Origin of the sequence: Microbispora sp. NPDC046933, assembly GCF_040644635.1 — a bacterium.
Lineage (GTDB): Bacteria > Actinomycetota > Actinomycetes > Streptosporangiales > Streptosporangiaceae > Microbispora.
Genome location: NZ_JBEYWW010000001.1, coordinates 345,202 through 402,293, shown reverse-complemented (window position 1 = coordinate 402,293; position 57,092 = coordinate 345,202). Strand labels below are relative to the sequence as shown.

Genomic DNA, 57,092 nt, shown 5'->3' with positions numbered 1-57,092 from the left:
AGGTGGCGGCCCACCGACCCCAGCCCCTGGCCGGTCAGCGCCACGAGGTGCGTGGTGCTCTTCGGCGCGGCGAGCAGCACGAGCACCCGCGCCCGCGCCGGGCCGAGCAGCGCGCCGAGCGCCTCGGGCACCGGCGCCCGGCCGGGCTCGGCCAGCGTTCCCGAGCAGGGGTAGACCAGGGCGTAGTGCCGGCCCGCCGTCCAGGCGGTCCACGCCTGGCGGGGAGTGACCGGGACGAACATCAGCCTGGCCCCGCCGATCTGCCTCGGCGGGTAGTCGTAGGTGTTGATCTGCAGCCGGTTGCCGCCGAGCCAGCGCATCCCCTTGCGCATGTCGTTCAGCGCGGCGGCCCAGCCGCCCTGGCTCACATGGCCCACGCGGGCGACGATGTCGGCCTCCATGATCCGCCGGCGGCGCGGCCAGTCGGGCAGCACGGTCCGCGTCCACACCCACTCCAGCAGATCGGCCGCCCGCTCGGGCAGGTCGGGACGGCGCAGCGGCTCCGGCAACGGGCCGCGCAGCGCCACCTCGATGTCGGCGTGCGCGGTCTCGGGCGGGGTCGCGCGGACGCGGGCCAGCTCCTCCTCGAAGGCGGCCTCGCCCTCGCCGGTCGGGGCGGGCGTGAGGAAGTCGGCGATCCAGTTGCGTCCCCGCGCGGCCTTCAGCAGCAGCGCCGTGACCGGGTCGCCGGCCAGGCGGGACCGGTAGGCGGGCAGGTGGGTGTCGAGCCACTCCCGCTCGCCCGGATGCGCCGCCGACGCCTTCTCCAGCGCGAACAGGCAGGCGGTGGCCTCGGCCAGCGGGGAGATCACGAACCGGCTCTCCGCGAGGGTGTCGGCGTTGACCAGCCACCAGCCCATGTTTCGCCTCCCGGCGAAACAATAGCGGCCGGGCGCGGCGGTGATCGAGGCTCCCGTCATGCGCACATATCGGGAACTGTTCCGCACCCCCGAATTCACGCCGTTGTTCACCGTCGCGTCCGCGCAGGTGGCGGCCTCGACCGTGAGCGGCCTGGCGCTCGGCACGCTCGTGTACGGAGCGACGGGGTCGCCGCTGCTGTCGGCCCTGAGCATGTTCGGCGCGTCCTTCGCGCAGGTGCTCGGGGCGACGGTGCTGCTGTCGGCCGCCGACCGGCTGCCCCCGCGCGCCGCGATGACGGGCCTGGCGCTGGTCCACTGCGCCGGCACGGCCCTGCTCGCCGTGCCCGGCCTGCCGCTGTGGGCGGTGTTCGCCGTCGTCCTCGGCATGGGGCTCGCCGCGTCCCTCGGCGGCGGGGTCCGGTTCGGGCTGCTCAACGAGATCCTGCCCAGGGACGGCTACCTGCTCGGCCGCTCGGTGCTCAGCATGTCGGTCGGCGTGCAGCAGATCATCGGCTTCGTCACCGGAGGCGTGCTCGTGACCGCGCTGTCCCCGCGCGGCACCCTGCTCGCCGGGGCGGGGCTGTATTTCGCCGCGGCGGCCGTCGCCCGGTGGGGGCTCACCGCCCGCCCGCCCCGCGCCCAGGGACGTCCGTCGCCCGCGGAGACGTGGCGGACCAACCGCGCGCTCTGGTCGTCGGGGTCGCGCCGCCGCCTGTACCTCGCCCTGTGGGTGCCGAACGGCCTGGTCGTCGGCTGCGAGTCGCTGTACGTCGCGTACGACTCCCGGCACGCCGGGCTGCTGTTCGCCTGCGCCGCCGCCGGGATGCTCACCGGTGACACGCTCATGGGGCGGTTCGTCCCCAAGCGATGGCGCGAGCGGCTGGGCGCTCCGCTGCGGCTGCTGCTCGCCGTGCCGTACCTGGTCTTCCTCCTGCACCCGTCCCTGCCGGTCGCGGTCGCCGCCGTCGTGCTCGCCTCCGCCGGATATTCGGCCAGCCTGCTGCTCCAGGAGCGCCTCATGGCCGTCACTCCGGAGGAGATGAGCGGCCAGGCGCTCGGGCTGCAGTCGTCCGGCCTGCTCACCATGCAGGGGGTCGGCGCGGCCGTCGCGGGGGCGGTGGCCCAGTTCACCTCGGCCCCGGCCGCCATGGGCGTGATGGCGGCGGCCTCCGCCGCGGTCACCCTCGCGCTGGCGCCCGGCCTGCGGGCCGACGTGGAGGTCCGCTCTGCCACGCCTGCCGCGAGGGCGGCGTGATCAGCTGTACGAGGGCCGCACCGGCGCGGGCGTGGCCGCGGACGTTCGGCCGAGGCCGTGGAGCGGCGCCCCCCGATCAGGCGGGGCGAGGCGCCTCGTCCGGTGCGGGGGACGCGCAGCCGGCGTTCACGAGGTGGGGGAACAGGTGCGCGGACAGGACGGCCCGATGGGTGGGGGTCGCCTCCGCGTGCCGCCGCCGGCCCTCCTCGGTGACGTGCACGAACACCCCGCGACGGTCCGCCTCGCACAGCGCGCGGGCGACCAGCCCCTCACGTTCCAGCCGGGCGATGAGGCGCGACAGCGCGCTCTGGCTCAGGTGGACCTGGCCGGCGAGCTCCTGCACCCGGAACTTGACCGTATCCGGCTCCGTGCAGAGGGGCTGGCCCTCCACGAGGCGCTCCAGCACCTCGAACTCGCTCACGCCGAGTCCGTGCTTGTCGCTCAGCTCCCGCTCCAGCGCGCACGACACCTCGGCGTGCCGGGCGAGCAGCTCGCGCCAGGCCATGACCACGAAGTCGGTGTCGGTGTCGTTCATACGAGACCGCCTTTCTCCGCGTGACCATACCATGCAGGCGCAATAGATGCAAACACATTAATTGCTTGTGCATTGAATGCATGTGCATGTAAGTTCCCTTGCCATGACTTCCTCCACTCGGGACGAGCGCTGGGGGGCCCGCCTGTGGGGTGCCCTCACCGTTCTCTGCGCCGTCGTGTTCCTCGATGCCCTTGACGTGTCGATGGTCGGTGTGGCGCTTCCGTCCATCCAGGCCGATCTCGGGATGTCCACCTCCTCACTGCAGTGGGTGGTGAGCGGCTACGTGCTGGGGTACGGCGGTCTGCTGCTGCTCGGGGGCCGGACCGCCGACCTGCTCGGCCGCCGCCGGGTCTTCCTGGCCGCCCTGGCCGTCTTCGCGGTCGCCTCGCTGCTCGGCGGGCTGATGAGCGACGGGACGCTGCTGATCGCGGCCCGTTTCGTGAAGGGCGTCAGCGCCGCGTTCACCGCCCCCGCCGCCTTGTCCATCATCACCACGACCTTCGCCGAGGGCCCCGCCCGCAACCGGGCCCTGAGCATCTTCACCGCCTGCGGCGCCAGCGGGTTCTCGCTCGGGCTGGTCCTGTCCGGCCTGCTCACCGAGATCGGATGGCGCTGGACGTTCCTCATGCCGGTGCCCGTCGCGATCATCGCCCTGGTGGCCGGGCTGCGGCTGCTCGAACGGGGCGAGGAGCGCAGCGAGGGCGGCCACGACCTGCTCGGCGCCGCGACCATCACCGCGGCCATGCTGCTCCTGGTCTTCGCCGTGGTGGAGGCGCCCAAGGTGAGCGTGGCGCGCACCGTGCTGTCGCTCGCCGCGGCCGCTGCCCTGATCGGCCTGTTCGTCTGGCTGGAGCGCCGGGTGCGGCACCCGCTGGTCCGGCTCGGCATCCTGCGCTCCGCGCCGCTCGCCCGGGCCAACATCGGCCTGGTCATCCTGTTCGGCTCGTACGTCGGCTTCCAGTTCGTGGCGATGCAGTACTTCCAGAACCTGCTGGGCTGGAGCGCGTTGCAGACCGCGCTCGCGTTCCTCCCGGCGGGGCTGCTGGTCGCGATCAGTTCGACCAAGATGGGCGGGTTCGCCGACCGCTTCGGCACCGCGCGGCTGATCACGGTGGGCTCGGTGGCGCTGCTCGCGGGATACGCGGTGTTCCTGCGGGTGGACCTCCACCCCAGCCTGCTCACGATGGTGCTGCCGGGCATGGTCCTGCTGGGCATCGCGTTCGCGCTGTCGTTCCCCTCGCTCAACATCCAGGCGACCGCCGGAGTCGACGACGAGGAGCAGGGACTCGCCTCGGGCCTGCTGAACACCTCCGGCCAGGTCGGCGGAGCCGTTGTGCTCGCGATCGTCACCGCCGTCCTGACCTCGGGGGCGGACGGCGGCGACCCGATCGCCCGCTTCCGTGCCGCGATCGTCGTCTCGGCCGGGTTCGCCCTTGTCGGCCTGGTCGTCGCCCTCACCGGGCTCCGGTTCAGGCGGCAGCCGGTCGAGGCGCGGGAGGAGCCGGTGCTGGAGACGGTGTGACCCGTCCGCCGGTTCCCTGTCGTCGGCGGGGGAGATGGGGCGTCCCGGTCGCCGGGGCGCCCCTTTCCGCCGTCCGGGCTCAGCCGAGCGCCGACATGAACGACGCGACGAGACGGGACCGGTCGCCGGGGAGCGCCCGCCCGCCGTGGACCATGAACGACGTCGTGGAGGCCTGCGGCACGCCGCACCCGGCGATCCACGAGATCAACTCCTGGCGGCGGTGGTCGATGTCGATCCTGATCCGGACGTCCGCGTCCTGGGCCAGGTCCGTGACGAGGACGCGGGCGGTCTCGTCGTCCTCCGCGACGACCGGCCCGACGAACAGTCTGTCGCCACTCCGCCAGGCCGCCCCGTAGCCGGTGATCTCGCCGTCCCGCTCGGCGACCCGGACCTGCTCGGCGAAGGCGAACAGGCGGGCCAGCAGGCGCGACCGGTCGGCCCCGAAGACCTCGAGGTCGAGGGCGCACAGCGCGGCAAGGTCCCGCACGGGCTCGGCGAGCCGTGAGGCGTTCCGCCCGGGACCCGGCCCGCCGTACGGGCCGTCGCCGGCGTCGAAGCGGCCGACCCGGGCCTCGACCACGCCGACCGTCTCGAAGCCCAGCTTCTCGTACAGAGGCCGGCCGTACTCCGTCGCGCACAGGAACAGGGTCGCGTCGCCGGCCTGCGCCAGGACGTGGTTCATGAGACGGCGTCCCAGCCCTCGCCCGTTGTAGCGGGAGGCCACCAGCATCATGCCGACCGCGGCCGCCGTCCTGCCGTACCGGGTGAGGACGACCGTCCCGGCCAGGCCGCCGCGGTCCGGGGCGTCGACGCCGAAGCCCTCGCCGTTCTCCAGCAGGAGCCGCCACTTGCGCTCCTCCCTCGGCCAGGAGCGGTCCTGCGCCAGGTCGAGGCAGTGGGGCAGGTCGTCGAGGCCGAGGCGGCGGACAGGCGGGAAGGACGGGTCTGCGGGCTTCATGGGCACCTTTCCCTGGACGGCCCTCCGACCTTGACGCGCTCCCCGGCCTGAAGTGAAGGCCGGGGATTCAGCCCGTGCCGCGCGTTCACGCGACACCTCTGAGGCTTCCTGCTTCCTCGCGCTGTGCCAGGCCAGGGCCTGGTCTTACCTGCGCTCCACAGGCGTTTAGTCTCTCCGCCCGTCCGGCGGCGAGGATGTTCTTCGCGGCGTTGACGTCCCGGTCGTGGGCCGCCCCGCAGGGGCAGGTCCACTCCCGGACGTTCAGCGGCATGGACTCGGCCAGCGCCCCGCATTCCGAGCACAGCTTGGAGGAGGGAAACCACCGGTCGATCCGGTGGAAGACCCGCCCGTACAGCACGGCCTTGTATTCCAGCATGGTCAGGAACTGCGACCAGCCCGCGTCGTGCACGCTCTTGGCCAACCTGGTGCGCGCCAGCCCCTTGACCGCCAGGTCTTCCACGTAGATCGCTTGGGTGTCGCGGATCAGTTTTGTGGATTGCTGGTGGTGGAACTCGCGGCGCGCGTCGGCGACCTTCGCGTGCTGGCGGGCAACCTGCTGCCGGGCCTTGGCCCGGTTGTTCGACCCCTTGGCTTTGCGGGACAACTCCCGCTGGAGCCGCTTGAGCTTCTTCTCGGCTCGGCGCAGGAAACGCGGGGAGTCGATCTTCCGGCCGTTCGACAGGACCGCGAAGGCCGACAGCCCAAGATCGATCCCGGCCTCGGGCTCGACCTGCGGCAGGGGCTGCTCGGCGACCTCGATTACAAAGGATGCGAAGTATCGGCCGGCCCCGTCCTTGACCACCGTCACCGAGGACGGTTCGGCGGGCAGGTCCCGCGACCAGCGGACCGGCACATCGCCGATCTTCGGCAGGCGCAGCTTCCCGCCTGCCGTGACCTGGAACCGGGCGTTGCGGGTGAAGCGGATCGCCTGCCGGTTGTCCTTGCGGGACCGGAACCGGGGCGGGGCGACCTTCGGCCCCTGCCGCTTGCCCGTGATGGAGGCGAAGAAGTTCCGGTACGCCTTATTCAGATCGGCAAGCGCCTGCTGTAACACCACGGCTGAGACCTCGCCCAGCCAGGAGCGTTCCGGGGTCTGCTTCGCCTGGGTGATGACCCGCGTGGACAACTCCCCGTCCGGAACGTACGGCAAGCCCTGCTCGCGGGCGTCGGTCCGTGCGCGCAGCCCGTCGTTGAACACCACCCTGGCGCACCCGAAGGCCCGTGCCAGCGCTTGACGCTGACCCGGCGTCGGGGACAGGCGGTAGTTGTACCGGAGCTGCACGCCATGATCCTACCTTTGGTCTATGGCCGAATATGGAGACATCAGAACCGGCAGGCACTGTGTTTTCGTCCTGCACGCTCACTTGGTTTTCGTGACCAAGTTCCGGCATCCGGTATTCACCGGGGCACACCTGGAGCGCATGGAGCAGATCATGCGCACCGTCTGCGCCGACTTCGAATGCGAACTGGCCGAGTTCAACGGCGAGGCCAACCACGTGCACCTGCTGGTGAACTTCCCGCCCAAGGTCGCCCTGTCCCGCCTCGTCAACTCTCTGAAAGGAGTGTCCTCCCGCAGGATGCGGACCGAGTTCCCCGAACTGGCCCGCCACTACTACCGGGCGAACAAGCTGTGGTCGGGCTCCTACTTCGCCGGGAGCGTGGGCGGCGCACCGATCAGCGTCCTGCGCCAGTACATCGAGCAGCAAAACCGCCCCGTCTGATCTGCTAAGACGCCGATCCGCCTGACGGCGAACCGGCTTTCCCTGCCCCGCTACGCGGGAGAGTCCGCTTCACCCCCAGCCTGAAGGCCGCAGCACTGCGGACGAATCCGGTAGCGCCCCGGCACCTCGGTCTGCGGCGGAGCGCGGACCGTCTCCGGCCCGGTACGCGGCGAGGGCCCCTGGTGCAGGGCGAAGGTGCCGCCCGGTTCCCCGTCGTCGTCGGAGGACGGGCCGTCCCGGTCGCCGGGGCGCCCCTTTCCGCCGTCTCCGTGACCGTCGGCGCGTCCGGGTCGGCGCGTCCGGGTCAGCGCAGCGTGCCGGGGACCCAGAGGCCGGGCACGCCGCCCGCCTCGTCCAGACTGATCGGCCGGGCGGCCCCGGTGCGCACGTCGACGGCGTGGACCGAATACTCCGCCTCGTCCTCGTCCTCGTCCTCGTCGTCGCCGAGCGCCTCCGCCTCGACGATCACCTCGTGCTCGCTCGCCCAGCCGCGTACGGCGATGACGCGCGCGTCCTCGGGGAGGGCCGGCTCGCGCCGCGTGAGCACCCGGCCGGTGGCGGAGTCGAGCGTGACCAGCAGGCCGTGGTCGTCCTCGGCAGGGTGGGCGCGCTCGGCCGCCACCGCGATGGCGCGTCCGTCCGGGGAGACCGCGACGCCGGCCTGGAACAGCGCCGAGTCGATCGGCGTACGGCTCAGCGTGCGCCCGTTCGGCCGCACCCGCAGCAGAACGGTGGTGGTGAGTCGGCCGGGAGTGTCGCTGTCCCAGGTGGCCGTGCCCGTCACCGTGCCGTCGTCCGAAACGGCCAGGACCCGCATCCGCCGCGGCAACGCCCGGACCCGATAGTTGGAGAGGTTCTGCACCCGCGGATGGAGGGCTTCCGCGGCCGGGCCGAAGTCGGCGGCCATCCACCGTCCGCTGGGCGAGATGACGAGGTGGGTGTCCTCCGGCGACACCTTCTCGGCGAGCGGGACCATATCGGTCCTCCTCGTCGTGGTGTCGCGCCGGTCGATGAGGACGAAGTCGGACGACGCGGCGCTGAAGTAGGCCATGCGGTTGCCGTCCCCGCTGATCGCGAGGAGGGGCTGCCAGCCGTCGCTGAGGACGGGGGACACGTCCGCCACGCGCCACTGCTCGCCCGTGGTCGCCACCACCCGCCACTGGGCGCAGCCGTTGTCCGCGAGCTCCTCCGAGAACATGTCCCAGTCGTCGGCCGTGCAGAACCCCCGGTAGGCGAAGCGTACGGGGGCGGGCAGGGAGGGCGGGAGCGTGGGAGCCGCGGCGCTCTCGTCGAGCACGCCGGGGCTGTCCGCGCTCCGCCCGGCGCGCCCGAGCAGGCCCGCCGCGCCGAAGGCGAGGGGGACGACCACCAGGGCGGCGAGTGTGACGCTCATGGTGGTGACCAGGGCGCGACGTCGTCCGCCGTGCCGCCGGCCGGCCCGCGCGGCCTCGGCGGCGAGCGGGACGGGGTCGAGCACGGGCATCTCCGCGGACAGGGCGGCCAGCTCCCTGCGCAGCGCCGCCTCCCACGGGCCGTCGCCCCGGTCGTCCGGACCCGTGCTCCCCGGCGGCTGGGAAGCGGGAACGGCGGGCGGGGCGGCGGTCTGGTCCGCCTCTGACGGCGAGGTCCAGGGGGCGGGCGAGGGGCCGGACGCCGGGGAGCCGCCGTCCGCGCCGGACCCCTCGGAGGCCGGGGGACTTCCGATGGGCCCCGAGGGAATCCCGTCCGGCGGCGCCCCCGCGACGAACGAGGCGGGAAGGCGATCGCGCAGTTCGGCGACGGCCAGCACGGTCTCGGTGTGGGCCGTCCGCGCGTCCGTGCGACACAGGCCGGCCGCCTGCCACACGGTGTGCCCGTCGTGGAAACAGGCCACGACCAGGGCGCGCCGGCGCGGCGTCAGCCCGGTCAGCGCCTCCGCGAGAGCCGCGGTGTCCGTGCCGGGAGTGGAGTGGCCGTGCCCGTGTGCGGCTCCGCGGGCGCGCGGGCGCTTCAGGTAGGCCGCGTACAGCGCGTCGCGAGCGGCGTGGGCGGGAAACGACCAGCGTACGGTGCTCCATCTGGCCGCCACGGCCGAGAGCGCGGTCACCACGAGGGCCCGGGCGGCCGCCGGGTCTCCCGCCAGCGACAGGGCCGTGCGGGCGAGCGGCTGGGCCTGGTCGGCGGCGAAGGTGTCAAATCCCGGCAGGTCTCTCACCGCGGCTCCTCGTCCGTACGGCGGCGTGCCGTGTCTGGTCCACGTTTCACTCCCGGCTCGGCGGCATCTCCGGCCTCCACAGCCGCTCAAGCGTAGTGCGGATGTGCGCAAATGACATGATTTCGGGGTTCAGCTGACACACTGGTCGGCATGGTCAGGAGGATCGAGGGCCCCACCCGCATCCCGGTGCCGGGCGGCAAGGTCATTGACGAGTACGTCGGCCGCGTCAACAGCGGCGACGAGCAGGTCTCCATCGCGCACATGGTGGCCCCGCCCGGCTGGGAGGAGCCCGCGCAGACCCCGGAGTTCGCCGAGTACACGCTCGTGCTCAAGGGGTCGGTCGTCGTGGAGCACGCGGGAGGCACGACCGTGGTGGAGGCGGGCCAGGCGTTCGTCAGCGAGCCCGGCGAGAAGATCCGCTACAGCTCCGGGCCGTCCGGCGCGGAGTACGTGGCCGTCTGCCTGCCCGCGTTCTCCCCGGACACCGCCAACCGCGAGGATTGACGGACGCCAGGCTTAGGATTGCCGGAAGAACGACGGCGGCGAGGAGGGTGCATGACCAGGCTGCCCACGCTGGAGGAGATTCGCAGGGCGCCCAAGGTGCTCCTGCACGACCATCTCGACGGCGGGCTGCGGACCGGCACGATCGTCGACCTCGCCCGCGAATGCGGTCACACGCTGCCGACGTACGACGCCGACGAGCTGGCGATCTGGTTCAGGGAGGCCGCGGACTCCGGTTCGCTGGAGCGCTACCTGGAGACGTTCTCGCACACCGTCGGGGTGATGCAGACCCGCGAGGCGCTGGTCAGGGTGGCCGCGGAGTGCGCCGAGGACCTGGCGGACGACGGCGTCATGTACGCCGAGGTGCGGTACGCCCCGGAGCAGCACACCTCCCGGGGGCTGTCGCTGGACGAGGTCGTGGAAGCCGTGCTGGAGGGCTTCCGGCTCGGCTCGGCCGGGCCCGACGGCAGGCCGCGGATCCGGGTGGGCACCCTGCTGACGGCCATGCGCCACCAGGCCCGCTCGATGGAGATCGCCGAGCTCGCCGTACGCTACCGGGACCTCGGCGTGGTCGGCTTCGACATCGCCGGAGCCGAGGCCGGCTACCCGCCCACCCGGCACCTGGACGCGTTCGAGTATCTCCAGCGGGAGAACGCCCACTTCACCATCCACGCGGGGGAGGGCTTCGGGCTGCCGTCGATCTGGCAGGCCATCCAGTGGTGCGGCGCCGACCGGCTCGGCCACGGCGTGCGGATCATCGACGACATCACGGTGTCCGACGACGGCGAGGCCAAGCTCGGCAGGCTGGCGGCGTACGTCCGCGACAAGCGGATCCCGCTGGAGATGTGCCCGACCTCGAACCTGCAGACCGGGGCCGCCCCGTCGATCGCCGAGCACCCGATCGGCCTGCTGCGCCGCCTGTACTTCCGGGTGACGGTCAACACCGACAACCGGCTGATGAGCGGGACCAGCGTGTCGCAGGAGTTCGCCACGCTGGTGGACGCCTTCGGCTACGACTGGGACGACCTGCAGTGGTTCACGGTCAACGCGATGAAGTCGGCCTTCATCCCGTTCGACGAACGGCTCGCGCTGATCAACGGCGTGATCAAGCCCGGCTACGCGCAGATGAAGTGGCGAGCGTGAAGCCCCAGGTCTACCGGTCGAAGGCGGCCTGGATCTTCGGCTGGATATGGATGCTGTTCGCCGCCTGGAACGTGTGGGACCTGACCGCCCACGGCCGCATTCCCAGCGCCCTGATCGCGGGCGCGGTGCTCGGTGTGATCACGGCACTGGTCTTCGTGATGGCGCTGCGACCCGCCGTCGTCCTCGAGGAGGGCGGCGTCCGCGTGCGCAACGTGCTGAGGAACGCCTACGTCCCCTGGAGTGGCGTGGACGACGTGTCCGTGACCAACGCCATCGTGATCGAGTCAGGGGACACCACCGTGCGTTGCTGGACGCCTCAGGCGACGGCCCGTGAGCGGGTCAGGGCCGCCGGGCGGGCGGCCAAGGCGGCCAGGTCGGCGAACAAGGCCGAGCGGGCGGCGGCCGAGGCCGTCGGCGCCCGCACCCATGCCGACTGGGTGGCCGAGCAGCTCGCCGAGATGAGCCGGTCACGCCGGGAGGACTCCTCCGGCGAGACCCGCGTCTCCTGGTCGCCGTCCGCTCTGGCGGCCGTCGCCGCCGCCGTCGCCCTGGTCGTGGCCGCCTTCGTCGTCTCCTGATCCCGTAGGGAGATCGGAGCGGGGGCTGTGGGTGGTGCCGCGCGACGCCGGGGTGGTAATCGTTTGCCGAAGGGGTTCGAGTGCGTCTGGCGCGAATGATCGTCGTCGTTGTGCTGGCGGCGTTCGCGAGCGTCTACGTGGTCGCCGGTGCGCCGATCGCGCTGGCGGTGTTCGGCGTGCAGGTCCTCTACCTGCTGAAGGTCAGGAAGTGGTGGCTGCTCGCCGTGCAGGCCGCCCTCGTCTACACGGCATGCGTGGCCGGCGGGGTCTCCATCGGGATCCTGGGCTTCCTGGCCGGTTCGCTGCTGCTGACCCGTGCCCATCGTGATACCGCGCGCGTGCTCGCACCGCTCGTGGTGGTGAGCGGAGCGCTGATCGACGCGGCCCGCGGCGGGGCGACGGCCGACGCGACGATCACCGTGGTGCTGATCTCGCTGGTGGTCTTCGGCCTCACCCGGCTCGTGGAGCGCGCGGGCGAGATGCACGCCGCCCGGCTCTCGCTGGCCGCTGCGGCCATGGCCGCCGAGCGGCTGCGCCTGGCGGCCGAGTTGAACGACGGTCTCGGGCGGAGCCTGGAGGTGATCGTCGAGGGTGGTCGCCGCGCGCTCGCGGAGCCGGACGGCGCGGCCGAGGTGCTGGCCTCGGTGACCGCCACCGCGCGTGCGGCACTGGCCGATGCCCGCGCGGCCTCCGCGGGCTACCGCGCGACCTCCCTCGCGCCCGAACTGGTCACGGCGCGGGCGATGCTCGACGCCGCGGGGATCGCCGTCGAGGTGCGCGGCGGCCACACCGAGCCGCTCGGGCCCGGCGGCGCGCTGCTGGCGAGCGTGCTGCGCGAGGCCGTCACCGACGTCGTACGGCGGGGCACCGCCCGGCTGTGCGTCATCGAGACGAGCGAGCAGGGAGACGAGCAGGGGGACAGGGTGCGGCTGCGCGTCGTCGACGACGGCCACCGCACGGCCGAGGGGCCGGACTTCGACGGCCTCCGGCTGGAGGAGGCGGGCGGCACCCTCACCGCCGGTCTGTCCCCCACCGGGCGCTTCGTCGTGGAGGTGACCCTTCCCCGGGGCCCCTCCACCGAGGCGGGGCCCTTCACGCGGCCTGGCGAGACGGGCGCCGGCGACGCTGGTGCTCCGGGATCCCCGGCCGGCGGGAGGCGGCGATGGCCCTTGCCGGAGCTCGCGCACGACGCGTCGTACGCCGTGTCGGTCACGGTGTCGGTCACGGTGCTCGCCGTCGTCCTCGTGGGCTTCAGCGTCAAGGCGCTGCTCCAGATCCCCGGCGCCCTCGTGATCCCGGCCGCGGCGTGCCTCACCGTGATCGTCGTCATGCAGCTGCGCTCCGTCAACGGGCGTCACATGGCGGCGCTGGCGGTGATGGCGGTGCTCACGTACGCGCCCATCCCGATGTTCGGGCCCGTCTGGCTCGGCGTGGCGGGCTTCCTCGCCGGGCCGGTCCTGCTCGCGTTCCCGTGGCGGGCCGCGTGGCCGACGGCGGCGGCGATCGTGGCGAGCGTCGCCGGGGCCGGGATGCTGTTCGGCCTGCCCGCCTCCGTCCTCGCCAACAGCACGGTCAGCGCGCTCGTCACCGGGCTGGTGGTCTACGCCCTGCTCCGCCTGGCCCAGATCGTGAAGGAGCTCCAGGCCGCGAGGGAGAGCCTGGCCCGCTCCGCGATCGTCGAGGAGCGCCTGCGCGCCGCCCGCGACCTGCACGACCTGCTCGGGCACTCCCTGGCCGCGATCCTGCTCACCTGCGAGCTGGCCCGCCGCCTGAAGTGCCCGCCGGAGCGGATCGAGGAGATCGTCGCGATGGCGGAGGGCGCGCGGGCGGACCTGCGCTCGGTGTCGGGCGAGCAGCGGGAACTGTCCCTGGCGGCCGAGGTGGAGTCGGCGCGCACGGTGCTGTCGGCCGCCGGGATCAGGGTGACCGTGGAGCCGGTCGAGCTGAACCTGCCCGCCGAGGTCGAGACCGTGCTGGGCACCGTGCTCAGGGAGGCCGTGACGAATGTGCTGAGGCACAGCGAGGCCCGCCACTGCGCGATCACGATGCGCGCCGACGAGGGCGGGCTGCGGCTGCGGGTGCGCAACGACGGGGTGAGCAGTGCCGGTGTGTACGCGGAGAAGACGCGGCGGGGGTCGTCCGGCATCGGCAACCTGACCACCCGCCTCGCCGCCCTGGACGGCCGGCTGAGCGCGCACGTCGACGGCGACCGATTCACACTGGACGCCTGCGTGCCGCACCGGACGCCGGCACCCGCGCGAGCCTGACGTTTGCGCAGCGCCTCGATTCCAGGGCGGCCACGTGCGGGTCGAGGTTCGGCTCGGCTAGCGCGGTGCGGGCGTCGTCGAGGTAGGTCAGCGCGAATCGGTGACAGACGTGAAGGACTCCCCGGACGGGGGCAAAAAGCTGAGATTATTCGTCCGTGCGGGTCGCTGTTGTCATCGTGGCGCTGGTGGCCAGTTTGGCGGTCACCGGCGCGCTGGCGTGGGTGTTGTCCCGCGACGGTGTCGGTGAGGCGGCCGATTGGGCGCAGCTGGCGGGCGGCTGGGTGCTGGCGATCATCGTGGCGATGACCCCCGTGGTGCGCTGGTGGCGCGCTGCGGCGGCGCCCGTGCGGGGGGACGCGGTGGCTGCGCAGGCGACGCTCGCCACCGCGGTGCTCGGTCAGTGGTTGAACGAGATCGCCGCCCGGGGGCTGGAGGATCCGCGGCCTATCGACCTGCGCTGGTCGCCCACGGCCCGCCCGATCGCCGACCATCTGGAAAACGTCGGCCTACCGATATCCGGGAGTATGGGCGACATTTCCGAGCTTGTTGCGCAGTACCGGGCGTTGGCCCGTCAGCGGTTGGTGATTCTCGGGGACGTGGGGTCGGGGAAGACGAGCCTTGCCGTACTGCTCGTGCGGGAGTTGCTCCGCGACCGGTCGCCGGAGGAGCCGGTTCCGGTGTTGCTTACCATGGCGGACTGGGGCAGTCAGGGGACGGTGAGCGAGCCCTTCGGCGATTGGCTCGCCCGGCGGCTCGGTCAGGACTATCCGTTCCTGGTCGAGACGTACGGGCCGGATACGCCTGCCGCGCTGGTCCGTGAACGGCGGGTGTTGCCCGTGCTTGACGGCCTGGACGAGTTGCCCGCGCCTACCCGGCCGGAGAAGCTGCGCGCGCTGAACGCGGCCATGTCCGGATCGGACTCGCTGATTCTCACCTGCCGGACCGCGGAGTTCGAGGAGGCGGTGCTCTCCCCGGACGGCGACGTGATCACCGGGGCCGCGGTGATCGAGCCGGAACCGGTCGAACCAGGCGACGCGGCCTGGTACCTCCAAGCACGTCTCCGCCCTGGTACGCAGGGAGGTTGGCCGGAACTTCTGGACGATCTGCGCGGTGAGCGGCGGACCGTGCTGGCGCGGACCCTCACCAGCCCGTTCACGCTCTGGCTGCTCCAGGCGACCTACATCGGCACCGGCGCGAACCTCGCCGACCTGAACCGGCTCGGCACCACCGCCGAGGTCACCGATCACCTGCTGGAACGGCTTGTCCCCGCCCTCATCGCCACCAACCGGTACGGCTCCGCCGTGCCGTGGCCGTACCGGCTGGAGGACGTGCAGCGCTGGCTCGCGTTCTTCGCCCGGCGCCTCCGGGCGGAGGAAACCTATGACCTCGCCTGGTGGGACCTCCGCGGCGAGGAACGTCCGATCGGCCGGCTCACGATGCCGCTCTGCGGTCTGTTCCTCGGCGTGGTCCTGAGCCTGTGGCTGCCGCTCGTTCTCGGACTGGGCATCGGGCTGGGGATCGCGCTGGTCGGACTGGTCGTTGGGCCGGTTACCGACGACGAATCCGACCAGCGGTACTACCGGAGTCTGCGCAGCGCGGAGGCGAAGGCCGCGGCCATCGGGCCGATCGAGTCACTACGGGCGAACCTCGCCGGAGAAGCCGTTCGCGGGCTCCGGGCCGGTCTGGTGTTCGGGGTCGCAGTGGGTGTTGTCACCGGGCTGTTCTTCGGCGTACGGGAAGGGGTTCTGCTGGGGGTGAGCGGTGGGGTGGTGAACGGGGTGCTCACGGCTGTCACCGGAGTGGGATTTCCCGGCGCGGCCTTTCTGGTGGTGTTCTACGGATCCTTCGACCTGTTCACCCGGTCACTTCCCGTGGGAATCGCCGCCACCGCCGTGCTCGGCCTCAATGCCCTGGGGAGTGATCTCCTCGGCCTTCCCGCCGGGGCCGCGATCATGCTCTTCCTGTGCCTCACCATCGCCCGTGTCCTCCGTCGGCGGCGCTTCCTTCTCGAAGGGCTGGCGATATGGGCGCTGAGCTGGGCCTGGTACCCCCTCGTTCGCCTGTTCGACATCGACGTATCGCAAGCCGTTCTGATCGCCGGCGCGATACCGGCGGCTCTGTTCCTTCTGCCGGGCATCGGCGCCGGTCTCGCTTCCGCGTTCATGATCATCCGTCCTGTCGCCGGATATCTGCTGGAGATATCCCTCCTCCGGATCCGCTTCCGGATCCCCGCTCGTCCGATGCGCTTCTTCGCCGCCTGTCACCGGCTGGGCATCCTGCGCCAGGTCGGCCCGGTTTACCAGTTCCGTCATGCGATCCTGCAGGACTACCTGGCACGGGATTCGGCCTGACCGCAGGGTGGCGGCGAGTCAGGGACAAGATCTTCAGGGGGCTTCTAGATCCAGCCGGCCTCGGTGGCGATGCGCACCGCGTCGGTCCGGTTGCGCGCGTTGAGCTTGGTGACGATCACGGTGAGGTAGTTGCGCACGGTGCCCGCGGCCAGGTGGAGCCCCGCGGCGATGTCCGCGGCGTCCGCGCCGGAGGCGGCCATGCGGAGCACGTCGGCCTCGCGCGGGGTGAGCGGGTTGTCCGCCAGGTCCCACGCGGTGACCGCGAGCGAGGGGTCGAGCACGCGCTCACCGGCCGCGACCTTGCGGATGGCGCCCACCAGTTCGTCCGGCGGCGCCGTCTTGAGCACGAATCCGGCGACACCGGCGCCGAGGGCGCGGCGCAGGTGCCCCGGCTTGCCGTACGCGGTCAGCATGAGGGCGCGGCAGGCGGGCAGGCGCGTGCGGAGCTCGGCCGCGGCGGCCAGGCCGTCCAGCCTGCCGGGCATGTCGATGTCGAGAACCGCGACGTCGGGGCGGTGGACCAGCGCGGCGGCCAGGGCGGCCTCTCCGGACTCCACGGCCGCGACGACTTCCAGATCCTCCTCCAGCCCGAGCAGGGCGGCGAGGGCGCTCCTGATGACGTGCTGGTCCTCGGCAAGGAGTACGCGAATCACGTGCATATGTCTACCAGTGTCCGGATCATGAGGATGTCATGGGCAGGAGGTGAGGCCGTCTCTGGGCCGCATGACCGCTGATCAGCAGGCTTGAGCACATGACAGAGGTGCTTCGCCTTGACGCGGTGAGCAAGGTGTACGGAAAGGGGCAGGGCGCGGTGGCCGCCCTGCGTGAGGTCTCGGTGAACATCCCCGGCGGGAGCTTCACCGCCGTGATGGGACCGTCGGGCTCGGGCAAGAGCACGTTCCTGCACTGCGCGGCGGGGCTGGACACGCCCTCCTCCGGCTCGGTGCGGCTGGGCGGCACGGAACTATCCGGCATGGACGAGACCCGGTTGACGGAGCTGCGCAGGCAGCGGATCGGCTTCGTGTTCCAGGCGTTCAACCTGGTCTCGTCCCTGACCGTGCTGGAGAACATCACGTTGCCGATGCGACTGGCCGGAGCGCGGGTCGACCGGGCGTGGCTTGAGGAGATCGTCGGGCGGGTGGGGCTGGCCGGCCGCACCGGGCACCGCCCGGCCCAGCTGTCCGGCGGGCAGCAGCAGCGGGTGGCCATCGCCAGGGCGCTGGTGACCCGGCCGCAGGTGGTCTTCGGCGACGAGCCGACCGGCGCGCTCGACACGATGACGGCCCGTGACGTGCTCCGGCTGCTGCGTGAGGTGGTGGACGGCCTCGGCCAGACCGTGGTGATGGTCACCCACGACCCGGTGGCCGCCTCCTACGCCGACACCGTCCTGTTCCTCGCCGACGGCCGGATCGTGGACGCGATGGCCGCGCCGAGCTCCGAGAAGGTCGCCGAGCGCATGACCAGGCTGGGGGCGTACGCATGATCACCGGACTCGCGCTGAAGACCCTGCGGCACCGCAGGGCGGCGTTCGCGGGGGCGTTCGTGGCGCTGGTGTGCGCCGCCGCGCTGGTCTGCGCGTGCCTGATGCTGCTGGAGACCGGCCTGCGGGGCGGGGTCGCGCCGGAGCGCTACGCGGGGGCGCCGCTGATCGTCGCCGGCGACCAGAACGTCCACGAGACCGTGACCAAGTCCTCCGGGAAGGTCAAGACGAAGGCCAAGCCGCTGTCCGAGCGGGTCTGGATCCCCGAGGCGACCGCCGCCAGGCTGCGCGGACTGCCGGGCGTGTCGAAGGTGCTGACCGAGGTGACGTTCCCCGTGAACGGGCACGCTCTCGGGCACGGGTGGGAGTCGGCGGGGCTCACGCCGTTCACCATCGCGCGGGGGCGCCCGCCGCGCGAGAGCGGTGAGGTGGTCGTGGACGCCCGCTCCGGCCTGTCCGTGGGCTCGGCCCTGCGCGTGCGGGGCGAGGCGTACCGGATCGTGGGGGTCACCGCGCAGGCTCTGCCGAGCCAGGACACGGTGTTCTTCTCGACGGCCGAGGCCCGCCGGCTGGCCGGACGGCCGGGGCTGGTGACCGCGATCGGCGTGTTCCCCCACGTGGATGTCTCGCCGGTGCTGACCGATCGTCTCGTGGCCTACACCGGGGACGAGCGCGGCACGGTGGAGTTCCTCGACGCGGGGCAGGCGCGGGTGCGGCTGATCAGCCTGGGCGGCGCGCTGGGCGGCACGTCCCTGCTGGTGGCGATCCTCGTCGTGACCGGCACCTCCGCCCTCGCGGTGCAGCAGCGGCGGCGCGAGATCGCCCTGCTTCGTGCGGTCGCCGCCACGCCTGGCCAGGTGCGCAGGCTGCTGGGCGGCGAGGCGCTGCTGGTCGGCCTCGCGGCCGGCGTCATCGGATCGGCGGCCGGCATCGGCCTCGGGTTCTGGCTGCGCGGCCGGTTCGTCGAGCTGGGCGCCATGCCCGCGAACCTGCGCCTGGTGGTCAGCCCGTTCCCGGCAGCGGCCGCCCTGCTGGCGGCCCTGGCGGCGGCCTGGGCCGCGACCCGTCTCTCGGTCCGCCGCACCGCGCGGATCCGCCCGGTCGAGGCGCTCGGCGAGGCCGCCATGGGCGGGGGCCGCCTGCCCCTCGGCCGGTCGATCGCGGGCGTCCTGTGCGTCGCCGGCGGGATAGTGCTGACGCTGGTGCTGTCGGGACTCGAGACCGAGGCGGCGTCGAGTCCCGTGACGATGCTGACCGCGCTCGTCTGGACGGTGGCCGTCACCCTGCTCGGGCCGGTGCTCGCCCGCGCCGCGACCGCCCTGCTCGGCGTCGCGCTGCGTGCCTCCCGCGCCGGATACCTGGCGGCGCGCAACCTGCGGACGGGCCCGGGACGGATGGCCTCCGTGATGGCGCCGCTGACCCTTCTGGTGGCCATGACCTGCACCATCCTGTTCACCCAGACCACGATGGGGCACGCGTCGGCCGCGCAGGCCGCCGCCGGCACCCACGCCGACTACGTGGTGAGCGGCGCGACGGCGGACGCGGTGCGCCGTGTGCCGGGCGTGAAAGCCGTGACCTCGGTGGTGCGCACCTCCGTGCGCATCGGGCTGGACAAGTACGGCGCGCAGGGCGTCGACGGCGGCGAGCGGCCGATCGGACAGGCAGTGGACCTCGGAGTCGTGTCCGGCTCGCTCGACGGATTCGGCGCCGGGTCGGCCGCGCTGAGCGAGTCGGCGGCCTCCAGGCTCGGGCTGTCGGTCGGCGAGGTGGTCAGGCTCACTCTGGGCGACGGCACCCCGGCGGAGCTGAAGGTCGCGGCGATCTACTCGCGCGGCCTCGGGTTCGGCGACCTGACCCTGCCGTACGCGCTGGTGGCCGGCCATGTCGACGACCCCTCGGGCACCCTGCTCGTCGAGGCCCCCGACGTCTCCCGCGCGGCCCTGGCCGCCGTCGCGCCGGCGGTGAATCCCACGGAGGGGACCGGGACGCAGACACCGAACGCCGAGGTCAACTACGTGGCCATGGGACTGATCATCGCGTTCAGCGCGATCGCCGTGGTCAACACGCTGGCCATGTCCACCACGGACCGGTCGCGGGAGCTGGCCCTGCTCCGCCTGGTCGGCGCGACCCGGCGGCAGGTGCTGCGCATGCTCCGCCTGGAGACCCTGACCGCGCTGGTCGTCTCCGTGCTCGCCGGGACCGGCATCGCGCTGGTCACGCTGTCGGCCTTCAGCAAGGGGATGACCGGGTCGGCCCTGCCGTACGTCCCCCCGGCCGGCTACGCCCTGGTGATCGCCGCCGTGGCCGGGCTCGCCCTGGTCGCCACGAGCCTCCCCGCGCGTCTCGCGCTGCGCGCCCGCCCGGCCGAGACCATCGGCACCCGCCAGTAGCCGGGCCGCCGCCAACCCCCTTACGACTCGAAAGCCGGAATCATGAACCGCATCGCCTCCATCGGCGCAGCCGCCCTGATCTCCCTGTCCGCCACTCCGGTCCCGGCTCACGCCGCCACGGCCTGGACCTCCTGCGGCACCGCCGCCGGGCTCGACCCCCGCCAGGAGTGCACGACGCTCCAGGTCCCCCTCACGTACGACAGGCCGGGCGGCGGCACGATCTCCCTGGCCGTCTCCAGGATCCGTACGGCGCGGCCGGGACTGCGCAGGGGCGTGCTGCTGCTCATCCCCGGAGGACCGGGCAGCCCGGGCCTGAGCAGGCCGAGCACGATGGTGAAGCGCCTGCCGGGCGCCGTGCTCGACCGTTACGACCTGATCGGCTTCGACCCGCGGGGCGTCGGCCGGAGCTCGCCCGTCTCCTGCGGGCTCGCCCACGAGGACCTGGCGCCCTCCCGGCTCAAGCCCTACCCCTCGGCCGGCGGTGACATCAGCGAGAACGTCGCGTACGCCCGCAGGTTCAGCGAGGCGTGCGCCCGCAACGGCGGCCCCGTGCTGCGCACCATCAGCACGCGCAACGAGGCCAGGGACATCGACGCCATCCGCCGGGCCCTCGGGGAGGAGCGCCTGTCCTACTGGGGCGTCTCCTACGGAACCTACGCCGGGGCCGTCTACGCCACGATGTTCCCCGGCCACACCGACAGGGTGATCCTGGACAGCAACGACGATCCCGACCCGCACAAGGTCGCCCGCGCCTGGCTGGCCAACTACTCGGTGGGCGTCGAGGACCGCTTTCCCGACTTCGCCGCCTGGGCGGCCGAGCATGACGGCGAGTACGGCCTGGGAGCGGACGGCGCGGCGGTCCGCCGCACCTTCCTGGACCTCGCCGAGCGCCTGGACCGCGACCCGATCCCCTGGCCTGGTGCGAACCCGCCGCGGCTCGACGGCGGGGCCCTGCGCGAGACCATGCTGAACGCGCTGTATTCCGACAGCGGGTTCCCCGGCCTGGCCGGGCTCATGCGGGCGGCGCTCGGCCCGGGTCCCCTCCCCGAGCCCTCCACCGCGCCGGACGAGGCGCTGCAGAACGGCGCGGCCTCGGTGGCCGCGACCATCTGCGACGACGTCGAGTGGCCGGGCTCGGTCGGCCTGCACCGGCGGCTGGTGGCCCGCGACCGGGTGGCCCACCCGCTCACCGGCGGCATGCCGGTCAACATCGGTCCCTGCGCCTACTGGCCCTACCGGCCGGCGGAGGCGCCGGTGCGGGTCACGTCGCAGGGACCGTCCAACGTGCTGCTCGTGCAGAACCTGCGCGACCCGGCGACGCCGTACAGCGGCGCCCTGCGCATGCGCGAGGCCTTCGGGCGCCGCGCGCGCATGGTCGCCGTCGACTCCGGCGGGCACGGGTCCTACGTGGTCAACGGCAACGCCTGTGGTGACGACACCGTCACCACGTTCCTGGTCACCGGCGAGCGGCCGGCCCGGGACACGATCTGCCGGTAGGCGGCTCAGAGGCCGAGGGCGACGGCGAGGTCCTTCTTCAGGTCCTCCAGGTCCTGCGCCGCCCGCGCACGCGCGGCGGCCACGTCCTCGTCCCCGACCGGTACGACGACCTCCAGGTAGCACTTGAGCTTGGGCTCGGTGCCGCTGGGCCGCACGATGACCCGGGCGCCGCCGGACAGGCGGTAACGCAGGCCGTCGGTCGGCGGCAGCCCCGCCACCCCCTGGGACAGGTCCTCGGCCGACTCCACCGCCCGGCCCGCCAGCTCCAGCGGCGGGTGCGTGCGCAGGCGCTCCATGGCCTGGGCGATCAGCGACAGGTCCTCGACCCGGACGGAGAGCTGGGCGGTCGCGTGCAGGCCGTAGCGGCGGGCCTGGTCGTCCAGCAGGTCGAGCAGCGACCTGCCGTCCCGCTTGGCCGCGGCGGACATCCCGGCCACGGTGAGGGCGGCCCCGACGCCATCCTTGTCGTGGACCGGTAGGCCGGCGTCCGACCCGATGCTGTAGCCCAGCGCCTCCTCGTAGCCGAAGACCAGCCCCGGGCCCGTCTTCATGATCCACTTGAAGCCGGTGAGAGTCTCGGCGTGCCGCACGCCGTGGCCGGCGGCGATCTTGGCGAGCAGCGACGAGGACACGATCGAGGTGGCGACCAGCCGGTCGTCTCCCGAGGTGTGCCGCAACACGTGCTCGGCCAGCAGGCCGCCCACCTCGTCGCCGGTCAGCATGCGATAGCCGCCGCCCGGCAGCGGGGCGCCCACCGCGCATCGATCGGCGTCCGGGTCGTTGGCGATCACCAGGTCGGCGCGGGTCGCGGCGGCGAGTTCGAGCGCGAGGTCCATCGCGCCCGGTTCCTCCGGGTTGGGAAACGCCACGGTGGGGAAGTCCGGGTCGGGCATGGCCTGCCGGCTCACCATGACCGGCACCTCGAAGCCCGCCACGCGGAACGCCTCGGACACGGTCGCGCCGCCGACGCCGTGCAGCGGCGTGTACGCGACCGCGATCTCGCGGGCGTCGCCGATCGGGAGCGCGGCGAGGGCCCGCAGGTACGGCACGACGATGTCGTCGTGGCCGAGGGTCTGCCAGTCCTCGCCCAGGGGGAGCGCGTCCACCCGGCCGACCGCGTCGATGGCGGCGGAGATCTCCTGGTCGATCGGCGGCACGATCTGCGCGCCGTCGCCCCAGTAGACCTTGTAGCCGTTGTCCTGGGGAGGGTTGTGCGAGGCGGTGACCATGACGCCCGCGTCCGCGCCCAGGTGGCGCACGGCGAACGCCAGGACGGGGGTGGGCCACTTGGAGGCCATGACCGAGGCGCGCAGACCTGCCCCGGTCAGCACGCGGGCCGTGTCGGCCGCGAACACGTCGGACTTGTGCCGCCCGTCGTAGCCGATCACCACGTGGCGTCCCGGCCCGAGCACGCGGGCCAGCCCGGCGGCCGCCCGCATCACCGTGACCCGGTTCATCCGGTTGGGCCCGGCTCCCAGCGCGCCGCGCAGGCCCGCCGTGCCGAACTCCAGCTTCGCGCCGAAGCGGTCCTCCAGTCCGGACAGATCACCACGCTCCAGGAGCGCGTCGAGCTCCGCCCGCGTCTCGGGGTCGGGGTCCTGGTCGCGCCACTCTTCGGCCAGCCGCACGAGGTCGGTCATGGGGTCGGTCACGTATGGGCTCCCTACAGCTTGTCGACGACCTGGGCGAGCAGGACGCCCATGCGGGCGGCCGTGGCCCGGCCGACCTCCAGGACCTCCTCGTGGTTGAGCGGATCGCCCACCAGGCCCGCGCCGGGGTTGGTGACCAGGGAGATCCCGAGCACCTCGGCCCCGGCCTCCCGGGCGGCGACCGCCTCCAGCACGGTGGACATGCCCACCATGTCGCCGCCGAGCGTGCGCAGCATGCGGATCTCCGCGGGCGTCTCGTACGTCGGGCCGCGGAAGGCGACGTAGACGCCCTCGGACAGCGTGGGATCCACCGCGCGGGCGAGGTCGCGCAGGCGCTTGGAATACACCTCGGTGAGGTCGATGAACGTCGCGCCCGTGATCGGGTTGTCGCCGGTGAGGTTGATGTGGTCGCTGATCAGGACCGGGTCGCCGACCTTCTGGGTCTCCGGGCGCAGCCCGCCCGCCGCGTTGGTCAGCACCACCGTGCGCACTCCGGCCGCGACGGCCGTGCGCACCCCGTGGACCACCGGCTCCACCCCGCGGCCCTCGTACAGGTGCGTACGGCCGAGGAAGATCAGGGCGTTGAGCCCGGCGGCCGTGCGCACCGCGCGCACCGTGCCCGCGTGACCGGCGACCGCGGGAGGGGAGAACCCTGGCAGTTTCGTCACCGCGAGTTCGGCGACCGTCTCGCCGATCGCGTCCGCGGCCGGGACCCAGCCCGAGCCCATGACGAGGGCGACGTCGAAGGAAGGGATGCCGGTGAGGTTCCTCAGCGTGGTCGCGGCCTCGGCCGCCAGGTCATATGGGGTCACTTTGCTGAGGGTACAGAAGAGGATGAACCCGGCCGATAAGCGCCGGGTCCGTGTCAGTCGCCGAGCTTCTTACAGGGACGGGTGCGCAGCCACGTGACGTAGTCGTCGGGCGCGCCCGCCTTCTCCGCGGCGTCGGCCAGGATGCCGATGTATCGCGCCGACGGCAGCCCGCCCTCGTAGGAGTTCAGCACGTACGACCAGGCGAGGACGTCGCCCTCCAGCGTCGCGACGCGGAGCCGCAGCTTGCGGTAGAGGCCGAGGTCGGTGCCCATCCAGCGGTCGAGGGACGCCTCGTCCCACTCCGGCACGTCGTACAGGACGACGAATACCTGCTCGTCGGCGTCCTCGACTATCGTGGCGAGAGCGCCCTCCCAGCTGACGTCCTCGCCGCCGAAGGTGAGCCGCCAGCCCGGGAGCCAGCCCGTTCCTCGCATGGGCGAGTGGGGAGCCCACTCCGCCATCTGCTTGGGGTCCATGTTGCTGCCGTAGGCCGCGTAAACAGGCACGGCACACAAGCCTAAACCAAGATCCTGAAAGTTGGACGGGTAGCGCGCGCACGGGGGTGTGGCGAGAGAAATCCGCGTAGTCGACCCGTTACGCGCCCCTCGCCGGGAATACGTAGCCAGGATGCGGGACAATGATGCATGTGACAAGGATCGTGATCATCGGTGGTGGCCCCGGCGGATACGAGGCGGCCCTGGTCGCCGCCCAACTGGGCGCCCAAGTCACCGTCGTGGAGGAGGAGGGGCCCGGCGGGGCGTGCGTGCTCACCGACTGCGTGCCGTCCAAGACGCTGATCGCCTCCTCCGTCCGCAAGCAGGCGCTGCTCGACGCGTCGTCGCTGGGGGTCCACTTCGACGGCGGCCCTGACCACGACGCCGGCGGCGTCGCCGTGGACATGATCGACGTGAACAAGCGCGTCAAGGAGCTCGCGCTGGCGCAGTCGAACGACATCGCCGCCCGGCTGGCCGCCGAGGGCGTCGAGGTCATCCGCGCCCGGGGCCGTCTGGTCGATCCCCAGGTGGTGCGCGCGGGGGACCGTACGATCCGGGCCGACGTGGTCATCGTGGCGACCGGCGCCCACCCCCGCGTGCTGCCGGGGGCGGAGCCCGACGGCGAGCGCATCCTCAGCTGGCGCCAGCTGTACGACCTGGAGGAGCTGCCCGAGCATCTGATCGTGGTCGGCTCCGGCGTCACCGGCGCCGAGTTCGCCGGCGCCTACCGGTCGCTCGGGTCCGAGGTCACGCTGGTCTCCTCGCGGGACCGGATGATGCCCAACGAGGACGCCGACGCGGCCGAGGTGCTGGAGGAGGTCTACCGGCGGCGCGGCATGAACGTCATGGGCCGCTCGCGCGCCGCCTCCGTCAAGCGCACCGAGCACGGCGTCGTCGTGACGCTGGAGGACGGCCGCACCGCCGAGGGCAGCCACTGCCTCATGACCGTCGGCATGGTCCCCAACACCTCCGGGCTCGGCCTTGAGGACAACGGCGTGCGGCTCGACCGCAACGGCTTCATCGAGGTCGACAAGGTGTCGAGGACCTCCGCGCCTGGCGTGTACGCCGCGGGAGACTGCACCGGCGTCCTGATGCTCGCCTCCGTCGCCGCCATGCAGGGCAGGATCGCGGTCTGGCACGCGCTCGGCGAGGCCGTGCAGCCGATCCGGCTGGCTACGGTCGCCGCCAACATCTTCACCGACCCGGAGATCGCCGCCGTGGGCGTGTCGCAGCGGCAGATCGAGTCGGGCGAGATCGAGGCGAACGTCGTCAAGCTGCCCCTGGCCACCAACGCGCGGGCCAAGATGCAGGGCTTCAACGACGGTTTCGTGAAGCTGTTCTGCCGTCCGAACACCGGCATCGTGCTCGGCGGCGTCGTGGTCGCCCCGCGCGCGTCGGAGCTGATCCTGGCCGTGTCGGTGGCCGTGCAGCATCGCCTGACCGTGGACCAGCTCGCCCACACCTTCGCCGTCTACCCGTCGCTGTCGGGCTCGATCACCGAGGCGGCCCGCCGCCTCATGTCCCCGCTGACCGCCGGGGGCATCTGACCCGCCGCCTTCACGGCCAGGTCAGTCGGCGCACGCCGCGGCGACCGGGTCGCGGGTGGCGGCGGCGCGCGGGCTCAGCGCGCGGGCCGGCCGGATCATCGCCGCGACCATGCACGTCACCAGGGCGAACGCGAACGGGAAGGCGAACGTGCCGGCCAGCCAGCCGATGACGGAAGGCGCCACGAGCCCCGACATCCAGGTGATCGTCGCGACCCCCGCGACGCCCTCGGCGGGCGTACGGGCGGCCTGGCCCGCCGCCGCGAACACCAGCGGCACGACGACGGCGACGCCGGCGCCGAACAACGCGAACCCGGCGATCACCGGCGCGGGAGTGCGGAACGCGACCACCACCACGCCGCCGAGCACGGCCGTGACGGCTCCGGCGCGCACCGTCGCGACCGGCCCGAGCCTGCGCACCACGAAGTCTCCGGCGAGCCGCACCGTGACCATGCACGCGGTGAACACGGTGAAGCCCGCCGCCGCGACGCCCGCGCCCGCCCCGGTCACGTCCTTGAGGTAGATCGCCGCCCACTGGCCGCTGGCCCGCTCCGCGAAGGTGGCGAAGAAGCCGATCAGGCCGATCAGCAGGACGGCCCTCGGCGGCACCGTGAAGCGGGACGGCGGCTTCTCGTCCGGCGCGGGCGCGTCGTCGTCCAGGAGCGCACGGCTTCCCACGGCGCCCACGGCGATCAGCGCCGCCGCCATGAGGGTGAGGTGCGCACGCGCGTCCAGGCCCGCCTGCGCCGCCGCGGCCCCGATGCCCGCGCCGCACAGGTTGCCGACGCTCCACATGCCGTGCAGGCCGGACATGACCGAGCGGCCCAGCCGCCGTTCGACGAGCACGCCCTGGGCGTTCATGGCCAGGTCGCACATCCCGGCCGCGGCGCCGTACAGGAGGAACGCGGGCGCCAGCCACAGCGGGCCGGGCGCGAGCACGGGCAGGGCCAGCGCCGCGCACCACAGGGCCAGCAGGGTCCGGGTCGTCACCCTGGCCCCGAAACGGTAGGCCAGCCGCGCTGTCATCGGCATCGCGAGGAACGAGCCGATCGGCGGGCAGAGCAGGACGAGCCCGAGAGCGGCCGTGCCGAGACCGAAGTGGTCCTGGAACCAGGGCATCCGGGTGGCGAGGGTGCCCGCCACGGCTCCGTGCACGGCGAAGACGAGGGCGGTGGCCCGTTGATGTCTGTCTCGCATGGGGCTAAATTAACAGGCAGGGTTCCTGATAAAAAGTGGGTTTTTCATGAAGACCGCGACACCCCAGCTCGCGCGGGCCATCAACGACCGGCTCGCGCTCGACCTGCTCCTGGAACGGGGCCCGCTGACCGCGCCCCAGTTGCGCGCGCTCACCGGTCTGTCCCGCCCGACCGTGTCGGATCTGATCGAGCGCCTCCAGGTGAACGGCCTGATCTGGGTCACGGGGGAGAGCGGAGGCGACCGGCGCGGCCCCAACGCCCGGCTCTACGGCATCGTCGCCGACCGGGCGTTCGTGGGCGGGGTGGACGTGCGGCGCGACGTGGTGAACGTGACGGTCGCCGACATCACCGGCGCCACCGTGGGCTCGGCGACACGGCCGATCGGGGAGAACCTTCCCGCCCTGGTCGCGGAGGCGCTCACCGAGGCGGCCGGCTCACGTCGCCTGCACGCGGTCGTGATCGGCGCGCCCGGCATGGTCGACCCGCAGACCGGAGACCTCTCGGCCGCGAACGCGGAGCCCGCCTGGCGCCCGGGGCTGCTCCCGGCCCTGCGTACCCTGGTCGACGCGCCGGTCATCGTGGAGAACGAGGTCAACCTGGCCGCCGTCGCCGAGCACGCCACGGGAGCGGCCGCCGGGCGGGACGACTTCGTCCTGCTCTGGCTGGACGACGGCGTCGGCGCGGCCGTCGTGCTGGACGGCCGGCTCCGCCGGGGCGCCTCCGGCGGCGCCGGCGAGATCGGCTTCCTCGGCCGGCTCGACATCAAGGTGTGCGACCTGCTGGGCGCGCAGGCCGTACGCGGGCTCGACCTGCCGGCCCTCGCGGAGAGGGTCGTGACGGCCGCCTTCACGCTCGTCGCCGTGCTCGACCCCGGCCTCGTCGTCCTCGGCGGCGCCACCAGCCTCGCGGGCGGCGACGAGCTCGCGTCCCTGGTCGCCGCGCGCCTGGCGCGGGTCTCGCCCGTCCCCGTGCACGTACGCGTGAGCGGCATCCCGGACAACCCCGTCCTGAGGGGCGCGGTCTCCACCGCTCTCTCGATCGCCCGCGACGCCGTCTTCGGGCAGGGCCGCCGCTGACCGATCGACGCCGGCCTGCCCGGTGGCCCGCGGGGGCGGTCGCCGGGCAGGCCTTCCCGGCGACCGGCGGAGGCGGGATCAGCGGTGGTCGCCCGTACTGGACAGGCGGGACCTGACCTCGTGCAGGGCCTGCCGTCCCCGCGCCACCGCCGTGGCCGCCGCCCGGAGGTCGTACGGCGTCTGCGCGACGTTCAGCGCCCGCTTGGCCGCCTCGTACGCGTCGAGCGCCGCGCGCCACTCGAACGCCGGGCCGCTGACCTGGTTGATCTTCATCTCGAAGTCGAGGGTGTCGATCTCCTCGCCGAAGCGGGTCACGTCCTCCTCGGCCGCGTGCCTGGCCACCGCCATCTCGGCCACGAACCGCTCCTTGCGCCGGTGCGCGACGCCCCACAGGATCAGCGTCAGGCTGAGCCCGAGTCCGGACACGATGACGAGGATGAGCGCGGGCGACGGGCCCTTCGGGCGGCCCGGCAGGTCCTTCCCCCAGGTGGTCGTGGTGTCTCCGGCGGGGTCGTCCCCGGCCGGGTCGTCCCCGGCGGCGCCGGGCGTGACGGCGTCATCGGGGAGGTTGACCGGCGTGCCCCGCGCCCCGGTGAGGTCCACGTCGTCGGCCTGGGTGAAGGAGGCCTTGTCGACGTTCGCCCCGTGGAAGTCCGCGCCGTCGAGTTCGGCCTGGGTGAGCTCCGCCTCGGACAGGTCGGCGTCCTTCAGCACGGCGTGCTCGAGGTGGGCCTGGCCGAGCTTGGCGTCGCCGAGCTTGGCCCGGGTGAAGTCGGCCTTACGGCCCTTGATCTGCCCGAGCGTGGCGTCCTTCAGGTCGGCGTCGACGAGTTTCGCATCGGTGAGGTCGGCCTGGGTGAGCACGGCCCGGGTGAGGACCGCGCCGGTCAGGTCGGAATGCGGAAACTCCGCCTGCACCGCCTCCGCGTCGGCGAGGACCGCCCCGCGCAGGTTCGCTCGCTTGGCCCGCATCTGGCCCATGTCGGCCTCGGTGAGGTCGGCGCCACGCAGGTCGGCGTAGTCGAGATGCGCCTGGCCGAGGTCGGCCTCCTTCAGCGAGGCCTTGCGCAGGACGGCCCCGGTGAGGTCCTTGCCCGTGAGGTCCACCCCGTCCAGCTTCGCGCCGGTGAGGTCGGCGCACCGCATGACGGGGGGCAGGGCGGCGCTGGTGAGGTCCTTGCCGCGGAGCTTGACGCCGCTGCCCGGCTTGCAGGGCGCGGCGGCCGCGTGAGCAGTGGCCGCGCCCACCGGCAGGAACGGCAGCGACAGGAACAGGGCAGCGACGAAGAGGGGGGCGAAGCGACGCACGGGGGGCCTCCTGAGGGGAACGCCCCGAGTCTCCCACGCGATCTTTAAACCCGCTTGCAATCCGCTGACCGGCGCCGATCGGCCGGGCTCTCCTCGCTCGGCGGCTCGGGCCGGCAGGAGCGGCGCCCGGAACGGCCGCGGGACGGCGGCCGTGCCCGCGCCCGCGGCAGGCGCGGGCGAGCGGAGCCGGGGTGCGGGAAGCACCCTAGATCGTGCGGGAACGCTGAGTCGGGACATTCCGAGCCTGGACACGGGGCGGCATGCGGCGAGGGCTGTGAGGCCGTAGTGGGGGCATGCGGCAAGGTGAGGGTCGCGAGCCTGTCGGGGGCCGGACACGAGAAGGGGCGGACCCTTTGCGGGTCCGCCCCTCGTCGATGCCGTGCCGGAAGCGCTCAGGCGTTACCAGTCGCCGCCGCCGAAGTCTCCTCCGCCGAAGTCGCCGCCGCCCCAGTCACCGCCGCCGCCGAAGTCGCCACCGCCACCGAAGTCGCCACCGCCACCCCAGTCGCCGCCGCCGGCCTCCACACCCGCGGCGTAGCCGGAGTCGTATCCGGCGCCGTACCCGCCGTGACCCCAGCCGCCGAACGCGTTGCCGAGCATGGTGCCGACGAGCATGCCGGTCAGCAGGTCGCCGCCGCCGAAGCCGCCGTAGTAGCCGTAGGCGTAGGGCTGGTAGGCGGGGCCGGCGTCCCAGTAGGGCCTGCGGTGGCCGTCCACCATGACCTCGCGCATCTGCGGGTCGAAGCCGCGCTCCACCGCCTCGGCGTCCGCCGCGCAGGCCGGGACGTCGCGCACCGCGCCGCCCGGGGGCGCCCAACGGACGTTGCGAACGGACGGGCCGTGCTGGGGGTTGAAGAAGCAGGGGGGCAGCCGCTCGGGCAGCGGCTGGTTGTTCACGCGCGCCTTCACGCAGGCCAGCGCGTAACGGCCGTCCTCCAGCGTGGAGGTCACCGTGCGAAGGTCCTCGGGGCGCTTGATCGCGGCGAGCTCGGTCTTGGCCCGCTCGTAGGAGTCGAGCGCCCGCTGCCAGTCGCTCGTCGTCTCGCTCTGCGGGAGCATCTTGACGTCCATGTCGAGCGCGGTGATCTCCTCACCGAACTTCGTGACGTCCTCCTCGACCGTCTGCTTGACGGCGGCGAGCTCCGCGGCCTCCCGCTCCTCGCGCTTGCGCTTGTTGCGGCGTCCGATGATCCACAAACCGGCACCTCCCACCACGGCGATGCCCAGAATCCCGACGAGCACACCCGAACCGCCACCGCCGCCGACCGTGCTGCCCTTGGCGCGGGCGCCGTTGACGTCACCCTCGCGCACCAGGTTCACGCGGTTGATGAAGTCCTTCATGCCGGTGACCACGTCGCTGTTGGCGTTGGTGGACAGCCGGGCCAGCACGCCCGGCGCGTTCCTGGGCAGCTCGGTCGAACCGGCGAACAGGCTCGTGCCGTCGAGAAGCGCCACGGTCGCGCTCGACTTGCCGGCCTTGTCGAGGTCGGACAGCAACTGCGGGATGTAGGTGCTCACCTGGCTCGTGCTCACGGTGCCGTCGGGCATCGCGACCACGTAGATCTTGGACTTCGAGTCCTTCAGCGCCTCGCGGATCTCGCTCTGCTGACTGGACGAGAGGGGCGCTCCACTCATCACGAACAGCGGATCTTTGGCGTTCTTCCAGGACGACAGGACCGTGGTGGGGTCCGGGGGAGCCGCCGCCATTGCGGACGGTGCGAGCGCGAGCAGGGTGATGAGCCCGGCGAGCAGCGCCGCCAGGGCGGCCCCCACCCGGCCGAGCGGTGTCTTCATGGTCACGGCTTCAAGCCTCCTTCGCCCTACTGGACGAACGGCAGGGCGCGATGGTTCCTCCACAAAAACCTATCGTCCCGCAGCCAGGACCCGGCACGCGTCTTCCCGGCAGGTGAATGCCCGTGGCTCAGGCCGCCGCTGCCGCCCGCCACCGAGATCGCCGTCGTCAGGGGGCTGGGCGTGACCAGGCGAGACCCCGCCGCCCGAGGCGCGGCCCCGGCCCGGCTCCGCCCGCGCCATGCGCGCCCAGGCCGACGAGCTCGCCGCGGCGTTGCTGGCCTCCGTGCGACCGCTGGCGGCCGTCACGGAGCCCGTACGGCTGTCGCTCACCGGCGGCAGGGACAGCAGGCTCCTGGCCGCGCTGCTCCATCACGCGGGCATCCCGTTCACCACGGCCGCCTCCGGGCGCGAGGGGACGGCCGACGTGGTGCCGGCGCGGCGCGGCGCGTCGCCGCGGCCCTCGGCGTGGAGCATCGGACGGTCGAGCCGAAGCGGTCGGCGGACGCCGCGCACCTGGTCGTCGCCCACCCGAGGGTCCGCGCGCACAACGTCGTGCGCGTCTGCGAGGGCATGCTGTCGGCGTACGAGAACGTGCCGGAGGCGGCGGGCTTCGACCCGAGACCGCGGATCACGCCCGCGATCTGGCGGAGCCGTGGCGGCGGCGCGGGGAGGACGACCCGGCGGGGACGCGCTCGACCGCCTCTATCTCACCTACCGCGTCGGCCGCTGGCACGCCGCCTCCCGGGCCGCGCTGCTGCGCGGCGGGACGCCGGTCCCGCCGTTCCTCGACGACCTCGTCGTGCGGACCGCGTTGAGCATCGACCCGATGTGGCGGCGTTCCGAGGAGGTGGTCCACCGGTGCGTCGTGGCCTTCGCGCCCCGGCTGAGGGACGTCCCGATCGAGGGCAGGCCGTGGCGGTTCGCCGCCGCGCCCGTGGGCCGGACGTTGCTGGACCGTGTGCGGCGTCGCCTGCGGGACGTCCCTTCGCCACGGCGACACCGGCTGCCGCGCGCCTTCGGGAACGCGGGTGTGACGCGGCCCCCGGGGCCGCCGTGGAGGCTCAGGCGTCCTTGATCTCGCACAGGACGGCCCCGGCGGTGACCGTCTGGCCGACGGCGGCCGCGAGGCCGGTGATCGTGCCGCCCTTGTGGGCGGTGAGCGGCTGCTCCATCTTCATGGCCTCCAGGACGACGATCGTGTCGCCGGGCCCGACGGTGTCGCCGTCGGCGACGACGACCTTCACGATCGTGCCCTGCATCGGGCTGACGAGGGAGTCGCCGCTCGCGGCGGCCTTCTTGGCGCCGCTCCCGCCGGAACGCCGGGGCGCCGCCTTCCTGGCCGGGGCGGAGCCACCGGTCGCGCCCAGGCCTGCGGGCAGGACGACTTCCAGGCGCTTGCCGCCGACCTCGACCGTGATCCGCTCACGCTCGGCCGGTTCCGCGGAGCCCACCTCGCCGTCGTAGGGCGTGATCGTGTTGTGGAACTCGGTCTCGATCCACCGGGTGTGCACCGAGAACGGCTCGCCGGTGAAGGCGGGGTCGTCCACCACGGCCCGGTGGAACGGCAGCACGGTCGGCATGCCGCCGATCTCGTACTCGGCCAGCGCCCGGCGCGCGCGCTCCAGCGCCTGCTCGCGGGTCGCGCCGGTCACGATCAGCTTGGCCACCAGCGAGTCGAACGCCTGCGGCACGCTCATCCCGGTCTCATAGCCGCCGTCCAGCCGCACGCCGGGACCGGACGGCACCCGCATCGAGGTGATCGTCCCCGGCGCGGGCAGGAAGTTACGGCCCGCGTCCTCGGCGTTGATGCGGAACTCGATGGAGTGGCCGCGCAGCACCGGGTCGTCGTAGCCGAGCGGCTGGCCGTCGGCGATGCGGAACATCTCGCGGACCAGGTCGATGCCGGCGACCTCCTCGCTGACCGGGTGCTCGACCTGCAGCCGGGTGTTGACCTCCAGGAAGGAGATCGTGCCGTCCTGCCCGACGAGGAACTCACACGTGCCCGCGCCGACGTAGCCGGCCTCGCGCAAGATCGCCTTGGAGGAGGAGTAGAGCAGCTCGCGCTGCTCGTCCGTGAGGAACGGCGCTGGGGCCTCCTCGACCAGTTTCTGGTGGCGGCGCTGCAGGGAGCAGTCGCGGGTGGAGACCACGACCACGTTGCCGTGGGCGTCGGCCAGGCACTGGGTCTCCACGTGGCGCGGCCGGTCGAGGTAGCGCTCGACGAAGCACTCCCCGCGGCCGAAGGCGGTGACGGCCTCGCGGACGGCGGACTCGTACAGGCCGGGGATCTCCTCCAGGGTGCGGGCCACCTTCAGGCCGCGCCCGCCGCCGCCGAACGCCGCCTTGATCGCGATCGGCAGGCCGTGCTGCCGCGCGAAGGCGATCACCTCCTCGACCCCGGAGACGGGGTCGGGGGTTCCGGCCACGAGCGGGGCGCCCACGCGCTGGGCGATGTGGCGCGCCTGGACCTTGTCGCCGAGCGCGGTGATCGCCGAGGGCGGCGGTCCGATCCAGATCAGGCCGGCGTCCAGCACGGCCTGGGCGAAGCCGGCGTTTTCGGCGAGGAATCCGTAGCCGGGGTGGACGGCGTCGGCGCCCGTCTTCTTCGCCACCGCGAGGATCTTGTCGATGTCGAGGTAGGTCTCGGCCGGGCTCTGCCCGCCGAGCGCGTGCGCCTCGTCGGCGACCCGCACGTGCAACGCGTCCAGGTCCTGGTCCGCGTAGACCGCCACACTGGTCATCCCGGCGTCTGTGCAGGCCCGCGCGATCCGTACGGCGATCTCACCGCGATTGGCGATCAGGACCTTGTGCACCGCGTCCATCCTTCCCTCGGGCCCCTGGGTTACGAGCCTTGGTGGATTTTATGCACCTGCTGACGCTGGAGGGCGTTCGCCCCCTTACTGAGTGGGACTGCTGTCGGGTCGTGTCCTCGCCGCTCCCGGTCCCATTGCCGGGATGCCGGTTTTGAACCGGCATCGCCGGTCGAGTTCGACCGGTTAGGCTGATCGCTCATGCGGGGACCCGGCCTTCTGGCGACCGTGCTGGCTCTGCTTCTCGTGGCACCGCTTCTCGTGGCACCGGCCGCGCAGCCCGCACAGGCGCGCACCGCGCCGGTGCGGTGCGCGCCGCGCAAGGGCAGCATGCAGGTGGCCGAGCCGTGGGCGCAGCGCAGGCTCGACCCGAAGCGGGTGTGGCCGCTCACCACGGGTGAAGGGGTCACGGTCGCGGTCATCGACAGCGGGGTGGACCTGACCCACCCTCAGATCCAGGTGGCCAAGGAGGTGGACTACACCGGGACAGGCCACCGCGACTGCGTCGGCCATGGCACCGCGGTCGCCGGGATCATCGCCGCCCGGTACATGAAGGGCGTCCCCTTCCACGGCGTCGCGCCCGGCGTGCGGCTGATCTCCCTGAAGCAGACGAACGAGGAGCACGGCGACCCGGACACGCTGGCCAGAGCCATCGTGGGCGCCGCCGACTCCGGCGCCGGCGTGATCAACGTGTCGATCCAGACCCAGGACAATCCCAAACTCCGGCAGGCCGTGGCGTACGCGCTCGGCAAGGACGCGGTGATCGTGGCGGCGGCCGGCAACACGACCGCGGAGGACGGCACGCCGGAGGCCGCCTATCCCGCCGCCTACCCGGGGGTGCTCGCCGTGGGGTCGGCCACCTCCGACGGCAGGCGTGCCGACTTCTCCAACACGGCGACGCCGGTCTCCGTGCTGGGGCCGGGCCAGGGCATCACCTCCACCTGGCCCGGACGGGCGTACGCGAGCGGGCTCGAGGGCACCAGCTTCGCCGCGCCGTACGTCGCGGGGGTGGCGGCGCTGGTGCGGGCCCGCCATCCGGAGCTGAACCAGGAGCGGGTGCGGTGGCGCATCGTCGCCACGGCGGACGGCGGCGTGGGGACGGGCACGGGCGCCGGGATGGTGAACCCGCTGCTCGCCGTCACCGCGATCCTGCCGCTGGAGGCCGTCGACGCCCCTGTCATCGCGCCGCCGGCGCCGGCCCCGCTGCCGCAGGGCGCGGTGAGCAGGGCGGCTCCGGTGGATCAGGGGGCGATCGACCTGGCGCTCGCGATCGCGGCGGCGGCGCTGTGCGGCGCGGCCCTGATCGTGGCCGCGCGGGTGTTCGTGCCGATGGGGCGGCGCAGGGGGTGGCGCCCCGGCCGCGAGGGTTGACACGTCGGCTTTGAGTAATTGACGGTTAAATGTTTTGGTCTGCCGGAAACCGCTGCTTTGGGCTGTGTGCTCTTGGTTGAATGATCCTGATCAGGTCACTTCCAGAAAGGACTGAGATGCACCCTTTACGGCCGGGTGATCCCGAGCAGATAGGCGAGTACGCCATCCTGGGACGGCTGGACGAGGGGCCCCGCGGCGACGTCTATGTCGGCAAGGAGACCGGCGACGACGCCCCTGTGCGGGTGATCAAGCTCTTGGCCGCCGAGCCGGGTTCGGGGCAGGCCGTCCTCGACCGGCTCACTGTGGCCACGCGTGTTTCCAGCTCGTATGTGGCCCGCACGATCGCGGCGGGCCTGCTCGGTGATCGGCCCTACGTCGTCAGGGAACACGTCGAGGGGCGCAGCCTGGCCGCCGCCGTCGCGGCCGGGGGCCCGCTCGCCGGGGAGGCGCTCGAACGGGTGGCGGTGGGCGTGCTCACCGCGCTGACCGCCGTGCACCTCGCCGACCTCGCGCACGGCGCGCTCACCCCGCACAACGTCATCGTCGCCGACGACGGCGTCAAGCTGACCGACGTCGCCGTCGGGGCGCCGGTGGGCGAGCCGGCGTACCGGGCTCCCGAGCAGATCAGGGGCGAGCGGTACGACGCGTACGCGGACATGTTCGCCTGGGCCGCCACGGTGGTCTTCGCCGCGACCGGGCGTCCGCCGTTCCCGCAGGAGCCGCAGGCGGTGCTCAACGCGCAGCCCGACCTCGGCGGCCTGGAGGAGCGGCTGCGCCAGGTCGTGCTGCCCGCGCTGGCCAAGGAGCCGGGGCAGCGCCCGACCGCCTACACCGCGATGCTGCGACTGCTCGGCGGCGGTGCCGCCGGAGCGCAACCGGTCGCGGGCCCCGGCGCGGGAGTGGCGCTGCCCGCGCAGCCGCCGGTTGGGGGAATCCCCGTTCCGCCGGCTCCGCAGCAGACGTGGGGCCCGCCGCCCCTGCCCCAGCAGCCTCACCGGCCCCAGCAGGCGCCGGCCGCCGCCTGGCAGCCGCCCGCCATGCCGCAGGAGCAGCCCCAGCAGCAGACATGGGGGCCTCCGACCGCACAGGGCCAGGTCGAGGCGGCCAGGCGCAAGCCGTTCCCCGTGGGGCTCGCGGCCGCGGTCGGCGCCGTGGTCCTGCTCTCCGGGGTCGGTCTGTGGGGCGCCGGCCGGTACGCCGACGTCCAGCTGTCGCCGGCCGCCGCGGAGCGCGCCGCGGGCCAGCACGGTGCCGGCGGGCGCGCGGTCACGGACGGCGGTAACGCGGGTGGCGGGACCGCGGGTGGCGCGACCGGAGGCGGCGGGCAGAACCCGACGGCGGCGCCGCAGGTGACGGTGCCGTGGGCGCTGTCGTCCGACGATCCGGACTCGCCGGTGCAGCCGCTGGTGTTGCCCAGCGAGTGGCCGACGGACGATCCGGTGACACCTGAGCTCACCTCGGTCCCTACCCCGGGTCCGATCGTGCCGCTGCCGACCCAGCCGGTGGTCCCGCCGCCGGCGCAGCCGACCGGCCGGTCGCAGCCGACGGCCCGGGTGACGACCACCGCCACGGTCACCGCGAAGCCCAGCCCGGTGGCGACGGAGCCGTCTCCCGAGCCCCCGGCCACGCGGTCGCCCAGTCCGACGGCCACGCAGACGCAGGAGCAGGCGCCGAGCCCGCAGCCTACGGAGCCCACCGAGACGCCGACCAGGGCCGAGCCGAAGCCGAGCACTCCGGCGCCGAAGCCGACGACCGCCGCGCCGAAGCCGACGACCGCGGCCCCGAAGCCGAGCACTCCGGCGCCGAAGCCGACGACCGCCGCGCCGAAGCCGAGCACTCCGGCGCCCAAGCCCACGACCGCCGCGCCGGCCAGGAACCCCTACAACGCGGCCCAGGTCTGCGGGTCGGGCTTCTACGTGCAGCGCAGCAGCCCTCTGGCGGGTGGCACCACCTACCAGCTGTACAACTCCAGCACGGGGGAGAACTGCGTCGTCACCCTCAAGACGGCCGACGTCGGCAAGGCGACGCCCGTCTCCGCGACCCTGGAGGTCCAGGGCGGCGGCAGCAAGACCGACAGCGGTAACTTCCAGTACTACGCCGGCCCGGTGAAGCTCCAGGCCAAGGGCAAGTGCGTCAGATACTCCGGCAGCGTCGGCTCGGCCGGCACCAGCGCCGGCTGGGCCAACTGCGGCTGACCGGTCCACACGAAGGCCGGGCGGGCATCCGCCCGGCCTTTCGCCCGCCCGGCCTTTCGCCCGCCCGGCCTTTCGCCCGCCCGGCCGCCGGATGGGCCGCAAGAGGCGGTCGCGGGCAGCGGGTGACGCCGGGAACGCGTCAGGCGCGATCAGCGGGGTCCACCACTCGCCGGCCATCTCCCGGCCGGTCGTGAGGGGAGATCGCATCGCCACCGGAGCTGGGAAGGGTCCAGCTCGCGAGAAGATCCAAGGCGCGTTTCGAGGATGAGCCGGCTTCGGCGGTGTAGACGAAGAGTGTCGTATCCGGGTCTCCGGGCAGGGAGAGGGTCTCGTACTCCACGGTCAGCTCACCGACGAGAGGGTGACGCAGTCGTTTGGAGCCGTGGGTGCGCTGGTTGACGCGGTGCTGGTCCCACCAGTGGGCGAACTCACGGCTGCGTTCGCGCAGCTCGGCGATGAGGGCGGCGGTGGCCTGGTCGTCCGGGTCGCGGCCGGCGGCGAGCCGCAGGTTCTCGACCGAGGTCCGCGCCTGGACGTCCCAGTCGACGAACAGTGATCGGGCGTCGTCGTCGAGGAACATCCATCGCGCGTAGTTACGGTGCCGGGGCGGCAGCCGTTCGAAGTCGGTGAACAGCGCTTTCGCCATGCGGTTGGCGGCGAGCACATCGGTGCGGCGGCCGAGGACGAGGGCGGGCTCGCCGTCGAGGGCGTCGAGGAGCTGGTAGAGCCCGGGGCGCACGCGCTGGACGCCGCGGGCTCGTCGCCGTACGGGCGCCGCGTTCGTTTCGATGAGGTCGTGCAGGTGCAGGCGTCCGGCCTCGTCGAGCCCGAGGGCACGGCCGACGGCCTCGATGACGGCAGGCGAGGGGGTGATGCGCCGGCCCTGTTCGAGCCGGGCGTAGTAGTCGGTCGAGACTCCGGCCAGAAGGGCGACCTCCTCGCGACGCAGGCCCGGGACCCGCCGCACGCGGCCGTCGGGAGGCAGACCGGCCCGTGACGGGTCGACCTGGCTCCGGGCGCGTCTCAGGAAATCAGCGAGTTCGCGATTGGTCTCGGCCATGAAACCCAGTGTCCCTCCTGCTCTCCGTCCCTGACTGGTCCTGTGCGTCCTAGGTTGCCCCGTGCACGGTTGCACAGGGCGCGATATGGGCGTCCACAGCGGGTTGTGGCGAACGACGCTGGTGCTGTGCCGGTTCCGGGGCTTTCCCGCGCTACCGGCGACATTCGACAAGCAGAGCGTTCGACAAGCAGAGGATGACCATGAGCTTCCCGACAGATCGACCGGCCGTCTGGTTCGTGACCGGCGCCTCCCGTGGCCTGGGCCTCGAACTGGTCAAGCAGCTGCTGGAGCGCGGTGACCGCGTCGCCGCGACGACGCGGTCGTCCGAGCGGCTGCTCGCCGCGCTCGGCGACGGGATCGACCCGTCGCGCCTTCTCCCGCTCACCGTCGACCTGCGCGACGAGGCGGCGGTCAGGCGGGCCGTCCAGGAGACCACCGCACGTCTGGGGGGTCTGGACGTCGTCGTCAACAACGCGGGCTACGGCTTCCTGGCCGCGGTGGAGGAGACCGGCGACCGCGAGGTCCGCGACATGCTCGACGTCCAGGTCGTGGGCGTGTGGAACGTGCTGCGGGCCGCCCTGCCCATCCTCCGCGAGCAACGCGGCGGCCACATCGTCAACGTGTCCTCGATCCTGGGCCTGACCGCCGTCCCGGGCTGGGCTCTCTACTGCGCCGGGAAGTTCGCGCTGGAAGGGCTGAGCGAGGCCCTCGCCGCCGAGGTGGCGGACTTCGGAATCAAGGTCACCATCGTCGAGCCCGGCTACTTCCGCACGGAGTTCCTCACCGAGGACTCGCTCGCCCTGCCCGCCCAGACGACCGCGCACTACCCGGCCATCCGCCAGATGACCCTCGACCACCTCAAGCTCCAGGGCAGCCAGCTCGGCGACCCGGTCAGGGGCGCCGGCGCGATCATCAACCGCGTCCTGGCCGGTGAGGGGCCGCTGCGGCAGCTGCTCGGCTCGGACGCCCACTCCTATGCCACGGCCAAGGTCGAGGCCCTGCGGGCGAACGTCGAGGCCACCGCGCTCAGCGCGCCCGCCACCGACTTCCCGGCCGCCTGAACCCGCCGGAGTCGTCACGGTCGACCCCCTCGCCCAGGAGCTTCGAGCGGCCCTGCCGCGGAGGGGGCGTCCTCGTCACGACGGCCCGAGGTCAGTACCCGCGGTATCCGGTGCCGGTCTTCATGCCCACCACACCGGGCACGGCCGAGACCGAGCCGTAGCGCTCGATGGCGTAGCGGACGCCCGCGATGATGTTGTCCACCGGGTTCCAGATGTCCTTGTGCCCCGGCAGGGACCAGCGGTTGAACGTGGGATCGATGGTCTGCATCAGCCCCTTCGAGGGCGTTCCCGCGGCCGCGTTCGAGTCCCAGTTGTTGATCGCGTGCGGGTTCCCGCCCGACTCGTGCCGGATGATCATCCAGATGTCGTCCCGGTTCATCTTCTCGGCGGGGTAGCCCTGGGCTTTGAGGATCTCGATGGCCTGCTCGATCCACTCCTTGACCTGGCCCGTGGGCGCGGGCCCGCCGCCGGCCGGCGGCGGGCCGCTGGGGCCGTAGCCGCCGAAGCCGCCGCTCACGCCCGAGCCGCTCACGCCGCTCAGGCTCGTCCGGCCGTACGAGGCGTACGTCGGGTGGGCCTTGTCACCGGGGGTCCCCGTGTAGCCGGGGGCGCGCTGCCAGTCGACGGTGTGCCCGTGCCGGGGCACGAACTCCTGTTTGCCCGGGTCCGGGATCTTGGCGAAGGTGAGCGCGCCGTCGCGGTAGTCGGCGCCCAGGCGGGTGCCCAGCGTCTTCATGGCGTCGCCGACGGCCGTGGTCACCTGCTCCAGGTGCGGCCGGGCGTCCTCGACGCCCCGGGAGACGATGGCCCGCAGCCCCGAGTCCAGCTCCTCCTCGGTGGCTCCCCGGTTCCGGCCGCGGTAGGCCGCCGCCTCGGCGACCACGTCTGCGCAGATGCCGTCGATCTTCGACTTGGCGGTCTCCAGTGCGGTCGCGACCTTCTCCAGCGCGCCCGCGCACGCGACGAGAGCGTCGTGGACGCCGTCCGCCGCCTTGCCGTACCTGTTCATGTACCGCACGAAGGCGTCGGCGGACAGGCCCTGCCACGCGGCGTCCACGGTGCGCACGGCCCGGCTCACCCCGCCCGCGTAGTCCTGCGCGTCGCGGGCCGCGCCGCGCCACTTCCCGGCGATGTCGCGGATCTCGCCGGGATCGCCGCTCACCTTCTCCGCCATGGCGGCCAGCTCGGCCCCGCCCGGCAGATCCGCGACGCCGCTCATGCCACCCCCTCGCCTGGCGGCTCGGGGTCGCATGAGCGAATCGCGCTGTGCTTACTGATTCGCTCGCTCCGCTCGCTCATGCCACCCCCTCGCCTGGCGGCTCGGGGCTCGCTCCGCTCGCTCATGCCTGCATCGAGGTGGACGTGGCCTTGTGGGCCGTCCGGACGTTGTCCTGAACCGCCTCCAGCGCCCGCTCCACACCCTTCAGCTTGGTCCTCGCGTCGGCCGCCTCGGCGGTCAGCGCGGCGTAGGCCGTGTCGACGGCCGCCGCCAGCGCCGCGGCGCCGTCCACGTGCCCGAAGACGGCCGCCAGGGTGCCGGGCGTCTCGGGAAGACCGTCGTGCAGGCTCTCGTACTGGCCCCAGGCCTTGCTCACCGCCGTACGGCAGCTTTCGAGCGCCTGGAAGTGGATGTCGAAACCGGCCACACGCCGCTCCTTTCCGCCCGTCACTCACTGTCCGGAGGAGGCAGGAACGCGGTCTGGGCGAGCCGCGCGCCGAACCTCCTGTCGACGTGGTAGCCCCGGCCGGGCGGCAGCGGATGCGCCCGGACGTTGCCGAACAGGTAACCCTCGTCCTTGTTGCCGGACAGGATGACGGCGGGGCTTGCCATGTCCTTCAGCTTCTGGACGACCGGGTCGTACATGGCCCGGCCCGCGCCGCCCATCTGGCGCGACAGGACCAGGTGCAGCCCGATGTCCCGCGCCTGCGGCAGCAGGTCCACCAGCGGCAGCAGCGGGTTGGACGAGGTCGCGACGAGGTCGTAGTCGTCCACGACGACGTAGACGTCGGAGCCCTGCCACCAGCTCCTGGCCCGCAGCTGCTCGGGCGTGAGGTCCGCCGGAGGCAGCCGCTTGAGCAGGGCACCGCGCACGTCGTTGATCAGCTCCTGGGCGGCGGTGCTCGACGCCGCGTAGCCGATGCGGTGGGCGGTCGCGGCCGAGTCGAGCAGCGACCTGCGGTAGTCGACGACGATCATCATCGCCTCGTGCGGCTGCCGCCTGGCCACCAGTCCCTCGGCGACGAGCCGCAGCAGGTTCGACTTGCCGCTCTCGGTGTCGCCCAGGACGACGAAGTGCGGGTCGGCGTCGAAGTCGAGCAGCACGGGCGAGAGCGTGGCCTCGTCGATGCCGATCGGGATCTTCGGTCCCGTCTCCTCGGGGCCGGGCAGCGAGGCCGCGGGCAGCACCGGCGGCAGCAGCCGGATCGGCGGCGCGGGCGGCCCCTGCCAGGCGTCCCTGACCGCGTGCACGAGCCCGCGGACACCCGCGGCGAGGTCCTCGGAGCTCTGCACGCCGTCGATCCGCGGCAGCGCGGACAGGAAGTGCAGGCCGTCCTTGGTGAGGCCGCGTCCCGGCACGCCCTCGGGGACCGCCAGCGACGCCTTCCTGTTGACCTCGGACTCGTAGGCGTCGCCGAGCTTGAGCTCGACTCTGGTGCCGAACAGGTCGCGGATGCTCGCCCGGAACTCCGACCACTTGTTGGTGGCCGCCACCACGTGGATGCCGTACCCGAGCCCCCTGGCGGCGATGTCGGTGACGACGGGTTCGAGCGACTCGAACTCCTGCCTGAGCGTCAGCCAGCCGTCCACCACCAGGAACACGTCGCCCCAGCCGTCGCCGTCGCGGCCGGACTCGGCCCGCATCCGCCGGTAGGCCGCGACCGACTCGATGCCGTGCTCGGCGAAGTCGGCCTCACGCCGCTCCAGGATCGTGGAGATCTCGGCGACCGTACGGCGGACGCGGTCGGCGTCGAGACGGCTCGCGACGCCGCCCACGTGCGGCAGCGCCTCCAGCGAGGCCAGGGAGCCGCCGCCGAAGTCCAGGCAGTAGAACTGCACCTCGCGCGGCGTGTGCATCAAGGACATGCTCGTGACCAGGGTCCGCAGCACCGTGCTCTTGCCGCTCTGCGTGCCGCCCGCGACGCCGACGTGGCCCCCGCCTCCCGACAGGTCCAGCCAGTAGGGGTCGCGGCGCTGCTCGAACGGCCGGTCGACGATGCCGACGACCGCGTGGAGCATCCCCCGGCCGCCCCAGCCCGCGGTGGTCAGGCCGTGTTCCGGGGTGACGGACAGCGGCGGCAGCAGGTGGGCCAGCGTCGGCGGCTCGGCCAGCGGGGGCAGCCAGATCCGGTGCGCCGGCGGGCCGTGGCCGGTGAGCCGGCCCACCACCACGTCGAGCAGGCTGTGCCGCGGGCCGCCGGGCTCCTCGGCGGGGGCCAGCTCCTTCGAGGCCTCGGTGACCTCGACGGGCGCGAAGGCGGGGCCGTACTCCACCACGTCGCGTACGGGCCGGCCGGCCTCTCCGGGGGCGGACCGTCCGGGGTCGGCGTGGTGGGGGCCGGACACGTAGGCGGCCTTGAACCGGGTCATCCCCGTGGTGTCGTACTTCAGGTAGCCGTTGCCCGGGGCGGGCGGCAACTCGTAGGCGTCGGCGACGCCGAGCACGACCCGGCTCTCCATGGCGGAGAACGTGCGCAGGCCGATCCGGTACGACAGGTGGGTGTCGAGGCCGCGCAGCCGGCCCTCCTCCAGCCGCTGGGAGGCCAGCAGGAGGTGCACGCCGAGCGAGCGGCCGAGCCGCCCGATCATCACGAACAGGTCGATGAACTCCGGCTTGGCGGTGAGCAGCTCGCTGAACTCGTCGATCACGACGAACAGGGTCGGCAGCGGCGTGAGATCCGCGCCCTGCTCCCTGGCCCGCTCGTAGTCACGTAGCGAGGCGTAGTTGCCCGCGGCGCGCAGCAGCTCCTGGCGGCGCACCATCTCGCCGTGCAGCGCGTCGTGCATGCGGTCGACGAGCGGCAGCTCGTCCTCCAGGTTGGTGATGACCGCCGACACGTGGGACAGGGACTCCAGGCCGAGGAACGTGGCGCCGCCCTTGAAGTCCACCAGCACGAAGTTCAGGATCTCGGAGGAGTGCGTGATGGCCAGGCCGAGCACCAGGGTGCGCAGCAGCTCGCTCTTGCCGGAGCCGGTCGCCCCGATGACCAGGCCGTGCGGCCCCATGCCGCCCTGCGCCGACTCCTTGATGTCGAGCTCGACGACCCGCCCGTCCGCGCCGAGGCCGATCGGCACCCGCAGCCGGTTGCGGCCGGCGCGGGGCTGCCAGATCACCGCGGGATCGAGATGGACGGGGTCGCCCACGCCGAGCAGGTCGGTGAGCGAGGTGTTGACGCCGAGCACGTCCTGCGCCTCGCCCTGGGCGCCTGCGGAGGCGCGCAGCGGCGCGAGCTGCCGGGCCAGCCCCTCCGCCTGGGGATAGCCGAGGTGGTCGGGGTCGCCGAGCCGGTTGCTCGACCGCCGTCCCGCGTGGTCGATCTTGACCATGTGGAAGCCGTCGGGCTGGACGTCCAGCCGGAGCGTGATCGCCTCGGGGGCCGGCCCGGTCGAACCGGACAGGTCGATCACGGTAACGCCCTGGATGGCGTCCGAGCCGAGCTGGCTGTCGTGCGGCACGTGCCCGCCGTCCACGATCACCACGTGGTACGGCAGGGCCTCCGCGGAGGCGCCGGGACGGAACCTGGCCCGCTCCCTGAGCTCCTCCCCAACCACAGCGTCGAGGTGGGCGAGGTTCTCCGCCATGAGCCTGACCTGGCCCGCGGCGTCGGCCTGCTCGGGGTGCAGGGCGTGCGGCAGCCACTTGACCCACTCCCAGTGGGGCATCCACTCCTTGCTCGCGCAGATCATGATCCGCATGTCGTCGGGGGAGTGGAAGACGACGAGCTGCGCGATCACCGCCCGCAGCAGCTCGCGCACCGCGGCGGGGTCGCCGGTGAGGTGGATGCGGGCGAAGGAGTGCAGTGCGACCGCGACGGGCAGCCCCGGCACCGTGGCGTGCGCCCGGACGAACCGGCGCAGCGCGCCCGCCGACAGCGCGTCGAGGTCCTCCACCGGTTTGGTGTCCGGCGGGACGAGCTGGATGGCCAGCTTCTGCACGCCGGTGCCGAGCCGTACGGTCGCGAAGTCGTCGTCGCGCGGCCTGCGCTCCCACAGGCGCGGCCCCATCGCGATCCACCACAGCGAGTCGGGCGGCGGCCCGCTCCACTCCAGCGCCTCCCGCTGCTGCACGGCGGCCCTGCGGACCTTCCTGCGGATTTGGGACAGGTAGCGGAAGTAGTCGCGGCGCAGCCCGTTGAGCCGGTTCCTGCGCTCACCGGCGTTGCGCCCGAGCTGGCCGACGCTCATGCCGATCATGGAGACGGCGAACAGCCCGCTGGCCACGTACATGAGGGGGTTGCCGCCGCCGCCCGCCGTGAACATCAGCGCCATCGCGGCGCCGCCGGCCAGCATCGGCACGTACGTGAGTACGGACATCAGACCCTGCGGCTGGACCTCGGGAATCTCCGGCGGGGATTCCAGGAGGATCTCGCCACGGGGCGGTTTGGGGCCCGGGCGGCGCTCGGGGCGCGAGACGACGACAATGCTCATCTGACTGACTTTTCTACCAGGTTTGCCGATATTTTCGGGCTGTCAGAGAGATCTCCGGGAGAGGATTCCCGCTGTGTCATCGCCGGCCCCCCTTCACGTCCAGCAGGGCCAGATCCAGAGCGCGGCCCATCAGGGCGGGGTTCAGGAGGGCCCAGTCCATCAGGGCACAGCTCAGCAGGGCGCGTTGCCGCAGGCGACCGCGCCGCTGCCGCCCCTGTGCCACGTCACCGTGGTCGCCCCGCGCAGGAAGGCGGACCTCGCGCTGCCGTCGGACATCCCGCTGCCGCACGTCCTGCCGGGGCTGCTCCGGGCGGTCGGCGAGGTGGGAGGCGACGCGGCCGCGGCCCCCGGCTGGGTGCTCCAGCGTCTCGGCGGCCCGCCGCTCGACCTCGGCCAGAGCCTGGGCGCGCTGGGCGTCCTGGACGGGGAGGTCCTCTACCTGCGCCCGCGCGACGCGGTGCTGCCCCCGGCGGTGTACGACGACGTGGCCGACGTCGTCGCCACCGGGACCAGGGAAGGCGGCGGCAGGTGGGAGCCGCGGCACACGCGGCTGCTCGGCATGGGCGTGGCCACCGGGCTGCTCGCGCTCGGCGCCGTCGTCCTGGCGCTCGCGGCGGCCCCGCCGCGGCTCACCGCGGGGGTGGCCGGAGCCGTCGCGGTGCTGCTGGTCGCCGCCGGAGCCGTGGTGTCCAGGGCCGTCGGCCGGCCCACGGCGGGCGCCCTCGTCGGCTACGCGGCCCTGCCGCACGGCTTCCTCGCCGGGCTGTTCACGCCCGGGGCCTCGGGCTCCGTGCTGGTTCTCGGGGCGCCGAACCTGCTGGCCGCGCTCGCGTACACCGCGCTGGTGGCGACGGTGGGCGGCGTGCTGATCGCCGACGGCGTGGCCGGCTTCCTCGGCGTCGCGGTCGCGTCCGTCGCCGGGGCGGTGGGCGCCGCGTGCGTGATGCTGTTCGGCGGATCGGGCGCCGGGGCGGCGGCCGTGGTCGCGACGGTCCTGCTGGCGCTGAGCCCGCTCATCCCCACGCTGTCGTTCCGGATGGCCAGGGTGCCGCTGCCGCCGCTGCCCACCAGCGCCGAGGAGTTGCGCGGCGACAACCAGCGCATCGACGGCCCGCTGGTGCTGCAGCGGACCGCGCAGGCCCACCGGTACGCCACCGGCATGGTCATCGCGATCGCGCTCGCCGGTGTCGCGGGTGAGCTGCTGCTCGTCCAGCAGGGCGGCTGGGTCGCCCGCGCGACGGCGGCGACGCTGGCGCTCGCGCTGGCGATGCGGGCGAGGGTCTTCGCGGGGGTCGCCCAGCGGCTGTGGATGATTCTCACGGCCGTGGCCGGGGCCGTCGCGCTGGCCTTCGCGCTGGGCACGGGCGCCGACGCGGTCTCCGAGGTGGCCGTGACGATCGGGGTGTTGTGGACGGCCCTGCTCGTGCTCGGCCTCGGTCTCTGGCTGCCCACGGGCAAGCCCTCGCCGTTCTGGGGGCGGGCGGCCGACATCATCGACGCGCTGCTGGTCGTCGCGCTGGTCCCGCTCACTCTGGGCGTGCTCGACCTGTACGCATGGGTGCGCGGCCTGTCGGGCTGACCCATCGGATCGCGTGACGGCGTCTCCCGACCGCTCTGGTCCCTGACTGCGCCGGCACCTGGAGTGCGCTGGTCGCCGGTGGCCTCCCGCCGGAGGTCACCCGGTCGGCCGCACCGGCAGCAGCGCGGGGCGCTTGGCGGCACGACCGTCGCCGGACGACCTGCCGAGGAGGCGCCGCACCAGCCATGGGCCGAGGAACGAGCCGGCCCAGCGCACCTCGGCGCCCACGGCCCGCCAACCGGCCGGGTCGATCGGGGGATGCAGGGGCAGCGTCCAGCCGTCGTCGCTGCCGGGCAGGCCGAGGGCGTGGGCCACGGCCGCGGCGATGCGCTCGTGGCCGAGCGGACTCGCGTGGAGCCGGTCGGCGCTCCAGAGCCGGGGGTCGGTGGAGACGGTGTGGTGCGCCGTCTCGGCGACCACGACCCCGTGTCGCGCCGCCGCCGCCCGGATGCGGTCGTTGAGGTCGAACACCCGCGACCGGAGCGGCCGGGCGATCGGCGCGATCTTTCCGACGTCCGGGAACGTGAGGGTCGCGACGCGGGCGCCCGCCGTCGTGAGAGCGGCGAACATCGCCTCCAGGTGCCCGGCCACCTCGGCGGCGTCGAAGCGGGGCCTGATCAGGTCGTTGACGCCCGCGACGACGGTGACCAGATGGGGGCGCAGGGCCAGGGCCGGCGCGAGCTGCTCGCCTCGCACCTCCCCGGCGAGCCGCCCGCGCACCGCCAGGTTGGCGTACGTGACCTCCGGGTCCACGGTCGTGAGCCGCTCGGCGAGCCGGTCGGCCCAGCCCCGCGGGCGGGCGGGGTCGCCGTCGCCGAGCCCTTCGGTCTGGCTGTCGCCGAGGGCGACGTAACGCAGGCGCTCACCGCTCGGCACGGGCCACCTCCGGGCGGCGAGAAGCCGGCGCGGTCCCTTCGCCCGGCACGGCCGGGGTCCCTTCGCCCGGCACGGCCGGGGTTCCTCCGCCTGCGACGGCCGCGTTCCTGGCGCGCAGGATCGCGGCGGTTCGCAGGCACCAGTCGCGGTTTCCCTCCTCGAAGGCCAGGCCGCGCAGGCAGGTGAGGTACGGCCCTACGCGCCGGCCCGCGCGAAGGAACTCCTCTTCGCCCAGGTCGCCGCGCATCTTCCGCAGGATCCGCCGGAACAGATCAATCTTGGCTTCGGCCATGGCGGCCCTCTCCTCGACCTGCCGGATCAGCGGCCCGGCGTCGACGTGGTCGGCCGCCTGCACCTTGACGAGCAGGTCGTCGCGGATGAACGACGGCTTCGACGCGGCCGCCGCGAACCGCTCCAGCTCGGCGAGCCCGGCGTCGGTGACGTGGAAGAGGCGCTTGGCGGGCCGGGTCTCCTGGACCACCCGCCGCCCCGCGACCAGCCCCTCCCTCTCCAGCCTGGCCAGCTCGGCGTACAGCTGCTGGGGCAGGGCGTGCCAGAAGTTCGCCACGCCGACGTCGAACGCCTTCGCCAGCTGGTAGCCGCTGAGCTCCCCGTCGAGCAGCGCCGCGAGGACGGCGTGCCGTAAGGCCATGGAACCACTCCCTCCGCTCTTTCATAGTCAAGAATATGACTATTCAAAAAACTGAGCATCGGGAGACCCCCGAAAACGTCCGGAGAGGGGGTTCACGCCGTGCGGACGGCCTAAAGCCGACGGCCGGAGCCGCCCAGGATCCGGAGCGGGGCCGCCGGCGAGGGAACCGGCGGCGTTCTCGGCTAGAGCCGGTCGGCCCCTTCGGGCGACGCCCGCTCGTCGAACGCGCGGCGGGCGTCGCCGAGGAGGCCGGTCAGGTGCGGCACCCCCGCTGCCTCCAGCCCGCCGCGGAGCATCTGCTCCTTCGCCGCCTCCGCGGCCGCCTCGGCCCGCCGTACGGCCGTGACGACGGCCTCCGCGAGCGAGCGGCTGTCGAGCCTGCGCATGCTGAGCGGGTGGATGTCGAGGGCGAGAAGTGTGCCGACGGCGTCGACGGTCGCGGTGACCCGGCCCTCGTCGGCCCTGCCGGCGTACTCCCGCGTGATCCATTCCGTCGCGAGCTCGTCCATCAGGGCGGCCGCCGCCTCCAGCCGCTCCATGCGCGCCCGGAGCTCACGCATCTCGTCCACGGTCACTCCTCCCGCAGCAGGGCCTGGACGTACGGGGCGAGCGGGTCGCCGGGCGGCGGGGAATCGGCGAACTCCTCCATGGCCCTCGCCAGCCGCTCGCCCATCTCGCCCCGCGCGGCGCCGATCGCGCTCCGGATCGCGGCGGACATCGCGACGTGGTCGAGGTCGCGCATCGCCCGCGGGTCGATGGTCAGCCCGAGCAGAACGCCCGCCCCGGAGACCCTGGCCACCACGGCGCCCGTGGCGTCCGTCCCCTCGACCACCTCCTCGTTCAGCCCGTGGAGCAGGTCGGCGAGCGCGCCGACGCGGCCCTGGACCTCCCGCACCAGGCCGGCGACGTCGCCTTCCCTGCCCTCGTTGAACGCGGCCGTGTTCTTCACCGCAGGTCCTTGTTCGCCGACTGCCAGTAGTCGAGGATGTGCGCGCGGTCCGCCACTGCGGGGGTGAGCGTCAGGTCCCTGCGGCCCCGCGCCGGGTCGCCCTCCTGGAAGAAGGCGGCCCGTACGTCGTTGAGCTTCTGCTCCAGCTTGTTCAGGTCGCTCTCGTAGGCCATGTAGATGTCGGCGAACTGCTTGACGAGGTTGCCCAGCGCGCTGACGAACACGCCCGCCTGCGATATCAGCGCGACCCGTCCGGCGGGGTGCGCGCTCATCGCCGCCAGCGTGCGGAGGATCGGCGTCGAAGCCGCGTAGAGGCCGAACACCGACAGGTCGTACTCCAGGACCTCCTTGAACTGGCTGTGCATCGCGCCGCTCATCTCGCCGGTGACCCCGTGGAGCTTCTCGTACAGGACCGTGGTGTTGAAGCGGACCCGCCGCCCGAGCAGGTCCGCCGCGTGGCCCTTCCAGTTCGGGCCGACGTCCTGGAAGTAGGAGAACCAGATGTCCGACCTGCCGCTCTCCAGCCGGCCTCCCATCTCCTTCCACAGCTCCCGACGGTCGTAGAAGAGGAAGGGGTTGCCGAGGTTCAGCGTGGCCGCCACGTCCAGGGCGAGGGCCGCGATCCCCAGCCCGGACAGGGCCGCGGCGGTACGCGTCTGCTGCCGCAGCGGGTTCAGCGCTTTGACCAGATCCCGGAAGAAGCCGGGGTCGGTGCGGGTCGCGGCGGAGGCGGCGGCTCCGTCGGCCGGTGCCACGGAGACCGTTCGCCGGACGTTGCCGCTCGAGTCCGTGACGTAGAGCTCGTTGGGGCCCGAGGCGGGCCGGCCCGGGACGAACAGCTTGCCCGGCTCGCTGGGCGGGGTCGACATGCGGGTCCTCTCAGGGGCGCGTCTGCTGGATGGCCGCCTTGGCCGCCTTCTCCGCCGCGACGTAGTTGTCGGCCGCCCTGACCAGGGTCTCGCCGTCCCTGTGCAGGGCGTCGCCGAGGATGCCGGCGGCGTCCGACCACGTGTCGGCGACGGAGTTGAACCGGTGGACGGAGGCGAGCCCGACGATGGGGATCCCGGCGAGCGGAGTGAGGTTCCAGCCCTGGAAGCGGGGCGTCGCGTCCCTCAGCCGCCGCACGCCGTCGGCGGAGCCGCCCACCGCGTCGGCGAACTTCCTGATGAAGCCCGCGGCCACCTCGTAACCGGGCAGGCCGGACGAGCCGCCGCCCGGCGCCGGCCAGCTCGCCGGGACCGCGGAGGCCGTGCCCGGCCGCTGCCCGCGTATCGAGTCCGGCAGGCACGGGCCGGGCGGGCACGGGGGCGTGTGCGGGCAGGGGCTCACCATCGAGGAGACGGAGGGGGCCGAGAAGGCGGACGTCCCCGGCCCGCCGGAGGAGGATGCGCCGTATGACACGTGATCTTCCCTATCACCGGGCTCTGCGCCCCTGCCATGCGCCAGGGCGACGCTTCCGCAGGTGGAAAGCGGAAATTAGGGGGACGTTCACTGGCATGTAACGGGCGAGCCGCAGGTCCCGTACGCCCCGCTTTGGATGCGTTAACTTGCCGGTGTTGCGGAAATCGCGGGGAACAGGGGCTCAGATGGCCGGCGGCGGGTTCGACGACTTCGACATGGAGCGGTTCAGGGAACGGGCGGACGCCAGGATGGCGGCCGTGGAGCGCCTCCAGACCACCCTGTCCTCGCTCGTGGGCCGGGCCCGGGACGAGGACGGCCTGGTCAGCGTGGAGTTCTCCGGTCAGGGGCTGAGCGAGCTCGAGCTTCATCCCAAGGCGATGCGGCTGAGCTCGGGTGAGCTGGCCGACCGGATCAAGGAGACGGTGCGCGCAGCGTCCGACGACCTCTACCGGCAGATGAACCGGGCCATGGCCGAGGTGCTCGGCCAGGAGGGCGACCAGGCGAGGTTCCTGGACGACCCGGAGGCCGTGCTCGCCCAGGTCAGAGAGGCGGAGACCGCCTTCGACCGGACCGCGGAGGACGTGCTGGGCGAGCTCGACCGGATCAGCCGCAGGCTGAGCCTCTGACCGGCCACAATGTCGCCTATCGGTTGCTCGGTTCACTGGCCGAGGCCGAGGACGCCGTACAGGAGGCCTACGCGCGGGACGCCCGATAGGTACGAGTCGCGTGGTCCGGCCCTGCCCGGGGCCGGCAACCACTGGGGCAGGGACGTGGTCGCGCGCGGGTGCGGGCGGCGGTCGGTCGGCTTCGCCTGCCGGGTTCACGGCTGGAGGGTCTGGCTGCGGTCGATGATGTCCAGGACGGCGTTCCTGGTCTGGCGGAAGGCGGCGACGGTGTCGTGGGCGGCCGCGGTGACGGCCTGGTCGGCGGGTGCGACCGCGGGTTCGAGGAGCAGGGCCACGGTGTCGGCGAGGACGTCGCCGGGGTCGCCGGCGCTGGGCGGGGCGGAGTCCGGGTGGAACATGGCGGTGCCGAAGCCGCTGAGCACGGCGTGCATGGCGTAGGACTGGTCGGCCAGCGGGCGGTCCTGGCGGATGAGGCCGTGCCGGCGCAGGATCGGCATGACCGCCTCGCACATGGCGCTGGGCTGGGTGCGCTCGAACAGGTCACGGTCGCCGGCCTGTGCGGTGAGCAGCCGCAGCAGTTCGCCGTCCTTGGCGGTGAGACGGCGTGCCAGCGGGGATCGCAGCCCGGTGCGGATCAGCAGCGGGGCCAGGTGGCGCGGACGTACGGCGGCGGGGTCGGCGGTGATGCGGGCGATGATCTCGTCCAGGAAGGCCAGCAGTTCGCGGGCGAACAGGCCGAGGATGAGGTCCTCCTTGGTGGGCCAGTACAGGTAGACGGTGCCCTTGCCGACCCCGGCCGCTCCGGCGATCTCGCTGACGGTGACCTTGCGCACGCCGTGATCGGCCACCAGCTCGCGCGCGCTGTCCAGGATGCGGGCGGCTTTGTGCGAGTGGTGTTCGACCAGCTGGCTCACCGTGCTGTCCTCCGTTGTCGTGCTGTCAGGGTGTTCGGTTCCGGATCAGAGGGCGGCGACGTCGATGTTCTTGGCCCGCATGTCCTTGCTGTTGAACATTCTCCTGCCCATGGTCTTGCCGACGCCCGGCATCCGCATCAGGCGCATCATCCCTGCCCGCAGGAGATACTCCTTGCGGTCGTGCGGGGTGAAGATGCGGCGTCCGGGCAGGGCGCTGTCCTGCTGCAGGTGGATGAACGGCCTCATGCGCGCCTCCCAGGCCCGTAGCGCGCCGGGCAGGTCGCCGGGATGGCGCTGCAGCATGGTGCCCAGCAGTTCGCCGCCGGCCATGCCGCTGGAGGCGCCCATGCCCGCGTACAGGGTGACGCACCAGGCGGAGTCGCCGATCAGGACCACCCGGCCGCGGTGCCAGCGCGGCATCTTGACCTGCTGCACCGAGTCGAACAGCGCGTCGGGCGCCTGCTCGTAGCGCGTCAGCAGCCCTTCCAGCAGGGAACCGGTGGGTTCGGGGCCGAAGGCGGCGCGGATGGACTCGATCGGCGGGCGGCGGAACTCGGCGTCGACGTCGGCGGTGCGGTAGGAGAACAGCAGGCTCGGGGCATGATCGGCGAACGGGAAGGCCCACACCGAACGGCCCGGCTCGGCCAGGACCAGGCCCTCGTGCAGGCCGAAGCCGTCGACCGGGCCGTCCAGCACGGTGGCGCCGACCATGTAGTTCAGCGGGTGCAGGTACTCCTCCTCGGAGCCGAAGACGAGCCCGCGCACGGTGGAACGCATGCCGTCGGCGCCGATCACCAGGTCGAAGCGCTCGGTGACGGTGGTGCCCGCGGCGGTGTCGTGCAGCGTCACCTCCGCCGCGGCGTCGTCCTGGGTGATGCGGGTGGGGACGGTGGAGTAGCGGATCTCCACGTCGTCCGGCAGCGCCGTGAACAGGCCACGCTCCACATCGCCGCGCAGCAGCGGCCGGGGGCCTCCGGCCATGAGGGAGGGGTTCATGCCGGGACGTCGGCGTCCCGCGCGGTCCACCTCGTAGCTGGTGACATGGGGCCCGCTGCGGTCGCCGATGGCGTCCAGCACGCCCAGCCGCCGGGCCGAGGCGACGCCGGCGCCGAACAGCATGACGAAGTAACCGCCGGAGCGGCGCGCGGGCGCCCGTTCCACCACCACCGGCTCCCACCCGACCTGGCGCAGCCGCAACGCGGTGGCGATGCCCGCGATCCCCAGCCCGACCACCAGCGCCCGGCCGGCCTTGCCGACATCGGTCATGACGACTCCTCTCGTAGGCTCCGCGGCCATGCTAGCCAACAAACTGACCAAATCGGTTCTATTGGTCAGTAGCGGCGCCGGAAAGAGGGCGGCGACGCCTCGATTGCTCTGCGGGCACGGCGCGGTCGGCCGCCTCGGCGGGCCGCTGACTGATCATGACCCCCCGGGCGGCGAACGCCTTGCCGCGTCGGCGGCGGCGCGGGCCGCCCGCGCGGGTGCGGCGGCGACCGGCATGGGCACCGCCACGACACTGCGCCGGCACTTCAACGCCGCACGGTCGGCGTGCCTGCCGAGACCTAGCGCCGTACCTTCCGCTCGACGGACCCGTCCCGGCCCGGACGACAGCGGGCAACACCGGCAGCGCCCCACAGGGTGACGGTGCCTCATCCGACCGGCTGATCGCGCGATCTCCCGGGCCCGGCCCGCGGCGGGGCGACCTCGCGTTCGAGCTCCGGCTCGCGAGACGAGTCCGACCGGCGCCCGCGCATCCGGCCGCGCGCGAGGCGGTCAGCCGGCTGCCGAGCCCTGCTGCGCGGCGGCGACGGGTCGTCGTCAGCCGATGCGGTCGGGGCTGATGGCGCTCGTCACGCGCCAGACGTCCGGCTCGGGGTCGTAGATCTCCCGCTCGCGCTCGTCCTCCCCGCCCGCCCCGGCGCCGCCCGCCGCCGGCGCGTAGGGGAGGAAGGACGAGCCCGCGCCGCTCTGGCCGGTCCGGTAACCGCCCAGGACGGCGCCGCCCTCCCCGGCGACGCCGGTGCCGTAGCCGGTGCGCGCCCCGCCGTACGCGCCGATCACCCCGCCCGGCGGCAGCGTGCTGGCGGGCCCGGCCGTCGTGACGGGAATCCGCGAATCCGGATATCCGGTGAGCACGTCGGGGGTCGTGCCCGCTGGGGTCGTGCCGGCGGGCAAGGGATGGGTGTTCGCCAGGTCGGTCCTGTCGGAGCCGCCGATCACGGCCGGAGCCGTGCCCGATCCGTCGCCGGAGCCGCCCGGCTGCGCTGTGGTTTGCGCTGTGGTTTGCTCTGGCCCTGTGCCCGGCTGTCCTGGGTCTGCCTGTCCTGTGCCTGCCTGTCCTGGGTCCGGTGACCCCCCGGGGCCGGGGGACGAACCCGCCGTGCCGTTGCCGGTGCCGTTGCCGGAGCCCGGGCCGTCCGCGCCGCCGGAGCCGCTGCCCGAGTGGCCGCCCCCGCCGGATCCCGAACCGCTGGATCCGGTGGAACCCGAGCCCCCCGTGTCTGAGCCCCCTGTGTCTGAGCCCCCCGTGTCTGAGCCGGTCGTGTCCGAGCCGGTCGTGCCGTCACCGTACGAGCCGCCGTGCCACACGCCGTCGGTGCTCGTGACGGGCGCCCCCGTCCCGCCCACATGGATGCGCGGGGAGCTCCCGAGGTCGATGTGCAGCGGCTCGATGGCGGGCAGATCGAAGGCCAGCCCCTCGGCGAAGGCGTTGTTCGCCTCCTGGATCTTCTCGTTGAGCGCGCGGAAGTGGTTGCGGGCCGCCTCGTCGGGGTCGGGCGGCGGGCTCCCCGTGGTGCCGCCGCCCGCGCCCTCGTCCGAGCCGCTCGTGGCCGCGGGGAAGTTCGCCCGCGCGTCCCTGACCACGTCCGCGTACCAGGACATCGCCGCCCCGCTCGCGGTCATGGCGTCGCCGAGCGCGCCCGCCGTGGCGTACAGCGCGCGGAGCGCCGACTGCACCTGCTCGGCCGCGGGGCCGCGCCAGACCTCGGACAGGTCCTTGGCGGTCCTGCTCAGCGCCGCCTGGATGCCCGTCTCGGACGGTCCGTTGCCGCCGACCTTCCCGCCCACCAGATCGGCGGCGTCGATGAACGCCTGACCGGCCCGCCGGACCTCGTCGGGTTTCGCGGCGTCCAGCTTCTGCTTGATCTGCTCCCGGGAGAGGTTGTCCGGGTCGAGCCCGTCGAGGCTCGCGTACACCTTGATCGGCTCCCAGCCGGCTTCGGCCCCCATCGCGATCATTCCCCTTGACCTCGGCAGCTCAGGCGCTGCTGCTCGTGTGGCCCTTCTCGTAGTTCACGACGGCCTGCTCGACGGCGCTCACCATCGCCTCGATGCGGTCGATCAGCAGCTGATACTTGCCGCTGAGCACCTCGTGGGCCTGCTCGGCGTTCAGCCCGAAATACTTGGCCGTCTCCCACGGGCCGGTCTCCGCGGGGCCGACGTTGGTCAGCCCCTGGACCTCGCCCGCGGTCCCCGGGCCGCTCCAGGTGGCGCTCATGCTGGCGGGAGCGCGTCCGCGCAGCGTGCCGAGCTCCTCCCGCAGTCCCTTGAGGATCTGCCGGACCCGCGTGTGGTCGATGTACAGCTCCTCCGGGCCCCCGCCGAGACCCGGCCAGCTCTCGGGCAGCCGCAGCTTCGGCGGCGGCGACCCACCGCCGGGATCGTGGCTCATGTCTCGCCTCCCTCGCCTTACGCCCTGTCGATGCGGGGGGACGTGGTCTGCTGGTCGCTGACGAAGAGGTCCTCGTCTTCGAGCAGCCAGGTGGTGCGCTCACGCTCCTGGCGCTCGCCGTTCCCGCCCGTGCCGTGCGGGGCCATCGGGACCATGCCGTTGCCCATTCCGGTGCCCATTCCGGTGCCCATTCCGGTGCCCGCGCCGGCGCGCAGGGCGGCCGCGTTCACTCCCGTGCCTCCGGCGCCGGTGCCCGCGCCCGCGCCAGAACCGCCGCCCGCGCCGTATCCGCCGTACCCTCCATAGCCGCCGTACCCGGTGCCGGAGCCCGCGCCGGGGACGCCGGTCGGGGTGCCGATATCGGGCAGTCGCGGGGTGTGGGCGGCGAGGCTGGTGCCGCGGCCGGTGCCGTCGAATCTGGTGTCGCCGAGCCCGGTGCCGTCCGGCCGCGTGCCGTTCTCCCCAGTGCCGTTCTCCCCAGTGCCGCCCGGACCGGTGCCGCCCGGAATGCCGCCGAGGCCGCCGTTCAGGTCACCGCCGCCGGTGCCGTCCGGGCCGGTGCCGCCGGTGCCGCCGGTGCCGGTCCCGCCGCCGGGGACGCCTGTGCCGCCAGGTCCGTACGGATCGCCGGTGCCGTTCCAGCCGGGGAAGCCGCCGTCGCCGAGGCCGTTGTGGCCGGTGCCCGTGCCGAGGTCGCCAAGTGACGAGGGGCTCTGCCATCCACGCACGTCCGTGGGGAGCGTCCCGTTCGGGAGGGCCGACCCGGGGCCGGTCACCGGCGTGTACGCCGGGGGCGTCGTGTCGAACTTCGGCACGTCGGTGTCGAGCGACGCGGGGAAGAGGGCGTTGGCGGCCTGCGTGGCCTGCGTGAGCTTCCTGAGGTGCTCCTCGGCCGCCTTCATGTCCTTCTCCTCCTTCGACTCCCCGAAGAGGTTGAAGAAGGGGCCGTCGCCGAAGACCGAGCCGATGGCGCCGCCGATGCCGCCCACGATGAACCCGCCGACGCCGCCGATGACGGCTCCGGGAATGGCTCCGACGCCCGCGAAGGGAGAGCCCGCGATCGCGCCGCCCGCGGCGCCCACCGCCCCCGCCTCCATGGCCGCGTCGTACCAGTCGACGTCGCTCTTCGTGGGCTCGGGGACGTTCTCGCCCC

General features: G+C 73.1%; 48 protein-coding genes (2 of these 48 only partly in view). 19 read left to right on the top strand and 29 right to left on the bottom strand.

Going from position 1 to position 57,092, the window contains the following annotated elements; translation table 11 throughout:
• Positions 1 to 860 carry the 5' portion of a winged helix-turn-helix domain-containing protein gene (locus tag ABZ857_RS01705; protein ID WP_357035798.1) on the bottom strand. The gene continues 121 nt to the left of window position 1, outside the view, so 860 of the gene's 981 nt are visible here — the first part of the coding sequence; its start codon is at positions 858 to 860; the stop codon falls past the left edge of the window.
• Positions 861 to 918: 58 nt separating this feature from the next.
• Between ABZ857_RS01705 and ABZ857_RS01700 the strand changes: the two genes are divergently transcribed.
• Positions 919 to 2,115, top strand: a complete 1,197-nt coding sequence (locus ABZ857_RS01700; RefSeq protein ID WP_357035795.1) for an MFS transporter — start codon at positions 919 to 921, stop codon at positions 2,113 to 2,115.
• Positions 2,116 to 2,191: 76 nt separating this feature from the next.
• Here the strand turns inward: ABZ857_RS01700 and ABZ857_RS01695 are convergent, their stop codons facing one another.
• Positions 2,192 to 2,650, bottom strand: a complete 459-nt coding sequence (locus tag ABZ857_RS01695; protein ID WP_357035792.1) for a MarR family transcriptional regulator — start codon at positions 2,648 to 2,650, stop codon at positions 2,192 to 2,194.
• Between the two features lie 103 nt (positions 2,651 to 2,753).
• Between ABZ857_RS01695 and ABZ857_RS01690 the strand changes: the two genes are divergently transcribed.
• Positions 2,754 to 4,172: an MFS transporter gene (locus tag ABZ857_RS01690; RefSeq protein WP_357035789.1), complete on the top strand. Its 1,419-nt coding sequence runs from the start codon at positions 2,754 to 2,756 to the stop codon at positions 4,170 to 4,172.
• Between the two features lie 79 nt (positions 4,173 to 4,251).
• Here ABZ857_RS01690 and ABZ857_RS01685 read toward each other — a convergent pair whose 3' ends face one another.
• Positions 4,252 to 5,130, bottom strand: a complete 879-nt coding sequence (locus ABZ857_RS01685; RefSeq protein ID WP_357035786.1) for a GNAT family N-acetyltransferase — start codon at positions 5,128 to 5,130, stop codon at positions 4,252 to 4,254.
• A gap of 85 nt (positions 5,131 to 5,215) precedes the next feature.
• On the bottom strand, positions 5,216 to 6,412 hold the full coding sequence (locus ABZ857_RS01680; protein WP_357035783.1) for an RNA-guided endonuclease TnpB family protein: 1,197 nt from the start codon (positions 6,410 to 6,412) through the stop codon (positions 5,216 to 5,218).
• A 22-nt stretch (positions 6,413 to 6,434) separates the two neighbouring features.
• On the opposite strand from ABZ857_RS01680, the gene tnpA reads away from it, so the two are divergent.
• Positions 6,435 to 6,851, top strand: coding sequence for an IS200/IS605 family transposase (gene tnpA / locus ABZ857_RS01675; RefSeq protein ID WP_357035780.1), 417 nt, complete (start codon positions 6,435 to 6,437; stop codon positions 6,849 to 6,851).
• 304 nt (positions 6,852 to 7,155) lie between these two features.
• Here the strand turns inward: tnpA and ABZ857_RS01670 are convergent, their stop codons facing one another.
• Positions 7,156 to 9,045: a hypothetical protein gene (locus ABZ857_RS01670; protein WP_357035777.1), complete on the bottom strand. Its 1,890-nt coding sequence runs from the start codon at positions 9,043 to 9,045 to the stop codon at positions 7,156 to 7,158.
• A 150-nt stretch (positions 9,046 to 9,195) separates the two neighbouring features.
• On the opposite strand from ABZ857_RS01670, the gene ABZ857_RS01665 reads away from it, so the two are divergent.
• The 5 genes from ABZ857_RS01665 (at position 9,196) to ABZ857_RS01645 (ending at position 15,885) form a co-directional block, all read left to right on the top strand.
• Positions 9,196 to 9,549 (top strand): cupin, encoded by a 354-nt coding sequence (locus tag ABZ857_RS01665; protein ID WP_357035774.1) that lies wholly within the window; start codon positions 9,196 to 9,198, stop codon positions 9,547 to 9,549.
• A 51-nt stretch (positions 9,550 to 9,600) separates the two neighbouring features.
• The gene (locus tag ABZ857_RS01660; RefSeq protein WP_357035772.1) at positions 9,601 to 10,689 is read left to right on the top strand and encodes an adenosine deaminase; all 1,089 of its coding nucleotides are present in this window, start codon (positions 9,601 to 9,603) and stop codon (positions 10,687 to 10,689) included.
• Entirely contained in the window at positions 10,686 to 11,267 is a 582-nt protein-coding gene (locus ABZ857_RS01655) for a PH domain-containing protein (RefSeq protein WP_357035769.1), read from the top strand. Before ABZ857_RS01660 ends, ABZ857_RS01655 begins: the two co-directional genes overlap by 4 nt.
• Positions 11,268 to 11,347: 80 nt before the next feature.
• Positions 11,348 to 13,534, top strand: coding sequence for a histidine kinase (locus ABZ857_RS01650; protein WP_357035767.1), 2,187 nt, complete (start codon positions 11,348 to 11,350; stop codon positions 13,532 to 13,534).
• Positions 13,535 to 13,689: 155 nt separating this feature from the next.
• The gene (locus ABZ857_RS01645) at positions 13,690 to 15,885 is read left to right on the top strand and encodes a hypothetical protein (protein ID WP_357035765.1); all 2,196 of its coding nucleotides are present in this window, start codon (positions 13,690 to 13,692) and stop codon (positions 15,883 to 15,885) included.
• A 44-nt stretch (positions 15,886 to 15,929) separates the two neighbouring features.
• Here the strand turns inward: ABZ857_RS01645 and ABZ857_RS01640 are convergent, their stop codons facing one another.
• Complete coding sequence (locus tag ABZ857_RS01640) at positions 15,930 to 16,538, bottom strand: response regulator transcription factor (RefSeq protein ID WP_357035762.1); 609 nt, start codon at positions 16,536 to 16,538, stop codon at positions 15,930 to 15,932.
• Between the two features lie 98 nt (positions 16,539 to 16,636).
• Between ABZ857_RS01640 and ABZ857_RS01635 the strand changes: the two genes are divergently transcribed.
• From ABZ857_RS01635 to ABZ857_RS01625, 3 genes are read left to right on the top strand one after another with little or no spacing between them, the layout of a single operon-like run.
• Positions 16,637 to 17,368 carry an ABC transporter ATP-binding protein gene (locus tag ABZ857_RS01635; protein WP_357035759.1) on the top strand — a complete coding sequence of 244 codons (732 nt, stop codon included), beginning with the start codon at positions 16,637 to 16,639 and terminating at the stop codon, positions 17,366 to 17,368.
• Positions 17,365 to 19,755 (top strand): FtsX-like permease family protein, encoded by a 2,391-nt coding sequence (locus ABZ857_RS01630; RefSeq protein WP_357035756.1) that lies wholly within the window; start codon positions 17,365 to 17,367, stop codon positions 19,753 to 19,755. Before ABZ857_RS01635 ends, ABZ857_RS01630 begins: the two co-directional genes overlap by 4 nt.
• Positions 19,756 to 19,797: 42 nt before the next feature.
• On the top strand, positions 19,798 to 21,252 hold the full coding sequence (locus ABZ857_RS01625) for an alpha/beta hydrolase (RefSeq protein WP_357035753.1): 1,455 nt from the start codon (positions 19,798 to 19,800) through the stop codon (positions 21,250 to 21,252).
• A 5-nt stretch (positions 21,253 to 21,257) separates the two neighbouring features.
• Here ABZ857_RS01625 and ABZ857_RS01620 read toward each other — a convergent pair whose 3' ends face one another.
• The 3 genes from ABZ857_RS01620 to ABZ857_RS01610 are packed head-to-tail and all read right to left on the bottom strand — an operon-like array spanning position 21,258 to position 24,219.
• Positions 21,258 to 22,892, bottom strand: coding sequence for a phospho-sugar mutase (locus ABZ857_RS01620; protein ID WP_357036214.1), 1,635 nt, complete (start codon positions 22,890 to 22,892; stop codon positions 21,258 to 21,260).
• A gap of 23 nt (positions 22,893 to 22,915) precedes the next feature.
• Positions 22,916 to 23,713, bottom strand: a complete 798-nt coding sequence (locus ABZ857_RS01615; protein WP_357035750.1) for a purine-nucleoside phosphorylase — start codon at positions 23,711 to 23,713, stop codon at positions 22,916 to 22,918.
• Positions 23,714 to 23,766: 53 nt separating this feature from the next.
• Positions 23,767 to 24,219, bottom strand: a complete 453-nt coding sequence (locus ABZ857_RS01610; protein WP_357035747.1) for a gamma-glutamylcyclotransferase — start codon at positions 24,217 to 24,219, stop codon at positions 23,767 to 23,769.
• 140 nt (positions 24,220 to 24,359) lie between these two features.
• Between ABZ857_RS01610 and ABZ857_RS01605 the strand changes: the two genes are divergently transcribed.
• Positions 24,360 to 25,754: an NAD(P)H-quinone dehydrogenase gene (locus ABZ857_RS01605; protein ID WP_357035744.1), complete on the top strand. Its 1,395-nt coding sequence runs from the start codon at positions 24,360 to 24,362 to the stop codon at positions 25,752 to 25,754.
• Positions 25,755 to 25,775: 21 nt separating this feature from the next.
• On the opposite strand, the gene ABZ857_RS01600 is transcribed toward ABZ857_RS01605, so the two are convergent.
• On the bottom strand, positions 25,776 to 26,948 hold the full coding sequence (locus ABZ857_RS01600) for an MFS transporter (RefSeq protein ID WP_357035742.1): 1,173 nt from the start codon (positions 26,946 to 26,948) through the stop codon (positions 25,776 to 25,778).
• 46 nt (positions 26,949 to 26,994) lie between these two features.
• Between ABZ857_RS01600 and ABZ857_RS01595 the strand changes: the two genes are divergently transcribed.
• Positions 26,995 to 28,023 (top strand): ROK family transcriptional regulator, encoded by a 1,029-nt coding sequence (locus ABZ857_RS01595; RefSeq protein ID WP_357035739.1) that lies wholly within the window; start codon positions 26,995 to 26,997, stop codon positions 28,021 to 28,023.
• 78 nt (positions 28,024 to 28,101) lie between these two features.
• On the opposite strand, the gene ABZ857_RS01590 is transcribed toward ABZ857_RS01595, so the two are convergent.
• From ABZ857_RS01590 to ABZ857_RS01580, 3 genes are all read right to left on the bottom strand, one after another.
• Entirely contained in the window at positions 28,102 to 29,331 is a 1,230-nt protein-coding gene (locus ABZ857_RS01590; protein ID WP_357035736.1) for a pentapeptide repeat-containing protein, read from the bottom strand.
• A 399-nt stretch (positions 29,332 to 29,730) separates the two neighbouring features.
• A complete protein-coding gene (locus tag ABZ857_RS01585) occupies positions 29,731 to 31,125 on the bottom strand; it encodes a hypothetical protein (RefSeq protein ID WP_357036211.1) in 1,395 nt (464 codons plus the stop codon).
• Positions 31,126 to 31,494: 369 nt separating this feature from the next.
• Complete coding sequence (locus tag ABZ857_RS01580; protein ID WP_357035733.1) at positions 31,495 to 31,653, bottom strand: hypothetical protein; 159 nt, start codon at positions 31,651 to 31,653, stop codon at positions 31,495 to 31,497.
• Between the two features lie 124 nt (positions 31,654 to 31,777).
• Here ABZ857_RS01580 and ABZ857_RS01575 point away from each other — a divergent pair, with 124 nt between their 5' ends.
• Positions 31,778 to 32,200 (top strand): hypothetical protein, encoded by a 423-nt coding sequence (locus ABZ857_RS01575; RefSeq protein ID WP_357035730.1) that lies wholly within the window; start codon positions 31,778 to 31,780, stop codon positions 32,198 to 32,200.
• Here the strand turns inward: ABZ857_RS01575 and ABZ857_RS01570 are convergent.
• Positions 32,187 to 33,938: a biotin carboxylase N-terminal domain-containing protein gene (locus ABZ857_RS01570; protein WP_357035727.1), complete on the bottom strand. Its 1,752-nt coding sequence runs from the start codon at positions 33,936 to 33,938 to the stop codon at positions 32,187 to 32,189. The genes ABZ857_RS01575 and ABZ857_RS01570 overlap by 14 nt on opposite strands.
• A gap of 198 nt (positions 33,939 to 34,136) precedes the next feature.
• Here ABZ857_RS01570 and ABZ857_RS01565 point away from each other — a divergent pair, with 198 nt between their 5' ends.
• Positions 34,137 to 35,306 carry a S8 family serine peptidase gene (locus ABZ857_RS01565; RefSeq protein WP_357035724.1) on the top strand — a complete coding sequence of 390 codons (1,170 nt, stop codon included), beginning with the start codon at positions 34,137 to 34,139 and terminating at the stop codon, positions 35,304 to 35,306.
• Positions 35,307 to 35,422: 116 nt separating this feature from the next.
• Complete coding sequence (locus ABZ857_RS01560; protein WP_357035721.1) at positions 35,423 to 37,501, top strand: serine/threonine protein kinase; 2,079 nt, start codon at positions 35,423 to 35,425, stop codon at positions 37,499 to 37,501.
• Positions 37,502 to 37,640: 139 nt separating this feature from the next.
• Here the strand turns inward: ABZ857_RS01560 and ABZ857_RS01555 are convergent, their stop codons facing one another.
• Positions 37,641 to 38,561, bottom strand: a complete 921-nt coding sequence (locus tag ABZ857_RS01555) for a helix-turn-helix transcriptional regulator (protein WP_357035718.1) — start codon at positions 38,559 to 38,561, stop codon at positions 37,641 to 37,643.
• A 200-nt stretch (positions 38,562 to 38,761) separates the two neighbouring features.
• Between ABZ857_RS01555 and ABZ857_RS01550 the strand changes: the two genes are divergently transcribed.
• Complete coding sequence (locus ABZ857_RS01550; RefSeq protein WP_357035715.1) at positions 38,762 to 39,622, top strand: SDR family NAD(P)-dependent oxidoreductase; 861 nt, start codon at positions 38,762 to 38,764, stop codon at positions 39,620 to 39,622.
• 91 nt (positions 39,623 to 39,713) lie between these two features.
• On the opposite strand, the gene ABZ857_RS01545 is transcribed toward ABZ857_RS01550, so the two are convergent.
• From ABZ857_RS01545 to eccCa, 3 genes are all read right to left on the bottom strand, one after another.
• Positions 39,714 to 40,841: a transglycosylase SLT domain-containing protein gene (locus ABZ857_RS01545; RefSeq protein ID WP_357035712.1), complete on the bottom strand. Its 1,128-nt coding sequence runs from the start codon at positions 40,839 to 40,841 to the stop codon at positions 39,714 to 39,716.
• Positions 40,842 to 40,962: 121 nt separating this feature from the next.
• Complete coding sequence (locus ABZ857_RS01540; RefSeq protein ID WP_357035709.1) at positions 40,963 to 41,268, bottom strand: hypothetical protein; 306 nt, start codon at positions 41,266 to 41,268, stop codon at positions 40,963 to 40,965.
• Between the two features lie 20 nt (positions 41,269 to 41,288).
• A complete protein-coding gene (eccCa, locus tag ABZ857_RS01535; protein ID WP_357035704.1) occupies positions 41,289 to 45,269 on the bottom strand; it encodes a type VII secretion protein EccCa in 3,981 nt (1,326 codons plus the stop codon).
• Positions 45,270 to 45,342: 73 nt separating this feature from the next.
• On the opposite strand from eccCa, the gene eccD reads away from it, so the two are divergent.
• Entirely contained in the window at positions 45,343 to 46,848 is a 1,506-nt protein-coding gene (gene eccD, locus ABZ857_RS01530; RefSeq protein ID WP_357035701.1) for a type VII secretion integral membrane protein EccD, read from the top strand.
• Positions 46,849 to 46,944: 96 nt separating this feature from the next.
• Here eccD and ABZ857_RS01525 read toward each other — a convergent pair whose 3' ends face one another.
• From ABZ857_RS01525 to ABZ857_RS01500, 6 genes are all read right to left on the bottom strand, one after another.
• Complete coding sequence (locus tag ABZ857_RS01525) at positions 46,945 to 47,724, bottom strand: SGNH/GDSL hydrolase family protein (RefSeq protein ID WP_357035698.1); 780 nt, start codon at positions 47,722 to 47,724, stop codon at positions 46,945 to 46,947.
• Positions 47,711 to 48,376: a PadR family transcriptional regulator gene (locus ABZ857_RS01520; protein WP_357035695.1), complete on the bottom strand. Its 666-nt coding sequence runs from the start codon at positions 48,374 to 48,376 to the stop codon at positions 47,711 to 47,713. Before ABZ857_RS01520 ends, ABZ857_RS01525 begins: the two co-directional genes overlap by 14 nt.
• 182 nt (positions 48,377 to 48,558) lie before the next feature.
• Positions 48,559 to 48,936, bottom strand: coding sequence for a YbaB/EbfC family nucleoid-associated protein (locus tag ABZ857_RS01515; protein ID WP_357036208.1), 378 nt, complete (start codon positions 48,934 to 48,936; stop codon positions 48,559 to 48,561).
• An 11-nt stretch (positions 48,937 to 48,947) separates the two neighbouring features.
• On the bottom strand, positions 48,948 to 49,325 hold the full coding sequence (locus tag ABZ857_RS01510) for a YbaB/EbfC family nucleoid-associated protein (RefSeq protein WP_357035692.1): 378 nt from the start codon (positions 49,323 to 49,325) through the stop codon (positions 48,948 to 48,950).
• A complete protein-coding gene (locus tag ABZ857_RS01505) occupies positions 49,322 to 50,194 on the bottom strand; it encodes a hypothetical protein (RefSeq protein ID WP_357035689.1) in 873 nt (290 codons plus the stop codon). Before ABZ857_RS01505 ends, ABZ857_RS01510 begins: the two co-directional genes overlap by 4 nt.
• Positions 50,195 to 50,204: 10 nt before the next feature.
• A complete protein-coding gene (locus ABZ857_RS01500) occupies positions 50,205 to 50,726 on the bottom strand; it encodes a hypothetical protein (RefSeq protein ID WP_357035686.1) in 522 nt (173 codons plus the stop codon).
• 185 nt (positions 50,727 to 50,911) lie between these two features.
• On the opposite strand from ABZ857_RS01500, the gene ABZ857_RS01495 reads away from it, so the two are divergent.
• Positions 50,912 to 51,352, top strand: coding sequence for a YbaB/EbfC family nucleoid-associated protein (locus ABZ857_RS01495; RefSeq protein ID WP_357035683.1), 441 nt, complete (start codon positions 50,912 to 50,914; stop codon positions 51,350 to 51,352).
• 194 nt (positions 51,353 to 51,546) lie between these two features.
• Here ABZ857_RS01495 and ABZ857_RS01490 read toward each other — a convergent pair whose 3' ends face one another.
• The 5 genes from ABZ857_RS01490 to ABZ857_RS01470 all read right to left on the bottom strand — a co-directional run.
• The gene (locus ABZ857_RS01490; protein ID WP_357035680.1) at positions 51,547 to 52,266 is read right to left on the bottom strand and encodes a helix-turn-helix domain-containing protein; all 720 of its coding nucleotides are present in this window, start codon (positions 52,264 to 52,266) and stop codon (positions 51,547 to 51,549) included.
• A 45-nt stretch (positions 52,267 to 52,311) separates the two neighbouring features.
• Complete coding sequence (locus tag ABZ857_RS01485; RefSeq protein WP_357035677.1) at positions 52,312 to 53,532, bottom strand: FAD-dependent monooxygenase; 1,221 nt, start codon at positions 53,530 to 53,532, stop codon at positions 52,312 to 52,314.
• Between the two features lie 552 nt (positions 53,533 to 54,084).
• Entirely contained in the window at positions 54,085 to 55,497 is a 1,413-nt protein-coding gene (locus ABZ857_RS01480) for a hypothetical protein (RefSeq protein ID WP_357035674.1), read from the bottom strand.
• Between the two features lie 28 nt (positions 55,498 to 55,525).
• Complete coding sequence (locus tag ABZ857_RS01475; RefSeq protein ID WP_357035672.1) at positions 55,526 to 55,939, bottom strand: hypothetical protein; 414 nt, start codon at positions 55,937 to 55,939, stop codon at positions 55,526 to 55,528.
• A gap of 17 nt (positions 55,940 to 55,956) precedes the next feature.
• On the bottom strand, positions 55,957 to 57,092 hold the 3' portion of the coding sequence (locus ABZ857_RS01470; protein WP_357035669.1) for a hypothetical protein. It continues 385 nt past the right edge of the window; the window shows 1,136 of its 1,521 coding nt (coding positions 386-1,521); its start codon lies off the right edge, out of view — the gene reads right to left on this strand; its stop codon occupies positions 55,957 to 55,959.

Coding starts and splice junctions, on each gene's coding strand:
- ABZ857_RS01560 (WP_357035721.1), top strand. CDS start 35,423: ATGCACCCTTTACGGCCGGGTGATCCCGAGCAGATAGGCGAGTACGCC.
- ABZ857_RS01485 (WP_357035677.1), bottom strand. CDS start 53,532: ATGACCGATGTCGGCAAGGCCGGCCGGGCGCTGGTGGTCGGGCTGGGG.
- ABZ857_RS01495 (WP_357035683.1), top strand. CDS start 50,912: ATGGCCGGCGGCGGGTTCGACGACTTCGACATGGAGCGGTTCAGGGAA.
- ABZ857_RS01660 (WP_357035772.1), top strand. CDS start 9,601: ATGACCAGGCTGCCCACGCTGGAGGAGATTCGCAGGGCGCCCAAGGTG.
- ABZ857_RS01620 (WP_357036214.1), bottom strand. CDS start 22,892: ATGACCGACCTCGTGCGGCTGGCCGAAGAGTGGCGCGACCAGGACCCC.
- ABZ857_RS01630 (WP_357035756.1), top strand. CDS start 17,365: ATGATCACCGGACTCGCGCTGAAGACCCTGCGGCACCGCAGGGCGGCG.
- ABZ857_RS01685 (WP_357035786.1), bottom strand. CDS start 5,130: ATGAAGCCCGCAGACCCGTCCTTCCCGCCTGTCCGCCGCCTCGGCCTC.
- ABZ857_RS01515 (WP_357036208.1), bottom strand. CDS start 48,936: ATGCGTGAGCTCCGGGCGCGCATGGAGCGGCTGGAGGCGGCGGCCGCC.
- eccCa (WP_357035704.1), bottom strand. CDS start 45,269: ATGAGCATTGTCGTCGTCTCGCGCCCCGAGCGCCGCCCGGGCCCCAAA.
- ABZ857_RS01595 (WP_357035739.1), top strand. CDS start 26,995: ATGAAGACCGCGACACCCCAGCTCGCGCGGGCCATCAACGACCGGCTC.
- ABZ857_RS01475 (WP_357035672.1), bottom strand. CDS start 55,939: ATGAGCCACGATCCCGGCGGTGGGTCGCCGCCGCCGAAGCTGCGGCTG.
- ABZ857_RS01635 (WP_357035759.1), top strand. CDS start 16,637: ATGACAGAGGTGCTTCGCCTTGACGCGGTGAGCAAGGTGTACGGAAAG.
- ABZ857_RS01505 (WP_357035689.1), bottom strand. CDS start 50,194: ATGTCGACCCCGCCCAGCGAGCCGGGCAAGCTGTTCGTCCCGGGCCGG.
- ABZ857_RS01565 (WP_357035724.1), top strand. CDS start 34,137: ATGCGGGGACCCGGCCTTCTGGCGACCGTGCTGGCTCTGCTTCTCGTG.
- ABZ857_RS01550 (WP_357035715.1), top strand. CDS start 38,762: ATGAGCTTCCCGACAGATCGACCGGCCGTCTGGTTCGTGACCGGCGCC.
- tnpA (WP_357035780.1), top strand. CDS start 6,435: ATGGCCGAATATGGAGACATCAGAACCGGCAGGCACTGTGTTTTCGTC.
- ABZ857_RS01520 (WP_357035695.1), bottom strand. CDS start 48,376: ATGGCCTTACGGCACGCCGTCCTCGCGGCGCTGCTCGACGGGGAGCTC.
- ABZ857_RS01695 (WP_357035792.1), bottom strand. CDS start 2,650: ATGAACGACACCGACACCGACTTCGTGGTCATGGCCTGGCGCGAGCTG.
- ABZ857_RS01600 (WP_357035742.1), bottom strand. CDS start 26,948: ATGCGAGACAGACATCAACGGGCCACCGCCCTCGTCTTCGCCGTGCAC.
- ABZ857_RS01625 (WP_357035753.1), top strand. CDS start 19,798: ATGAACCGCATCGCCTCCATCGGCGCAGCCGCCCTGATCTCCCTGTCC.
- ABZ857_RS01585 (WP_357036211.1), bottom strand. CDS start 31,125: ATGAAGACACCGCTCGGCCGGGTGGGGGCCGCCCTGGCGGCGCTGCTC.
- ABZ857_RS01555 (WP_357035718.1), bottom strand. CDS start 38,561: ATGGCCGAGACCAATCGCGAACTCGCTGATTTCCTGAGACGCGCCCGG.
- ABZ857_RS01545 (WP_357035712.1), bottom strand. CDS start 40,841: ATGAGCGGCGTCGCGGATCTGCCGGGCGGGGCCGAGCTGGCCGCCATG.
- ABZ857_RS01665 (WP_357035774.1), top strand. CDS start 9,196: ATGGTCAGGAGGATCGAGGGCCCCACCCGCATCCCGGTGCCGGGCGGC.
- ABZ857_RS01700 (WP_357035795.1), top strand. CDS start 919: ATGCGCACATATCGGGAACTGTTCCGCACCCCCGAATTCACGCCGTTG.
- ABZ857_RS01480 (WP_357035674.1), bottom strand. CDS start 55,497: ATGGGGGCCGAAGCCGGCTGGGAGCCGATCAAGGTGTACGCGAGCCTC.
- ABZ857_RS01690 (WP_357035789.1), top strand. CDS start 2,754: ATGACTTCCTCCACTCGGGACGAGCGCTGGGGGGCCCGCCTGTGGGGT.